Origin of the sequence: Exiguobacterium sp. s21, assembly GCF_018617975.1 — a bacterium.
GTDB lineage: Bacteria > Bacillota > Bacilli > Exiguobacteriales > Exiguobacteriaceae > Exiguobacterium > Exiguobacterium mexicanum_A.
This window is the reverse complement of the sequence record NZ_JACSLF010000011.1, coordinates 1-57,671: the sequence shown is the minus strand read 5'-3', so window position 1 is coordinate 57,671 and position 57,671 is coordinate 1. Positions and strand designations below refer to the sequence as shown.

The following is a 57,671-nucleotide window of genomic DNA, read 5'->3' as shown; positions in this document are numbered from 1 at the left end:
AGACGGAGTACGTGTACATTTTCAATTTCCCCAATCGAAATTGTTACAGAATAAGAAATTAGATCACTGAAATTAAAAAACCAGCCGATAATCGGTTGGTTTTTTTAGTGGGAAATATATGAGCGAGATTTGTTTAAGTCTTCATTTCTTGGTATGAATGACATGTAAGTCACTATATCCATGATGGAGGCAAATCAGATGACTCAGTTGACGAATGAAACAAGAGCTTTGATTCCAGTTTTCAATGAGTATGGGGAGGCGGAGACGCTCGTCTATCAATCCCACGGTGTATCGCGAATGAAGGGATCGCCCCTGTATTTACTCGAATCGGCCTGTCTGTATTACGGTTCAAGCATTCAAGGACGGATCGAGGCGGCTCGTAACGTACTCGGCCCGCACCGGAAGACACCTGTCATCATGGATTGGCATGCAGATGCGATCTTTTTCCCGACGATTGCAAAAGAAAGTCCGGACTGTGCCTGGATCAATTTTTCTCAAGTCCTCGATGCTAAGAAGAGTGGTAAAGGAAGTCGGATTATCTTTCATTCGGGTGAATCGGTCGAGGTCCCGGTCTCGAATCATACCGTCTATAAGCAAAAGCAACGGTCCATCGAGTTATCGTATTCGTTTCAAAAACGCTTTCACTGAAGCACATTCAACTGTGTTTAAAGATTGAAATGAATGGTGAACCCCTCTATGATAAAGAAGAATAGTTCATATGTGTATTTGCACATTATCTGAAAGTGAGGGGTCAACATGTTTTTTCAAAAAATGATTGAGCGAGGAAAACTGGTCATCGTGTTTTTGCTCGTCGCAGTCGTCGTCGGAGTGCTCACGTTCTTCCAACTTCCGAAACGTGAAATTCCAGAGACGAGTGTCAATATCATCTTGATTCAAACGCCATATCCGGGCGCGACCGCAGAGACGGTCGAACGGAACGTTACGAATATTTTGGAGACTGAATTGAGAGGACTCGATGGTATCGAGAATGTGTCATCATTATCCGCATCCGAGTTCTCGAATATCACCGTCGAGTATGAAGACGGCTTCGATCGAAGTGAGCTGCAGTCGAATGTACGCCAAGCGATCTCAGACGCTGCGCCTCGCTTGCCAGAAAATGCGCTGGCCCCGACCGTCAATGACTCGATCGGGCAGTTGCCGGTCGCTTCTTACTTGTTGACGGCAGATGATCGCCAAACACTCCAGACAGTGCGTGAAGATATCGAGCGGTTGGAGGAACGTCTGTTGCGGACAGATGGGGTTACCGGTGTGACGATCAAAGGACTACCGGAAACGGAATTCGTCGTCTCGCTCGACTCGGCGGAACTCGGGGAGCGTCAACTTGCTTTTCCGGACGTCTTGACGGCGATCAATGAAGAATATAAGACGACCCCGCTCGGTCGCCAGTCGACTGAAGATGGGATTTACCAATTGGCGATCGATAGTTTGACGAACGTCAATGACATGGGCCGAGTCGTCGTCGGCTCAGTGGATGGGACGCCTGTCCTCCTTGAAGACGTCGGCACGGTCGAAGAGACGGAGAAAGCGGTCACGGACCTCGTTTCACTCGACGGACAACCTGCCGTTTCCTTGACGGTCACGATTGAATCGGGTCAAGATATCCCGACTCTTCAAGAACGCGTCGACGAAGTCGTTGCGGATGAAGTCGGGGACGTGAATGGTGTCGAACTTGTTCCATATTACGAGCAGGCCAAAGCGGTCGATGATATTTTCTCATCCCTCACTCGTGAATTCATCATTGCCATGATTGCGGTCATCGTCGTCACGACGATCGGGCTCACGTTCTCAGGCTCGCTGATTGTCAGCTTAGCGATTCCATTGTCGTTCTTGCTCGCGTTGATTCCACTTCGTTTCACCGGAGTCGACTTGAACCAAATCTCAATCATCGGGGCTATCATTGCGCTCGGGATCCTCGTCGATGACGCCATCGTCGTCAATGACAATATCCTCCGCCGTTACCGAAAAGGTGACACGGCGATGGGCGGTGCCGTACGCGGGACGAAAGAAGTGTGGGGCTCGATCGTCACATCGACGCTCGCCGTCGTCTTCGCCTTCTTGCCATTGACACTCCTCTCGGGAGCGAACGGGAACTTTATCCGTGCCTTGCCGACCGTTTTGGCCTTGTCGGTGCTCGCTTCGATGCTCATCAGTTTGACGCTCGTGCCGATCGCCCAGTACTGGTTGAATCGGAAGCAAGTGAAAGTATCGAAACGCGAGCCGGGTTGGTTAGGTGGGCCACTGAACCGGCTCAGTAATTTCTATGCAGATACGTTATTACCCAAAGTCGCGAAGCGTCCATGGACGTTCGGTCTCGTCGGTTTCGTCATCACGACCGCATTGTACGGTTTGATCTTGTTGACGCCGTTCGAATTCTTCCCGGCTGCGAACCGGCCAGAAGTCGTGACGAGTGTCACCTTGCCGGTCCAAACCGACCTTGAGGAGACAGAACAGAGACTTCGAGCGATCGAGGAAGAGTTCCAAAGTATTGATGGTGTCGTCGAGACATCTGTCTTTGCGGGTGGCGGCCTACCGAGCCTCTTCACGGGAGGGCTCGATCAGACCGGTGAAAACACGGGTCAAATCGTCGTTCGTGTCGACAATGAGACGATTGACGCGATTCAATTGATCGACGAATATACGACACAAATCCGGGAAAACAACCCGGATGCTGAAATCTTCTTGGATACGCAGCAACAAGGGCCGCCGACTTCGGCACCAGTCGAGTTCACGATGCGCGGTGAAACGATTGAGCAACTCGTCACGGCCCGGGATACCGTGAAAGCGGACCTTGAAGCCATCGACGGTGCACTCGTGCTCGACAACATTAAAGAGCCGTTCCAGACGCTCACGTATGAACTTGATCGTGACGCGATGGCGGCCGCTGGTGTGACCGCGAAATCAATCAGTGACCAGATTCGCCTCGTCACGGACGGCATCCCGATCGGCACGTTTGATGATGGAGTCGAACAACGCGATGTGAAAATCGTCGTCGATGCGGAAGCGAACCGTGAGGCGCTCGCCTTAGACGACATCCTCGTCCCGGTTCAGACGGAGACGGGTCCTCCGGTCGCACCGCTCAGTACGTTCGTCACTGAGACGACGACAGAACAGATTCAACAGATTCCGCGTGAGAACGGGGAACGGATTGTGACGCTCCAAATTTATGCGAGCGAAGGCATGGACGAAGAGGCGTTCAAACAAGACGTCGACCGCGTGCTTGCTGACGCCGAGGCGTCATTGACCGATGAAGGAATCGCGTTCGACCAATCCGGCGCGAGCGACACACAAAACGAGTTCTTCCTTGAACTTGCTACGTTGTTCGTCGTCGTCTTGTTCTTGATCTTCTTGATCATCGCGTTCCAGTTCAATTCACTGTCACTTCCGCTCCTCGTCTTGTTCACGATTTACTTGGCGATTGCGGGTGCTGTGGTCGGACTGTTCGTCACCCAGACACCATTTAGTTTCATGGCCTCGATGGGGATCGTCTCACTAGCCGGGATCGTCGTTCGGAACGCAGTCGTCTTGTTCGAGTTCATCGAGCAAGGAATTCGCGACGGCATGGCCGTCACGACCGCCGTCTATGAGGCGGGACGCGCCCGGATTCGTCCGATTCTGTTGACGGCGTTGACCGCTGTCGTGGCACTCTTGCCGGTCGCGCTTGGAGAAGACCCACTGTTCCGACCGCTTGCTATCGGAATCGTGTCAGGAATTCTCTTCTCGACCGTATTGACGCTCGTGCTCGTTCCAGCTTACTACTTGATTTTGGCGAAACGTCGCCATCGAGATAAGCCGTTCACGGAGTAATGTGGCAAACAGAGGGTGGTCCGAACCGGGCCATCCTCTGTTTTTGTGAACGAACGTTCACAACAACTCATGTTTTCCCCAGATGTTGTATGGGTATAATAAGAAAAGGTACTTCAGTATATTGGAGGGAATAGACATGAATGATTCGTACACATGGATCAATCGGCGCAAGATGCGCCCTGCTTATAGCGCGACAGGGGGTCGCTCGTGGACGAGTGAACGGATAGTCCGACCCGATGCGGCTCGTGGGCGCACCGTGCGTGGCGTCAAACGTGTCCGTCGCCCGTACACCGATGAACACGGTGTTCGTCGTTATACGACGGGACGTGTCGTCATTACCGATGCGGCTCGTCAGGCGCGTGCGCACGGTCACGGCGAGTCGGCGGTTCAACTCGAGCTGTCGGTGCCGACACCGTATGAACGGGTGAAAGAGATGATTCCGACGAAAAAAGTGCTCGTGCCGGTCATGGCCGGGATTGCTGTCGCCGGAGGACTTGCGGGTGCGATTTACGCGCTTCGTAAGAAAAAACAAAATAAAAACAAGCACAAATAAAAAAATCGCCCGCGGGCGATTTTTTTATTTGAGGCGATCTGCGAGAATCCGTTCGAGCTGTTGCTCGCCGAGTTCACGCATCTCTGCTTCGTTCTCTTGGTCATACGACTCGTCTGTGAAACGGCCGACGAATTCGACTTTCCCGTTCCCGAGTTCACGGAACACGAGGTTTTTGCGATCGTTATAGAAGACGACGCGGTACTCTCGTCCATTCTCATGTGGATAGTTGAACACGCCTTTAATATGGTCCATGTTCTTTTCTTCGGGTTGGTCTTCTTCCTCTTCATCCTCTGCGAGGGCGTCGGCGAGGACTGCCGTCGGTTCTACTTCTTCCGTTTCTTCTTCAGAGGAAACGGCCTCTTTTTTTTCTTCTTCTGTCATGAAAAACGACCTCCTTTACTTACTTTCTTATCATACCCGCTTTTCGAAAGGCTGACTACTCAAAATGGTGGGAGCAGACGCGGACGACGTTCGAGGATGACATGATCAAACGATGGAACAGTTGTTGCTTGACCGATTCGGGGGCATCGACTGTTTTGAGCGCTTGCTCCATGCAGCCGAGCCAGTGGCCGGCGTGCGTTTCCGAGATCGGGTGGTCGCGATGGATCATCGCCAAGTTGCCGCCACCGCGACGTTCCGTATACAGTTTCGGTCCCCCGAGCAGTTGTGTTAAAAACTCAAACTGATGCGCTTTGACCCGGTCTTTGTCGTCCGGGAACAACGGCAATAAGATCGGATCGGCGTAGACGAGGTCGTAAAAAGCGTCCACGAGTTGCTGAACGCCACGTTCGCCTCCAAATTGTTCATATGCACTCATCTTCTTTCCCCCTCATACGTTCAGTCTAATCGATTTTTGCGGAAAAGGGGACTGAAGCGGGCTGGCCAATTTTCTTCCTGGGCTGTTGAAGGATTTCCCTCTACAAACGAGGTCGAATGGGTCATAATAAAGAAAAAAGGGAAGGGGTGTTCGCCTTAATGACGGTCACTTTTCATGTCGGGCGTTCCGGGAGCGGAAAAAGCGAATGGATGATTAAACGAGTCATTGAAGAGCTGAAGCGTGACCCGAGCGGACCGACCATCTATATGCTCGTCCCAGACCAAATGTCGTTTGAGATGGAACGGAAGATGGCGATGATGGACGGCTTGAACGGGTCGACCCGGATTCAAGTCTTATCGATGCGTCGACTCGCCTTTTTGATGATGCGCGACCGTGGCGTCGCGACCGAACAGTTTTTAGATCAGACAGGGACGCACTTGCTGTTGCGCCGTGTCGTTGAGATGAACGAGGAACGATTGACGTTGTTCCGCCGGACGATGAACCAGTTCGGATTTTACGAGGAACTGAACCAGTTGATCACGCTCCTCAAGCGCGGCCTCGTCGATCCCGAGCAGTTGCTCCGCTTAAGCGAGCAAGACCAACATCGGTCCCTCAAACTTCAAGATTTGTCGATTCTTTATAAGGGCTTCTTGACGATGACGGAAGGGAAGTCACTCCACGCCGAAGACTATTTCAACGTGTTGCTACAACTGTTGCCGGACATCGATTTGACCGGGACGCAGTTTTACGTCGATGGGTTCAATGAATTTTCGGAACAAGAGCTGGCCGTGCTCGTCGCTTTAGCGGAGAAGGCGCCGCTCGACGTGTTGTTGACGATTGACCCGGATTCGCTCTATCGGCCTCATCCGTCGTTCGGACCGACGCAACGGACACTCATGCGTTTCAAAGAGCTGTTGGCCGAGCGCGGTCTCTCGTCAAACGACCACCCTCATACAGGATCTCCGCGCTTCCAACATCCGAGCCTGGCCTATCTCGAGGCGACGTTCGGGCAAGTGACGGCAGCCCCATACACGCGTCCTGATTCGAACGTGGTGTTGAACGCGGCCGTCGACCGGTCGGTAGAAGTCGAGGCGGCCGTCCGTGAGGTCGTTCGGCTCGTCCGCGAGGAAGGATTCCGCTATCGCGATATCGCTTTCGTGTCACGCTCGCTTGAGGAGTACGGCGACTTGGCGACACAAGCGCTCCAAAAAATGCAGTTGCCGTTCTTCCTCGATGAGCGCCAACCGATGCTCGATCATCCCGTCGTCGAATTATTGAAGGCGACGATTGAGGTCGCGATCCGCGGCTACCGGGAAGAACCGGTGTTTCGGGCGCTCAAAACCGAACTGATTTTGCTTGATGCGGAGCATCGACGCACGTCGGTCGACCGACTCGAGGCGTTCGTCATCGAGCGAGGGATCAAACACTATCACTGGCACGAGGATTGGTATTTGCGACGCCGAGCCGAAGAAGAGGCGCGGCTGACCGGGGAAGAACTTGACTTGGAGACGGCACTCAATCGTTACCGCCAAACCGTCGTTGACACGTTCGACCCGCTGTTGGCCGATTTAAAAGCGGCGAAGACGATGCAAGCTTACACGCACGCCATCTATGCCTTTTTAGAACGGGTTGATGTGGCGTCTTGTCTCGCCTATTGGCGCGAGGATGCGCTCGAGGAATCAAGATTGCTCGAAGCGAGAGAACATACCCAAGTGTGGGATGCCGTGTTGCACTTGCTCGAGCAGTTGGAAGCGGCGGCGCCAGATGAGACGCTCTCGACCGAACTGTTCCTGCAGATGATGGATACCGGGCTTGACAGTTTGCGTTACGCGCTCGTCCCGCCATCTCTGGACCAATTGACGGTCACTGATTACGTCCGGGGCCGCTTGATTGATAAAAAGGTCGTCTTCTTACTCGGGGCAAACGAAGATCAAATCCCGCTCGTAGCGACCCAGTCGAAACTGTTGACCGACCAGGACCTTGATTTCATGCATGACAACGGCGTTCGGGCCGGGAAAGCGACCGAGCATTTATTTGATGACGAGACGTACTATTTATACAAGGCGCTCACGGCACCGAGCCATCGTGTGTTCGTCAGCTATGCCCTCGTCGACCGGGCCGGCAAGGCGATTCAACCGGCGAGTTTTATCGCTGACCTGAAAGCCCGCCTCAGTGGCGGAAAAGTCGTGACGACCCATTTCGCGGAAGCCGGGGAACATCGCCCGAGCGACCAGCTGTCTTTTATCACGAACGTGAATCAGACGGCAGCGGTGACAGCGCTCGAACTGCAACGACTCAGCCGGCATTATCCGATTCAAGATACGTGGTTCACGGTGTACAACGAACTGTTGAAACATCCGGAAGGCCGCGAACGGATTCGCTTATTGACGAGTGCACTCTTCTATCAAAACGTGCCACAACCGTTGCCGGAAGATGTCGCCAAGTCACTTTATACAAACTCGATTCGAGCGAGCGTCTCGCGGCTCGAGACGTTCCAAGCTTGTCCGTTCCGTCACTTTGCGAGCTATGGGCTCCGTTTGAAAGAACGTCGCCTGTATCGGTTAGAAGCGCCGGATATCGGAAACTTGTACCATCGCACGATCGAGCATATGTCCCAGACCGTGAAAATGGACGGGAAAGAATGGCGGGATGTGAGCCGCGACGAGTGTTCGTCACTCGCCGAGGCGGCCGTCGAACTCGTCACGCCAGAAATTCAAAATGCGATTTTGATGAGTTCGAACCGATATGGCTATTTGAAGAAGAAATTGACCGATGTCGTCAGCAAGACGGCGGAAGTGTTGATCGAGCAATCGAAACGGGACGGATTCGACCCCGTCGCTTTCGAACTCGCCTTCGGCAGCGGCAATTTCCCGCCCGTGTCGTTCACGCTCAGTAACGGGGCGACGTGTGAACTTGTCGGTCGCATCGACCGCGTCGATACGGCCTCGGTCCATGATCAGCTCTACGTCCGGATCGTCGACTATAAGTCGAGCAAACGAGAAATCGACTTCGCCGAAATCTATTACGGGCTCGCCATGCAGATGCTCATCTATTTGAAAGTACTGATCGAGCAGGCGAACGCGTGGACACAAGAGAATGTCGCGCCGGCAGCGGCGCTTTATTTCCACGTCCACCGGCCGCTCGTCGCACCGGCCGAGACGGACACGGACACCGAGCGGAAGGTGCTCGAATCGTATCAGATGCAAGGATTGCTCGTCGACGATCCTGCCATTTTAGAGGCGATGGACCGGACAGCGAAACTCGATCAGAAAAAATCAATCGTCATCCCGGTCAAGTACAAGAAAGATGGGACGATCGATGCGAATACGACGAAAAAAGTCGTCTCCCCGCCACAGCTCGAGCAATTGATGGACCATGCCCTTAATTTGGCGGAGGCGAGCGCCGAGGCGATGTACGATGGCGAAATCGGAGTCGAGCCATATGAATATAAAGAACGACGGCCCTGCCAGACGTGCCCGTTCCAAAGTGTCTGTCACTTTGATGAGGCGCTGTCCAACGAGCCACGGCAATTGAAGAAATTAGAAAAAGATGACGTCTTGTCAAGATTAGGAGGTGACGTCGATGAAGTGGACGAATGATCAACAAGCGGCCATTGATGCCAGAGGGTCGCACGTGCTCGTCTCGGCGGCAGCCGGTTCCGGGAAGACGGCCGTCCTCGTGGAACGGCTCGCGAGCCGTCTCTTGGATGAGACGGACGAATTGACGGCGGACCGCATGCTCGTGGTCACATTCACGAATGCGGCGGCGGCCGAGATGAAACGTCGAATCGCCAAAGCACTCGACGGGGCACTCCGTGATGATCCCGAGAACGCATATATTCGAAAACAACGCCAAATGCTCAACCGGGCACTCATCACGACGATTCACTCGTTCTGTCTCGAAGTGATTCGGGAGAATTATTATTTGCTCGACCTCGACCCGGCGTTCAAAATCGCCGAGGAACGGGACTTGGTGCTTTTGCAGGACGATGTGCTCGAAGATGTGCTCGAGGAGGCGTACGGTCAACAAGACCAAGCTTTCTTCGCTTTGATTGACGCTTATACGTCGGACCGGGGCGACAGTGAGATCGAGGAATTGATTCTCGGTCTCTATCACTATGCACGGACGCTACCAGACCCGGAAGCGTACTTGGACGAACTTGTATCGTTGTATCAGTTCGATGGGGATCCTGACGAGGAACAACTGTTGATTGAATTCGGGCGCCTGCTTTGGGTAGACATCGAAAAAGCATTGCGTCAGCTCCGTCGCGTCGCCATCGAACTTCGCCTCGCCGGTTATGAGGCGCAATCCGAGAACGTGCAACAGGCGATTTTACCATTTGCGAATCTCGATCCGGACTCGTTCAAGTGGAGCGAGCTCGAGACGGCTTCCCGCGCCGTCAAGTTCGGGACGATGAAATCCGTTCAAAAGAAAGAAGAACATCACGTCTATCACACGGTATTGAAGCCGGCGTACGATCAGGCGAAAAAGAAGTTAAGTGAAGCCATCGCCCAAGCGAGCACGAGTGGGGCCGATTATTTGGACGTGTTGATGACACAACGTCCGCTCGTCGAGACGCTCGTCAAGACCGTGCGGACGTTCGGTGCCGCTTACGAGCAGGCGAAGCGGGATCGTGCTTTTGTCGACTTCAGCGACCTCGAGCATTATGCGCTCGCCATTTTACGAGACGAGGGAGGACCATCTTCGGTCGCTTCGCTTTACAAACAACGCTTCGCCGAAGTATTGATCGATGAGTATCAGGACACGAACGAGATTCAAGAGACAATCATCGGGCTTGTCAGCAATGAAGTCGAGCATGTCGGAAATCTGTTCATGGTCGGTGATATCAAGCAGTCGATTTATCGGTTCCGCCATGCCGAACCACGCTTGTTCATCGAGAAGGCGACGCGCTTCAAACAGCATGGGTCGGGACAACGGATCGACTTGTCCCAAAACTTCAGAAGCCGAGCCGAGGTACTTCACGGCATTAATGACTTGTTCGTCCGGTTGATGGACGAGGAAGTGAGCGAAATCGAATACGATGAGGCGGCACGTCTCGTCCCGGGGCGTGACTATGAGGCGCTCGAGGCGAGTCCTGAACTCATTCTCGTCAACGGGGAGAGCCGCGACTTGTCGAAACAAGAACTCGAAGGCCGGGCCATCGCGACCCGGATTTTAGAACTCGTCTCGGGCGAGGAACCGTTCAAAGTGACCGATGAAGCGACAGGTTTGCTCCGGTCGTGTGAATATCGTGACATTGTCATCTTGGTCCGTTCAAAGAAAGAGCGGGTCGAACAGTTGATGGATATTTTGACACAGTACAACATTCCGGCCTACACCGATTCGGACGGGGGATACTTCCAAGCGACGGAAATTCGGATGATGCTCGCAGTGTTGAAACTGATCGACAACCCGCTCCAAGACATCCCGCTCGCCGGGGCGCTTCGCTCGCCGATGTTCGGGTTCAGCGACCAAGAGTTGGCGAAAATCCGCCTTGAGTCGGAAGAGTCGTTTTTTGAGGCGCTCAAAGCGAAAGCGGATGATGAGGACGATCTCGGTCTGAAGTGTGGCGATGTCCTCGACGCGTTATCAGCGTGGCGCACGTTCGCTCGCAACCACAGCTTGTCAGAATTGATTCAACAAGTGTTCAACGACACAGGATTTTATGATTTTGCCGGCGGACTGCCGGGCGGGAAAGGGCGCCAAGAAAACTTGAAGGCGCTCTATGACCGGGCGTTGTCGTATGAGCGGAGTGGTTACCGCGGCTTGTATCGTTTCCTCCGCGTGATGGATCGGCTTCAGGATAACGGCGAGGACTTGTCCGAGGCGCGTTCACTCGGTGAAGAAGAAAACGTCGTCCGGATCATGACTGTCCATAAGTCGAAAGGACTGGAATTCCCGGTCACAATCGTCGCTCAGCTAGGGAAGCTGTTCAACAAGCGCGATCAAATGCAGCGCGTCATCTTCCATAAACGTTACGGAATCTCCCTCGACGCGATTGACGTCGTCACGCGCACGAAAACGGAGACGTTCGTCAAAGAGATGATTCGCCGCGAGCTCGATGCGACGATGAAAGCCGAAGAGATGCGCGTCTTGTATGTCGCGCTCACGCGCGCGAAAGAAAAACTGATTTTGGTCGGGACGGTCAAAGAGCCTGGGAAACAGATCGGGCAATGGTTGCACGTCGAGCAAACCGGGACGACTTTATCGGCCGATGCACGCCGTGAGGCGAAGACGTATCTCGATTGGGTCGCTCCGGCGCTCCTAAAACTTGAAGGAGCGGCCCCGTTTTTAGAAGAGCAAGGGTTGCCGATGATCGCACCCCAATCGGAATCGACCCCGTGGACGTACCGTATCATCGGCGAAGAGGACTTGGCGAAAGTCGCCACGCTCCAAGAGATGATGGCGCAGCTCCATCACGTCAAACAGTTCGAAGCGATCGACTTTCCGGTCAAAGACGAGGCGAACGTCACAGATTTTGTCCGCCGGGCGTTCACCTATAAATATCCGGCTCAAGCCGCGACCGAGACGGCTGCCAAGCAAACGGTCACGGAGCTGAAACGCGCGCTCCAACTTGAGCAGGCGGCGTTTGAAGAGACGTACCGGGCGAGTGACACCCCGTACCGAGAGCCGAAGTGGAAACAATCGAAACAGACGGGAGCCGAGCGGGGTACGACGTTACACCTTGTCTTTCAATTGATCAACCCGTCTGAACCGCTCGCCTTACAAATCGATCGCTGGGAAGCCGACGGCATGCTCAGCCCGGTCGAGGCCGAGACGGCACGGCTCGCGCGTCCTGAAATCGAGGCGTTCTTCGCTTCGGAAACCGGGTGTGCGTTAACGGCAGCGCTTCAAGTCGGACGAGGTTGGCGCGAGCTGCCGTTCACGTACACGGTTCCGGCCGAGCGGGTCAACCCGAGCGGGGCGTTCACTGACGAACACGTGCTGATCCAAGGGATTATCGATTGTCTGTTCTATGATGGGGAGACATATGTGCTCCTCGACTATAAATCGGATTCCGTGCTCTTCTCGAGCGACTCTCGTGAAGCGGCCAAACAACTGTTGCGCGACCGCTATCACGTCCAATTATCGCTCTATCGGGAGGCCATCGAGGCGATTTGGGGAATCACAGTCGGTCGGATGCTCATTTATTCCCTCGATTTACAGGAAATTGTTGCCTTGTAGTCTAGACGTTCCGACGAAAAAGGGGTACAGATTAATACACCGTACATCTTTTTTTTTGTGATTATGAACTGAATCCGTTAAAATAGTGAAATGGGATAAAAAATGGAGGAATCGTCATGGTAAAAATATTATTAGCTGAAGATGAAGAAGTTTTACGTATGCTCGTATTAGATACGTTAGAAGATGAAGGATATGACATTGATGAAGCGCCAGACGGCCTTGAAGCCTATCGGCTAATCGAACAGAACGAATATGACCTCGTGATTGTCGACCATATGATGCCAGGCATGACCGGTCTTGAGGTCATTGAGAAAGTTCGGAAACTACCGGGACGTCAACATACAAAAGTGATGATGCTGACTGCGAAGAGTCAACAATCTGATCGTGATTGCGCGAATGAGATTGGGGTCGACTACTTTATTTCGAAGCCGTTCAGTCCGCTTGAATTGGTGAAGATTATAGGAGGCATCGTGAATTGAACAGATGGTTTAAACAAAAACTCGGCCGCGACCTCATGGTCGTCCTTTACTCGTTTCTCGCGGTCGCGCTCGTTGGCTCGATTTTTATGTATTTGCACATGCAAGAACGTGTTGCGGCGAACGAACAACGGTTGCAAGATGTCGATCAACGCATCGACCGGTTGAATACGTTGTGGGACGAATGGCAAGGAGCTCAATACGATGCTCGAGGCTATCTTCTGTTTGGGGATACTGAGTCGCTCGAACGGGCCCGTGCCAAAGAGAACGAGTTCCAACAAGAAATCAACTGGTTCAAAAGTGTTGTCCAAACGAAGCAAGGTGAGATTTTCTCAGAAGACTTGCAAAAGTTCCATGACTTTTACTTCGGTGTCATCCTTCCAGTGACAACGGAATACGGACAATTGCGAGCTGAAGGTGAAATTACTGAGACGACGATTGACCCTGAGACAATTTTGACACTTCCGACTGCCGAGCGCTTGATTGAGCAAGGCGTTGTCCCGTATAGTTCAGAACGCGGCATCGACACGCTCGGACCAATCCGGCAAATCGAGACGGCACTGTCAGATTATAAAAACTTAATGAACAGCGAGAAACAAAAAGTATATGATACTTGGAAATTAAACAACAACATTCTTCAATTCTTATGGATTGCGAGCATCTTATCGTTTGCAGCCTTGATTTTGTTGTTCATCCAGCCGTTCCTGCGTCGCCAAACAAATTTGATTTCCCGGCTTTCAATCGCATCTGACCGCTTGTTGAAAGGCGAGATCGTCGATTTGAGCGATCAGATGGGACGCGAAGATGAGATTGGGACGATGTCACGGTCGTTCCATAAGATGGCCGAGACGCTTCGTGACAATGAACGTCACTTGATTGAGAAAAACCATGAGTTACAGGCGCAACAAGAAGAGTTGATTGCGCAACAAGAAGAACTTCAAGCGCAACAGCAAGAACTTGAAGAAATCTTGGAGCAGACGCAACAGAACGAGCAACACTTGGCTTACCGCAACGAGTTGACCGAGACGCTCGCGGCCCGCGATTCGTTGACGGCTTACCCAGAGATTATCGAGAAACTGGTCGCCATCACCGACTCCGAAGTCGGCGCCCTCGTATTTGTCGATGCGACAGGCTCGTTCTCAATCACAAGCCACGGATTGAACGAGACGCTCACGCGTCAGTTGCTCGACAGCGAGAACTCAGTCTTGACGCGGGCGATGACGCTTCGGACGACAGTCCATTCGTCGAAACAAGTCGCAAGCGACCACCCGCTCCCGTACCCATACTATATGTATGAGACGGCTGTACCGGTCCATGACCCGACAGATGACTCGATCATCGCGTTCATCTATCTCGTCCGCTATAAAGATCGCTTTACGCAGACACAGATGGGTGACATCATGTCGTTCGCTCGTCAGTTGTCGCTCTCGCTTCTCCGGATGCGTCTGTTTGAAGAGATGACCCGTGAGAAAGGGAAGACGGAACGGATCCTCGATTCAATTCGCGAGGCGGTCATCTATGTCGAGCATTCGACCGATGATGTCTTCGTCAACCGACCGCTTTATGAAATGTTCCCTGAACTCGATGAGATCACGTCGAGAGAACTCGCGGAACTGTCGTGGAACGAATGGCGAGAGACGATTTCGACGACAGTCGACCAAGAAGATGATTTCTTGAAGTATACCGATCGCCTCTTCACCGACGACTTCCCGCATGACAGCGTCAGCTTCTCGATCCGTAAAGGCGAGATGAACTTGCAGATGTATGCGGAACGCATCGTCGTCGGCGGGTTGTCGAAAGGGACGTTGCTCGTCTTCCGTGACATCACGAGCGAGACCGAGGCGGAACGCTTGAAGAGCGAATTCATCTCGACGATCTCCCACGAGTTGCGGACACCGCTCTCGTCGATCTACGGGTTCACCGAACTCATGGTCAAGAAGCAGTTGCCGAACGAGAAGCAGGCGAAGTACTTGCAGACGATTCACGCCGAGACGGAGCGCCTGACGCATCTCGTCAACGATTTCCTCGACGTGCAACGGATGGAAGCCGGCAGTCAGATGTACGACCGCGAACAGCTCGATATCGAGCCGGTCATCCGCGACATGATGACGTTCTATGAGGCTTCTTCGCTGAAGCATACGTTTGAACTCATCACGGCCGATGACCGACCGTATGAACTGTTCGCCGACTGTCAAAAGTTCAAGCAGTTGATGAGCAACTTGCTCTCGAACGCCGTGAAGTATTCACCGCGCGGCGGAAAGATCACCGTCGAATTGGCCCACCACGATCAATCGGTGTCGATTAAAGTGAAGGACCAAGGTATCGGTATTCCGAGTGACGCGCTCGACCGTCTCTTCGACAAGTTCTATCGGGTCGACAATTCCGATAGCCGAGAAATCGGCGGAACCGGACTCGGTCTTCCGATCTGCCAAGAGATCGTGCGCGGTCACGCCGGACAGATTCATGTCGAGTCGGTCCAACATCAAGGGTCGACGTTCACGGTCGTGATTCCGAGCTTCGAATACGCCGTTCGCGAACAAGAGTCAACGACAGCTTAATAAATGAAATACGACAAGGCGCCTGATCATTCCTCGATCAGGCGTCTTTTTGATAGGCGATCAGATTTTTCAGTGTCCTGCTTGACCGTAATCAGAGCGACTCGTGTACAATAGAGGTTGTACATAATGGAAAGGGGGATTTAGAATGTCATTGATTGCATTCCTACACACGCACGTCACGAGCTGGGTCTTGTTACTCGTCTTGTTCGCTGTCGCCTATATCGGCTACAAAAATGCCAACAAGAGCGGGAAGATCGCCCACATGGCGTTTCGACTCATGTTGCTCGTCGCGTTCGGCACGGGACTTTATTTGTATCTTCAATTACTCGAAGGCGGCATGTTCTACCACGTGAAGATCACGGTCGGACTCTTGACACTCATCTTTGGTGAGATGACGCTCATCCGTGTGAAGAAGAACAAACCTGTGGGCACGATGTTCAGCGGTTTTGCGATTCTCGCGCTTGTGACAATCTTCATCGGCTATGCGTTGCCGTATGGACAGTCGTTCTTCAGCAACTTCATTTAAGTTTGATTCCCACTTCGCACATCGGAGTGGGATTTTTTTGTTTGTCCGTAAATTATTAGGGGAAAATAAAAAAATCAGTGATAACGATGATGAGGTGAAACGATGGAACAACAGATGAATGAATGGTCACGCGTCTTGCACGCACGCAGATGGATGAAACAAACCGAATCGTTCTTGCCGCTCTGGCACGGATATATCGGCTATAAATATGGGTTGTTCGATGCGCTCCAAGGCGGGGCGAGCTTTGCGGAGATGACGCTTCGCTTGAAGCAACCGTTGACGAAACTCGCGCTCGAGCGTTGGCTCGACGTCGGGGTCGCCGTGCGCCATTTGAAGAAGAAAGGTTGGCGCTATTTCCCGACCCGTAGTTTGAAATATCAGTTGTCGCACGAAGATGAGCGCAGCATCGGCTTCATGCTCCAAGAGATGATGGAACTTCATATTCCGGCACTCATCGCATATCCTGACTTTTTAGAGTCGGGCAAACAGAAAACGTTCAATGGGGCGACACATGGCCAGGTCGTCGCACAGACGTCGACGCTCGTCGAGACGGTCGCGTTCCCGGTCGTGCAGCAGCTGTTGCGGCAAGCCGACGTCAAGACGATGCTCGATATCGGGTGCGGCCACGGGGGTTACTTACGCAAACTGCACGGACTCGAACCCGATTGGCAGTTGACCGGCATCGATCTCGAGGAAGACGTGATCGCAGAGGCGCGGGAACAAGATGAGTCCGGTGAGATTCGCTACGAAGTAGCCGATTTTATGGAGTGGGATCACGACGAACGATTTGATGCCGTCATGATGAATAATATGTTGTATTATTTTTCTCCGGAACAACGAATCGAACTGCTCGGACGGATGCTCGAAAACTTAGACGAAGCTGGTGTCGCGGTACTCGTCACTCCGCTCGCCGAGACGCCGCTCGGTGCTCGATTTGCCTCAGCGTTCAATGCGTTCATGACGTTGCATGATAACCTCTATCCGCTCCCAACGATTCGTGAGTTACGTCGTCAAATGCACAAGGTCGGCTTTGACAACGTCCGTTTCATCCCGTTCATCCCAGAAGGGTCATGGTACATTGTCATCGCGAAACGCGACAATTGACACATCGCGGACACATGACGAGCCGATTCAGATTTGAACTTTTCTCCAGTCATTTCTATAATGGGATAGAAGCATAAGAGACTTTTCACATAGGGAGTTGTTCAACGTGTCGGAAAAAAGAGTCGCCGTAATCGGTGCCGGACCAGGAGGACTTGCGGCCGCTATGCTGCTCGCAAGCCGTGGTGTGAAAGTAACAGTGTTTGAGAAGCAGGCGTTCGTCGGTGGACGGACGTCGCGTCTGCAAGTCGGAGAATTCGCGTTCGATCGTGGCCCGACTTTTTTAAATATGCCATACATTTTAGAAGAGATTTTCGAAGAGACAGGTCGAGATTTACATGACTATGTCGAGATGAAACGACTCGAGCCGATGTATGATCTTTATTTTGATAAAGGAAATCGGGTCCTATCGATGACGACCGATCGCGATCAAATGCATCAGGCGATTGAAGAGCAGTTCCCAGGCAACGGGGAAGGGTACGAACGCTTCATGGCCGAACAAGCCATCAAGCTGTCGAAACTGATGCCGGTGCTCCAGACGGCACATGACAAATTGACCGATTATGTGGCGACACGCGTCTTGAAGGCGCTCCCGTTCTTATCGATCGGCAAGTCGTTATACGACGTCTTGTCGGAGTATTTCACGAGCGAAGAGCTGAAGTACGCGTTCACGTTCCAAGCGAAATACCTCGGCATGTCGGCGTGGGATTGTCCGGGTGGCTTCTCAATCTTGTCGTATATGGAACATGCTTACGGCGTCCATCACCCGATTGGCGGCGTGAATCAACTCTGCACAGCGATGGCCCGTGTCATCGAAGAAGAAGGTGGGGAAATTCGTCTCGAGGAAGGCGTCGACCGGCTCTTGCTCGACGGGAAACGCGTCAACGGGCTTGTGGCGAACAACGTCCATTATGCTTTTGACGAAGTGATTGTCGGTGCCGACTTCGCGCACGCAATGATGACGCTCGTTCCGAGCGATGCACTCACACGGTGGAGTCCAAAACAACTGAAGAAGAAGCGTTACTCGTGTTCGACGTTCATGCTTTATCTCGGACTCAATCGTATCTACGATGATGTCGCGCATCATTCGATTCATTTCGCCGACGATTACGAACGGAATGTGAAAGAGATGACGCAAGACTTGAAGCTGAGCGAAGACTTCTCGTTCTATGTCCAAAATGCTTCACGGATTGATCCAACACTCGCACCGTCAGGGAAATCCTCGCTTTATGTGCTCGTCCCGGTGCCGAACAACCTGTCGAATTTACCGTGGGAGACGCTCGAGACGACGATGACCGAGCGCGTCCTCGATGCACTTGAGACTCGTTCGCCGTATCGTGAGATCCGGAACCATATCGAGGTGATGCAGCCGCTCACGCCAAACGATTGGGAAGCGTTCGGTGTCTATGAAGGGGCGACGTTCAACTTAGGACATAACTTGTCACAGATGATGTATTTCCGTCCTCATAACCAGTTCGAGGAGCTCGACCACGTCTGGCTCGTCGGCGGTGGGACACATCCAGGCAGCGGACTGCCAACGATTTTTGAATCGGCGCGCATCACCGCCAACCTGTTGCGTGACCGGGCAGGTGTCGGCCAATGAACATCAGTTTCGTCGGTGCCGGCATTGGGTCGCTTTACGCGGCCTTGCTCCTGACCCACAAATATCCGTCGCTGGACGTGACCATCTATGAAAAAGAAGCTCGTGTCGGCGGCCGGCTCAATTATGTCGAGTTCAAGAACGGCGCCCGCGTCGATGAAGGGCCGACCATCGTCTTATTGCCCGGAAAATTGAAAAGTCAGCTCCTCGAGGCCGGTTTTCCGGAGCGAGAGCTCGAGTTGATCGAGGTCGACCCGCTTTATCGCCTCCGTTACGAGGATGGCACGACGTTCTACAAATACCGTGACATCGAACGTCAGGCGGCCGAAATCGACCGTCTGTTCAACGAGGGCGACGGCTTTAGAAAGTATATGACTCAAAAACGAGAAGAGTATCGCCTCGGGTTCGATGCATTCTTAGACCGGGGCTATAAAGGCAAGACCGATTTGTTCGAACCGAAACTATTGATGCTCCTCATGCGCTTGAAGGCGTATGAGACGGCCCACGAGAACATGAAACGCTTCTTCAAAGACGAGCGTCTGCGCGTCGCCTATAGCCTCCAAACGCTCTATATTGGTGGGAACCCATATGATACCCCATCCCTCTATGGTTTGATCCCGTACCGCGAACAAGAAGAAGGAATCTGGTACGTCAAGGGAGGATATTTCTCACTTGCGACGAAAGTAGAACAAGAGTTGAGACGACGCGGCGTCAAGTTCGAGTTGAACGCGAACGTCGAACGGGTGCAGGTGGAACAAAGCCGGGCGAACGCGGTCATCGTGGATGGTGTCGTTCATCCGTATGATGTGGTCGTCGTCAACGGTGATTTTCCCCTCATGGAACGGTTGATTGATGGCGTTAAGCCGAAATCATACGAACCGTCGAGCGGGACGCTCTTGCTTTACTTCACCGTGACCGGGGACATCGATTTACCGATCCACCAATTCGACTTGCCGAATGATTTTGCCGGGTCGATGCGGACCATCTTCGAAGATGGTAAACTAAGCAAGTATCCGGCGATGTATACGTTCAATCCGTCTTTGATGGACGACACGCTGGCACCGGACGGGACGAGCGTTCTCTATGTCCTCGTGCCGGTCCCACGTAAATTGGAGCGTGAGGACTTTGAAACGAGCGGTGCGATCGAGCATTTGATTGGTCGGATCGAACAGATAGTCCCCGACTTCAGGGATCGTGTCATTGAGATGAAAGTTCGGACGCCGATGGATGCGGAACGATTTGGGTTATTCGAAGGCGGGAGCTTCGGCATCGCCCCGAGATTGGCCCAATCGGCCGCGTTCAAACCACAGGCTCGCCCGTACGCGCACATCGACCGACTTTACGCCGTCGGAGCATCGGTGCATCCGTGCGGAGGCGTCCCGATCGTCATGATCGGCTCGCAGCTGTTAGTGAAGAGAATGGAAGAAGAAATGGGGGCATTGTACCATGACGACACAAGAAGCGTATCGTCACTGTGAAGACGTAATGAAAAAAGGCTCGCTCACGTTTTATCGGGCCTTTTCTTTGCTCTCCAAACCAGACCGTCAGGCCGTGGCCGCGGTCTATGCGTTTTGTCGGACGCTCGATGACGCGGTCGATGAATCCGACCGTCCTGAAGAGAGCTTGACGGACTTTTTGACCGAGTTCGATCGCTTCTTGGCCGGTGAACATCTGACCGATGCGCTCTGGGTGGCGTTGCATGACGTTTGGGGACGGTACGACATGGACGTCGAACCGTTCTTTGAATTGGCTGAAGGCATGAAGTGGGACTTACATAAAACGCGCTACGCGACGCTCGAGGAGACGGAGCAATATAGTTACTATGCGGCCAGCACCGTCGGTTTGATGCTGTTGCCGATCCTCGCGCCGGACGTGGATGCGACGGGACGGCAACAGTTGAAACAAGGTGCGATCGACTTAGGCATCGCCATGCAGTTGACGAACATCTTGCGTGACGTCGGGGATGACCTCGATCGGGACCGGATTTATGTGCCCCAATCGTTGCTCGCCGAGTTCGGTGTCGAGGAAGCCGATTTGTTTGCGCGGCAAGTGACTCCGGCGTTCATCGACGTCTGGGAGACGATGGCGCGCCGGGCCGAACACCTATACGTCCGGGCCCGGGAGACCCATCACTTATATCCTGCGACGAGCCGGAAGCCGGTCAGCGCGGCGGGATTGCTTTATGAAGGCATCTTGGACGCGGCTCGGCAGAATGGGCACGACGTCTTCACGAAACGGGCGTTTGTCTCGACGATTCAAAAAGGGAAACTGTTGGCCAAGTTATAAAATCAGGCAGCCGTCGCAAAACGGCTGCCTTTTTTGCGCACAAAAAAACCACTTTTGGCGGGGGACCAAAAGTGGTGTAAGCGTTATGTGATTCGTTCATCGGGGAAACGAACGAATCGGACGTGATGAACCCTAAAGATGTGCCTCGTTTCATAGGGAATGAAACGATGGGGCATCTTCGCTGAAGCAGGATGCTTGATGGACTAAGGGGGAACATCAGATGCATGCTGTTCCAGCTGCGAGATACGAGTGGGGAAACTCGCTCATCACTTTTTTCTCGGGTGTGACAAGTTCAAAACGCGATAGGCTCGGGGAAGCCATTCGATCGCTACAGGTGTAACTAACGTTACAAAACTGCTTGAACTCGAATATGATATTATCACGTCTGTCCCGTGTCGACAAGTGTCGAATCTTCTGTTCACAAAATGTTCAAATTGTCAGAGGTATGTCCTCTAACATCGACCGAGCCGCAAATTGTCCTGAAAGCGTCACCATCGGGCTACCGCCGCCAGGGTGGGTCGAGCCTCCGGCAAACCAAATGTTGGACACATCTTCCGAGCGAGCGGAAGGTCGGAAAAACGCTCCTTTTTTCGAGTTGGCCGATGTCCCATAGAGTGCCCCGTAATATGCGTAAAAATCACGCGTCAAGTCGAGCGGGGTGACACGGCGATGGAAGACGACATCGCGATCTTCCCATTCAACGCCGAATTTCCGGAGGCGTCGGCGAATCAAATGTTCATACGTCTCGGCATCGATGTCGGTCATATGGGCCGGCGCATTGACGAGGATGAACAAGTTGTCGCCAGCTTCTCCCATCGAAGGGTCGGTATGGGCCGAGTTCGAGATGTAAATCGTCGGTTCGTCCGCATACCGTTCCTCGTCGAACAGCGCCCGGAATTCCGCTTCGTAGTCGTCTGAGAAGTAGACGTTATGATGCGCCAAGTTCAACCGCTTGTTCAAGCCGACCATGATGACGAAAGCGGACACCGATGGTTCAATCGTGTCACGCGTCGGTACCGGGAACGACGGACGGTCAGAAGCATCGACGAGTCGCGGATACTGCGTGAGCAGTTCTCCGTTCAATAAGACGGCGTCACAAGACATGACTTCTTCATGGTCGATGACGACCGCATGCGCTTTTCCGTTCGTCACTTCGATTTTTGTGACTTCATGACCGAGCCGGAACTCGACGCCAAGCTCGCTCGCCCGTTTGGCGAAGCCTTTCGCGATCGTCCAGTTCCCACCTTTGGCGAAATAGACGCCATCATTCAGCTCCAGGTGCGAGATAAGCGCGAACGTGCCGGGTGTAACGTACGGACTGCTGCCGATATACGTCGCATAGCGGTCGAGCGCCTGGATGATGCGCGGGTCTTTAAAATACTTCTTATGGAGCGCATGAAGGCTCTTGAGCGGATGTACTTTCATCATGTCAGCCCAAAGGCCGGTATCGATTTTTGAATCCATCCGTGTGAAGAACCGGTTATTGGCGATTTCAAACAACTTCTCCGCCTCGTCTAAGTAGTCGGTCAATTGATTCTTGTCGGCCTTATCGCCGGTCAGACGGCGTACCTCGGCTTCCATTTTCTCGCGGTCTGAATGAAACGTGAACGTCGAACCGTCAGAGAAATGATTGACCGTGTGCGACTCAAGTTTGACGAGCTCAAAATAGTCATCCGGGTTAGCTCCGCTGTTGCGAATGACGGAGCGGAACACGTCCGGCATCGTAATCGTATTCGGCCCGAAGTCGAACCGGTGTCCATCGGTGATGATGGGCATGAGCTTTCCACCGACATGTTCATTCTTTTCAATGACGGTCACGTCGTAACCGCGGGCGGCCAAGGTGACGGCGGCGCTCAAGCCGCCGAGCCCGGCCCCGATAATAGCGATATGTTTCATGTTGTGCCTCCTAGCGAGATTATTGATACGTCCGGCCTTTCCATGAAATCGGCTTTCGTCGCCATTTGCGCACGACCGCGCTCGCGAGGAGCAACAAGTAGGCGATGAGGCTGAACGGATGGAGCCAAAAGTGGCGTCCTCCCGATTTGACGTCGATCGCGAGTCGAGCGAGCAAGACGAACACGCACGCCAAGAACGAGATCCAGTCCATGTGGACGAGGAGTGCGATGAAAGCAGACAGCTGGGTGCCGTAGTATAAGAAGAAATAAAGGGCGATGCCCACTGCTTCATTCATTCCCTTGAATACGTTCTTTGAAAACCCGTTCCACACTTCTTCATTCGTCGCATACATGTCACATGTGATGTAAGGCGAGACGTTGACGAGCGATGTGACTTTTTTGCGTCGCTTGAACTCACGGCACAGATCGATATCATCGATCAATGAATTGTGGATCGAGGCGTGTCCACCGACGTCGTCATAACTTTTCCGTTCGACGAGCACGTTCATTCCGTTGGCGGCGGCGAAGGCGGGATGACGCACTTTTCGCCAAAACAACGGCAAATGTTGGGCGATCAAGACGTGTTGCATCGGAATCAACAGTTTCCCGAGCCACGTTGGTGTCGGGAAACGAGGAAAACCTGACAAGAAGACCGCCTCTTCACGGGCGAGTGTGCCGTGCAGTCGCCCAATGAACGTCGGGTCAATCGTCACGTCGGCATCGAGGAACAATACGTACGGCTCGGTCGTGCGGGTCGCCAGCTGGTGACACGCGTGGACTTTGCCGGCCCAACCTTCAGGCAACGGCACCCCACGGAAAATGGTGAAGCGGGCATCGTCCGCGATTTCCCGGACGAGTGCCTCGTATGTAGCATCCTCGGACCAGTCCTCGTATAAATAGACGTGGCTTTCATCCGTCAAGGCGGCCTTCAAACTCGTGATCAGTTTTGGCACGTTCCGTTCTTCGTTCCGTAGTGGGATGCACACCGCGGTCGGAGGAGCTGGGATGGGTGCGGTGAGCGGACGGAGGAATAGCAAGTTGACCAACGTGAACAGCAGCATCAAAAACGTGAGCGACAAAATCACCATCAGCGGCCTCTTCCGATTTGGAGCAAGTGCTCCGTCCAATCTGCCAAACTGCGCTTCGGTGGGAACAAGGCGATATAGCGGTCGGACTGCTTGATTACATCGTCGCGCGTATCGTCATAAAGGCGTTCGAGTGCTTCGGCGAGCTCTTGTTTTTGAAGCCGCCGCGTCTCGGAGACGACCGTATGGTTGCGGAAGCGCACGTAGACGAGCGGAGCGGCGTGCGACGCGAACGTATAATAGATGGCGCATAGCCGGACTTCCGGCTGGTGGAGCAGCATCGTCACACCTGAGCCAATCTCGAGCGGACGATGCTCTTGTGGATACTCGCGTCCTTGTGGGAACACCCAGACGGACTTGCCTGCAAGTAAGAGCCGATTGGCGTAGTCGAGCGAGGCGCGCACATCCGACAGTTTGCCTTTTTTGATGGAGAACGCGCCCAAGTGACGGAAGAACGGGAAGCGGCGCAACCCGTCCTCATCCATCAAGACGTGAACGTCATGACGCAAATAGTATTCGTTCAACATGAGCAAAATCATCCCGTCCCACCACGAGCTATGTGTGCTCAAAAACAATCCTGGTGTCGGCACGTCATCGGCCCGGACGTGGATCGTATGGAAAAACGGACGGATTTGACGTTCTTTGACGAACGTCGAGAACAGATTATTGAACCATTTCTTTTTGCTCGCTTCGATCATGTCGGCTCCTCCGTTCTATCAAGATGAGGCCTGCGGCTGTGACAACGCTGAGTACGCCGATGCCGTAAAGACCGGCGTTGACGGCCGTGACACCGAACAGGGCGTGCAGCATGACGAACAAATAACGTCCGTGTCCGAGTAACATCGGCTCGGCTTCGACTTCAAACCGGTCGAGCAACCAAGAGAAAATGAGCGACAGTCCGAACCAACCGACGAAATTCTGCGTCGGGATATCATAATACAGACCGTCATTGGCCCATTCCCAGTAGCCTTTCACGTTTGCTGCGACCGGGTCAATCGCCATATCGAGCCAAACGGCGAGGAACGGGACGAGCCAGAGCGTTCGGTTCTTGAACGAGAACAAGCGGGCGACGGCAAAACTCGAGCCGATGACGGCGAGCCAAGCTGCCCCGATCGTGACCGGTACACCGAACACGGTCGGACCGAACGCCTCCGCGTAGATGTACTCACTGAACGGGAACCCGGTTTTGACACCGAGCGTCTCGACAGCGATTGAACCGAAGAAGATGAACGGGACGATCAGGCGGGCGTGGCGGACGCCGTCCGCAATCACCCAACCGCCGATGAGACCGGCGAGCCATAAGAAGACCGGGTTTGCCCATTCGAGCCAACTCGGCAACAAATCAAAGCCGACGAGGACGACCCCGACGACATACCAAACCAAAAACCATTTCCAAATCCATGGATACACTTTCATTTCATCACCTCTATTCTCATTCTAGAGAGGTTTGCGGCTTGCGTCTAATAAATGCATGCAAAAAAAGAGTCCCTCGAGAGGGACCCATCAATTCGCCATCCGTTTTCGTTTTTTGACGAACGAGAAAGCGATGAATAAGACATAGAACGTGACGGCGATGAACCAGAACGATGGCCATTCTTTCCACCGGGCAAAAATCATGTACGTCAAGTAGATGAGGCTGACCGTGATGATGAACGAGTGGCGCGGGAGCGGCACGTCTTTAAAGCTCGGGATGCGGACACGGCTGACCATGAGCAGAGCGAGACCCGTGAAGAAGATTGGGGTGAGCAACTCGTTAATTTGGTCCCCGAACGTCGTCACGACGGCGAGCAAGCCACCGGCGGCGGTGATCGGGACACCCGAGAAGTAACTGGCCGTGACGTTCGTCGCCGACAAGTTGAAGCGGGCCAAGCGGTAAGCACCGAACAACGGGAACAAGGCGGCGAAGAAGAGACCGTAGTTGCCGTAATCGATGAAAAACGTATAGTAGGCGAGAAGCGCCGGGGCGACCCCGAACGTGACGACATCGGCGAGCGAGTCGAGTTCTTTTCCAAAGTCACCGGCCACGCCGAGCATACGGGCCAGCCGTCCATCCAAACTGTCGAGCATCATGGCGATGATGATGAGTAGCGTCGCGTTCGAGAAGTCGCCGCGCGCCGCATAAACGATCGCCAAGACGCCGCAGAACAAGTTGCCGAACGTAAACGAGTTAGGAATCCATGAGCGGATTCGTTCTTTCCACATAGGTATTGCCTCCATCTTTCTTTGTCATTGAGTGAACCAGTGACCGTCCGTGAACCGGAGCAAATCGGTCGGTGTGAGTTCGAGTTGGTAGCCGCGCTTGCCGGCCGAGATGATGATCGTATCTTTTTGTCTGGCACTATCATGCAAGAAGACAGGAAACCGTTTTTTCGCCCCGATTGGCGAGACACCGCCGCGGATGTAGCCGGTCAGCGTTTCGAGCTCCTTCATCGGGACAGGGGAGGCTTTTTTGGCGCCCCAGGCTTTCGCGGCCGCTTTCAAATCGATATCTAAATCTCCTGAGATGAGGAAGAAGGCGTAGCGCCGTTGCTCATTCTCGAGACAAATCGTTTTATAGAGCTGGTCGAGCGGTTTACCGAGTGACGCGGCGACATGTTTGGCGGAGACGTCGGACGCGTCCACTTCGTAGGAGTGGTACGTGAACGGGATGTTCCGTTGTTTCAATTGTCTTGCGGCATTCGTCAGTTGCATCAGCCCCACCCTTTCGTTGAACGACTCTTTTAAGAATAGCAAATAGTGGTAGCGTCGGGCAATCGAACTCGGAAAGTTTCTATGACAAGAAGGAAACAGAATGAACGATATAGAAATGAATAGTGATTCATTTTAGTAAAGGGGGAAATGGGATGGAAACGATTCAACTGGAACAGCGGAACGGGGTCGGCTGGCTGAAATGGGACCGGCCGGAAAAATTGAACGCATTAAATGAGATGTTGCTTCGTGAGGCGAGGGAAGCGATGGAGCAGCTCGTGGCGGATGAGGCCGTCCACGTCATCGTGCTCGTCGGGCAAGGGCGTGCCTTCTCATCGGGACAGGACTTGACGATTGAGAGTGACGCCGACTATGGGGTGTATTTGGAAGAGGTGTACCATCCGCTCGTGCGGGCGCTTGCCGACTGTCCGAAACCAATCATCGCCGGCATTCACGGGGTCGTGGCGGGGGCGGGACTCAGTCTGGCGCTCGCGGCGGACGTCCGTCTCGTCGCCCGGTCGACGAAGTTCAGTTCCGCCTTCATCAAAATCGGCCTTGTCGCCGATGCCGGGGGTCCGTACTATTTACGGCGCTTGATGCGGCCCGATCTCGCGCTCGCTTGGATGTGGAGCGGCAGCACGATTGATGCCGAACAGGCCGAAACGTTCGGTCTCGTCACCGAGCTCGTCGAGGATGAGGCGTACTTGGAGCGATTGACGGCCTATGCCGAGACGCTCGCAGCCAAGTCACCGACGGCGGTGCAAGGCATGAAGGCGTTATTCCGGGCCGACTCGTTCGAGGACGGTCTCGAGCAAGAAATCATCTGGCAACGGAAATGTGGTCAGACGGACGTTCATCGCCAGGCGATGCAGGCGTTCCTAAATCGATGAAAAAAGAAGCGGTCACAGCGACCGCTTTTTTTTGGTTGATTATGAAGTTGGCTTCGGTTCGAACTGGAAGCCTTTTTGTTGCCACGTGCCGTATTTCCAACGACGGAAGGCGAAGAAACCGCGGAACCACTCGTCGAGCGAGAAGGCGAGCCAAATGCCGAGGACGCCGAGTCCCATTTGGAGTCCGAACAAATAACTGAAGACGACGGCAACGCCCCACATCGAGGCAATCCCGATCATGACCGGGAAGCGAACGTCGCCGACCGACTTGAGCGATCCCATCAACACGATGTTCATGGCGCGACCTGGCTCAAGGATGAGCGTCGCCCATAAAATCGGCACCCCGACGGCGATGATATCCGGGTTCGATGTGAACAAGCCGAGCAGCGACTTGCCGAAGACGGCGAGTCCGAGCGACGCCACGAGTGAAGCGAACATGGCAATCTTCAACGTCTTAACGGCGCGGGTATACGCTTCTTTAAACCGTTTCCCGCCGATGTCACGGGCAATCAATAATTGCGTCCCTTGCGCGACGGCGACCGTGAACAAGAAGGCGAGCATCGACAAGTTCATGACGTATACCCGTGCGGCGAGGGAAGCCTCGCCCATCGTGGCGATGAAACCGGTGATGATGATTTGCGAGAACTGATATGACAAGTTCTCTCCGGCTGATGGTACGCCGATTTGGAGCAAGGCGCGAATGTCGTCGCGTTTCGGACGAATCAATTCCTTGAGCGGGAAGCGGAGCATGAGCCGCTTCTTGACGATCCAGAACAATAGCACCATGGCTGAGAAGCGGGCAATGACGATGGCCCATGCGACGCCGGCGACACCCGTGACCGGGAGACCGAACCAACCCATGACGGCGATCATGGCTCCGATGGCCGTGATGATATCGATGAGAAGCGTCGCGAGCATCGCGTGCTTCGTCATCCCGTGGCTCCGGAGGACGGAACTGAGCGCCATGATGAGCGCTTCGGTGAACAGCGACAACCCGACAATCTGCAAGAATAACAGGCCATGGTCGAACAGCTCATCCGATAAGCCGAACAAACGGAGGAACGTCTCACCGAACAAGAAGACGACCGCGACCATGAGCACGCCGAGCCACATGTTCAAGCTGACGGCGGAACGGGCGAAGTCACGGCTCTTCTTCATCCGATTGGCGCCGATCGCTTGACCGATCAAGATGGTCGCACCGACCGAGGTCACGCTGAAGACGATTAAGAAGACGTTCAAGATTTGGTTGGCGACGCCGACCGCGGAAGCGGCAGCATCGGAGTAATGGGCGAGCATGAGCGTGGCGATGATCCCGGTCCCCATATGAAGTGCGAGTTCGATGAAAATCGGCCACGAGATTTTAAATAAACTGAGCTGTTCGGTGTCTTTTGTCGGCATGTTGTATTCTCCCTTGTTTCTACAATTCTCTATATGAAATATTTACGTTGTCAAAATCACAAGGGTCATGTTACTCCTTTTGAAATGAAAAAGAAAGGGATTTGGCAAATTATTTTCAACAAAAAAAACACCCGCCGAAACGGGTGCAAAACGGAATTTATTTCATTTTTAAAATCGTGGCGCTGTACGGTGCGAGCTCGACTTCGAGCGAGTCTACATCATGGTCGCGCAGCAAATCGTAAGCGCTTCCGGTATGGCCGAGCGGATTAAGTTTTGATACGGAATCAGAGTTATTGAAGTATATCAAATACGTCTCATCTTTCGTACAACGCTCGATGATGAGGGCGTTGTCCTCATCGTCGACGAGATTGAAACGATACGAGCCGCCGTTCGCGAGCACCGGATGCTCTTTGCGGAGTCGAATCAATTTCTGCACGTAGCGGAACAGTTCGCGATCTTCTTCGGCTTCGTCCCACGGCATACAACGGCGGCAACCCGGATCTTGTTCGCCTTCGAGGCCGATCTCGTCCCCGTAATAGATGCATGGGCTTCCTGTGTACGTGAGCATCGACGTCATGAGTAACTTGAACTTCCCTTTATGTCCTTTCGCTCGTGTCAGGGCACGTGGTGTATCGTGCGAGTCTATCAAGTTGAACGTCACTTCGTTCACATTCATCGTGTTCATCATCTCGACACGCGTCAATTCGTCACGGAACTCGGACGCCGTCGTCCGGTCAAGGGCGAAATAGTTAAGGCTCGCGTTTGTAAACGGATAGTTCATGACTGCATCGAACTGGTCGCCTTGGAGCCACGGTTGGGCATCATGCCAAATTTCGCCGAGGATGTATGCTTCAGGATTTGCCTCTTTCACCGTTTTACGGAAATCACGCCAGAACGCATGGTCGACTTCGTTTGCCACGTCGAGTCGCCAGCCGTCGATTCCGAACTCTTCGACCCAGTAGCGGGCGACTTCTAATAGATAAGCTTTTAGCGCCGGGTGCTCCGTATTGATTTTCGGCATGTTTTTCTCAAAGGCAAACGTGTCGTAGTTCGGCTTCGGCGTCGTCTCGATCGGGAAGTCACGAAGATAGAACCAGTCACGGTACTCTGACTGTGGTCCTTTTTCGACGACGTCTAAGAACCAAGGGTGGTTGTAGCCGACATGGTTGAAGACGGCGTCGAGCATGACTTTGATACCGTTCTCGTGGAGAAGATCGACGAGTTGTTTGAACTGCTCTTTCGTTCCGAACTGCGGATCGATTTCCATATAATCGAGCGTGTCGTATTTATGGTTCGTCGTTGCTTTGAAGATCGGGCAGAAGTAAATCCCGGTGATCCCTAGATCGACGATATGGTCAATATGGTCGATGATCCCTTGGAAGTCGCCACCGAAGAAGTTCGTGGTCGTCGGTTCGGTACTATTCCATGGGAGCGTGCCTTCGGGATTGAGCGAGTCATCGCCGTTGGCAAAACGATCCGGGAAAATTTGATACCAGACCGTGTCCTTCACCCATGACGGGGCGTGGAAGATGTCGACCGGATTGATGAACGGGATGCAGAAATAGTAGCCTGTGTCATCGAGCGGTTTGTCTTCAAACCAACCTTTTTCCGTATAGACGGCCGTCTCGTTCCCGTCATGGAGGCGGAAACCGTAACGGAGTCGGCGGAACGGCGGCTTGATGGCGATGAACCAGTAGTCGTATTGGTCGTCGTGTCCAATCTTTTCCATCGGTGTCTCGAACGTACGCCAGAAACTCGGCTTGTTCGGATCAAAGTTCCACATGGCCGGATCTTCCGAGTGCCAGTCATATGGATCGTTCCAAATTAAGTCAACGGATTGGATATCATTTCTTTTTGTGTGGAACCGGATATGTATCGTTTCTCGGTCGTACTTGTACACGAAAGGTGACATGGCGCGGTGGTAGATGGCTTCTTTGATCATGGGTTTGAATTCCTTTCTCTATTAAGAGTTATAACCATTTTACACTGTCTGTTCAGAAAAGAAACAACAGTTGTGAAAACGTTTGCTCAAGCAAAGGGTAATAAAGCGTTTACATTTTGTCAATCGTTCGATTCCTTATTTCATAAGAAAAACACCTACAAAAACTTCAAAAAGAGATAAATGGGACAACAGCAGGAAAAATTCCTAAAAAAAAGTCTTGTAAAACGCTTACACAACTGTATAATAAAAATTGAGGTGAGGATGCAAACGTTTTCACTAACCTACTGATTCTGTAGCGGAGTTGTTTAAAATCAGTAGGTCGGTGCGATTGCGCAAATCTGACCATACTATTCCTTGGGGAGGTTTTTCATCATGAAGATGAAAAAAATGGTAGCAGGACTTTCAACGGCAGTATTCGCTTTCGGTGCACTTGCTGCATGTGGTGGCGGTACGGACAATGGTTCTACTAACGAAGGCGGTTCTTCTAGCGAGAACAAGCCAGAAAAAATCGTAATTTGGGAGGATATTGAAAAGTCGGAAACGACGAAAGAAGTTGCGAAGGCGTTTGAAGAAGAACACGGCGTCGCAGTTGAAGTCGTTGAAGTTCAAATGACGGATCAAAAAGACAAGTTGGCGCTTGACGGCCCGGCTGGTAAAGGTCCTGATATCGTTCTCGTACCACACGACCAAATCGGAACGATCGCTGATCAAGGTCACTTGGCTCCACTTACGGATGAAGGCGCACTCGAGTCGTTCACAGACGCTTCGAAATCGGCTGTCATGTTCGACGGACAAGCTTACGGCTATCCGAAATCAGTTGAAACACCAGTCCTCATGTACAACAAGGATTTGGTATCAGAAGCTCCTGCTTCAATGGACGACTTGTACAAGTTGTCTACAGATCTTAAAGACAAAGGCGAGTACGGCTTCCTTGGTCTTTGGGATAACTTCTACTTCGCTCACGGTGTAGTGGCTGGCTTCGGCGGTTACGTCTTCAAAGAAGACGGCGGCGCGCTCGACCCAACCGACGTCGGTTTGAACAACGAAGGCGCAGTCGAAGGCTTCGACTACATCGGCAAATGGTACCAAGAAGGCCTCTTCCCTAAAGGGTTGATCGGCGAGTCTGGTGGCCAAGCGCTGGACCAACTCTTCACTGAGAAAAAAGCACACACAGTCATGAACGGACCATGGGCCGTAGCTGGTTACCAAGATGCTGGCGTCAACCTTGGAGCGTCTGCATTGCCGACACTTCCAAACGGTGAGCCAATCAAGACGTTCATGGGCGTGAAGGCATACGCACTTTCTGCTTACACAGAAAACCAAGAGTGGGCTGAAATGTTCCTCGCAGAACTCACGAACGAAGAGAACGCATTGAAAATGTTCGAAGCGTACAACGAGATCCCACCAGTAGCAGCACTCGAGTCGAATGAGACAATCACGTCGAACGAAGTTGCGAAAGCGGTATTCGATCAAGCGACGAACGCAATCCCAATGCCTAACATTCCTGAAATGGGACAAGTTTGGGAGCCAATGGCACAAGCACTTCAGCTCGTAGCAACTGGCAAGCAAGATGCACAAAAATCAGCTGACGATGCTGTTAAAGTCATCGAGCAACAAATCCAAGCAAACAACCAATAAGGATATGAAATGATGGGGTACGCCGACTGGCGTTCCCCCTCATTTTCTAGAATTGAGCAAACGCTTGCTCGATTGATTTGCTCAAATTGAAAGGAGAAATTGAGGATGGCTTCAATCGCGAACCCTAAAACGCCGGAACAACGTCCGGAAAAACCGACCAATCATGCTCGGAACGCCGCATTACTTTCGATCATTCCGGGAGCCGGTCAATTCTATAACAATCAAAAAGCGAAAGCGATCGCTTTCTTTATCGTTATCATGTCTTATTTTGCAGTAAACTACGATCTCTTTTTCAAAGGAGCGGGCGCAGGACCTGGCGACCGTGGTGGCCTTTGGGGATTGATCACGCTTGGCGAAGTGGCAGGACCTCGTAACGACCACTCCATCTTCTTGATGGTAGAAGGGATTGTCGCATTAATCTTACTTTTCTTCGGAATCGCGTTCTACATCTGGAACATTCGTGACGCCTACCGAGTCGGTCGCATTCGTGATCAGCACCTAAACGTCCCAACGTTCCAAGTGCAACTCCGCAACTTGCGCGACCATGGATTCCCATACTTGATGTTGATCCCGTCGCTCATCTTGCTCGTCTTCACAGTCGTATTACCACTCATTTTCACATTCTTGATCGCGTTCACGAACTATCGTTACAACAACGCACCACCGGCAAAACTTGTCGAGTGGATCGGGTTTGAGAACTTCACACGAATTTTTGAAATCGAAATTTGGCGCGACACATTCGTCGGCGTTCTCGGCTGGACACTCGTCTGGACGGTCGCTTCGACGGTCGGTGTCATCGCGATCGGGATTTTCCTTGCGGTCCTCTTGAACCAAGAAGGCCTTCGCTTCCGCCGCTTGTTCCGCTCGATTTTGATTTTGTCATGGGCCGTTCCAGCGTTCATCACAATCTTGATTTTCCGTTCGATGTTCAACGAATCGTTCGGTGTGTTCAACACGACGATCCTTCCAGCGTTCGGACTTGATCCGATCAACTGGATGACCGATCCGACGGCGACGCGCAGCGCGCTCATCTTGATTCAATGGTGGCTCGGCTTCCCGTTCATCATGACGCTCATGACTGGGGTATTGCAATCGATCCCTGGCGACTTATATGAAGCGGCGACGATTGACGGTGCGACCATCTTTGACAAGTTCCGCTTGATTACGTTACCGATGCTTCTGTTCGCAACAGCACCGATTCTCATCACGCAGTTCACATTCAACTTCAACAACTTCAACATCATCTATCTCTTTAACGGCGGTGGACCGGCTGTACCGGGACAAACTGCCGGTGGTACCGATATCTTGATTTCATGGATTTACAAATTGTCTCTCGGAGCCAACCCGCAATACGGACTTGCGGCTGCGATCACGCTCATTTTGTCATTCTTCATCATGACACTTGCCGTCATCCAGTTCCGTCGGACAAAATCTTTCAAAGACGAGGATATGATTTGATATGAAAAAACAAAAACGAATCAATTTGGCGTTCTCTTATGTCATCTTGACGCTTGCGTCGATCATCATTCTCTATCCAATGCTTTGGGTGGTAGGGACGTCATTCAACCCGGGTCGTACCATCACGTCAAAAATCATTCCAGAAAATCCGACGTTCATTCACTATAAAAACTTGTTCGATTTAACGATTTCGGATTATAGTTTATGGTATGTGAACACGTTGAAAATCGCTTTCATTACGATGGCGCTCGCTGTCATCTTGGTGACGATCACTGGTTATGTGTTCTCGCGCTATCGTTTCGTCGGACGGAAGAACTCGCTCATCTTGTTCCTCGTCTTGCAAATGGTGCCGCAATTCGTCGCCATCATCGCCATCTACGTATTGCTCAACATGCTCGGTCTTCTCGACACGCACACAGCACTCATTCTGCTGTATGCCGGTGGCGCGATTCCGATGAATACGTACTTGGCAAAAGGTTATTTCGATACGATTCCGAAAGAGCTCGATGAAGCCGCTCGGATGGATGGTGCCGGTCACCTTCGTATCTTCTGGCAAATCATTTTGCCGCTCGCGAAGCCAATCGTCGCAACGATCGCCCTCTTCAACTTCTTGGGCCCGTTCAACGACTTCATCTTGGCATCGCTCGTCCTTCGGACACCAGAGAAACAGACGCTCGCGGTTGGTCTTTACAACATGATTTCTCGACAGTTCGACAACAACTTCACGTTGTTCGCGGCAGGCGCCGTCCTTTCGGCCCTCCCAATCGTTCTCTTGTTCTTCATGTTCCAACGCTACTTCGTCTCGGGTCTCACTGCCGGTGGTACGAAAGGATAATACTCACTTAAGGGGGAAGCGATATGAGGCGAGGCGTCGTGCTCGTTCTTCTGTCGCTTCTTTTGTTTCCAACAGTCGTCGGAGCGAAAGAAGCAGCATCGTGGGAACAGGAACGCATGTACTTTATCATGGTCGATCGGTTCGTTGACGGGAATCCGGACAACAATGATCAGGTCGATCAGAATGACCCGAAAGCCTTTCATGGGGGCGACATCCGAGGCGTGATTGAAAAACTTGATTACATCGAGTCGCTCGGATTCACGTCCATCTGGTTGACGCCGGTGTTTGAAAACATGCCGGGCGGTTACCATGGCTATTGGATTAAAGATTTTTATGACATCGATCCCCAATTCGGGACGAAAGAAGATTTGCAGGAGCTCGTCGATGAGGCGCATAAGCGGGATATGAAAGTCATCCTCGACTTTGTCGTCAACCACGTCGGGCCGAACCATCCGTGGGTCGAAGAAAAACCAGACTGGTTCCATGACGAGCTACCGATTGTGCTGTGGAACGATCAAGAACAAGTCGAGACGCACTGGCTGTTCGATTTGCCCGACTTTAAGACCGAAGACCCGGAAGTGAAAGACTACTTGCTCGAGGCGGCCACGTATTGGATCGAAGAGACCGGGATCGACGGCTATCGTCTCGATACGGTGCGCCACGTCGATAAGCCGTTCTGGGAAGATTTCGCCAAAGCGGTCCGTGAAGTCGATCCAGATTTTTATCTCTTGGCCGAAGTGTTCGATCCGGACCCGCAGTATGTCGCCGAGTATGATGGCTTAGGCTTCAACAGCATCACCAATTTCACGTTTTATGACCGCGTCTCGAAGACGATGACGCAAAAGACGGCGAACGTCGACGAAATCGACGTGGCCGCAAGTTACGCCGAGACGTTCTTTAATGATCCGAACCAAATGGCGACATTCCTCGATAACCATGACGTCGAACGTTTCATGCACGTCGCGGAACTAGGTGGTGCCGAGTCGGCCGAACGCAGGCTCCGCCTCGGATTGTTCGCCCTTTACGCGTCACCGGGGATGCCAATCGTCTTCCAAGGAACGGAGAATGCCCAGTCAGGCGGGGCTGATCCCGCGAACCGGGTCATGACCGATTTCCCTGGAAATGAAGAGCTCCATGAATACGTTGCGACGATGAACCGGATGCGCGCCGAATACCCGGTGTTTGCGACCGGTGAACAACGGATGATCGCTTCGAAAGACGGCATGGCCGTGTTTGAACGTCGTGACGGCGAAGATGTCGCGCTGTACGCCATCAATATGAACGCCGAGGACAGAGAGATTGAATTCGAGGTAAGCGAGGTCGGAGAAGATACACGGCTTCGTGGTCTCTTGTTCTCACAACTTGTCACGGACAGCCGTGGCACGTTCACCATCAAACTCGCAGGAGAAAGTGCGAACGCCTACATCGTCGAAGAATCGGAAGTGAACATGTGGACGATTGGTCTACTCGTGGTCGCCATCCCGATTTTCTTGACTGGATTGGTCATGTGGAAGCGTCGCAAGAGCGCGAGCTGAGGATACCCTGTGGTAGGGAACTTTGAACTAACGGAAGCAAAGGGGAGCATCATGCAAATCACGATTAAAGATGTCGCCAAACACGCCAATGTCGCACCGTCGACCGTGTCTCGCGTCATCGCCAACAGTCCGCGTATCAGTCAAAAAACAAAAGAGCGTGTACGCAGTTCTATGGAAGAACTCGGGTACCATCCGAACATTCACGCCCGAAGCCTTGCCAACCGCTCGACGCAGTCGATTGGTCTCGTCATGCCGAGCGCGGCGACGAAGACGCTGCAAAATCCATTTTTCCCGGAAGTGTTACGCGGGATCAGTACGAAAGCGCATCAAAATGGCTACTCGCTCTATATGACAACGGGTGTGACCGAAGAAGAAGTATTGTCCGGGGTCATCGAGATGGTGCAAGGACGTCGCGTTGACGGAGTCATCGTCTTGTACTCACGTGAAGATGACAAAGTCGTTCAATACTTGCGTCAGACGAAATTCCCGTTCGTCGTCGTAGGGAAGCCGTTTGGGGACGCCTCGTCAATCACATATGTCGATACGGACAATTACTTGGCTGGGCGGGAAGTGACGAAGCACTTGTATAATCTTGGTCATCGTTGTATCGCCTTCATCGGGGGATCGGATAAACTCGCCGTTACGCAAGATCGTCGCAACGGGTACGCGACCGCTTTGATGGAAGCGGGCATCCCGGTCCGGGAAGACTATATCGCCCGTGCCGAGTTCATGACAAAGGGTGGGGCTAAAGCTGTACGAGAGTTACTTCGACTAGAAGAGCCGCCAACAGCCGTTGTCGTAAGTGATGACATGATGGCGCTCGGGGTAATCAGTACGCTGAGCGAAATGGGTCTCAAGATTCCTGAAGATGTGGCCGTCGTTAGTTTTAACAACGTCTATATCGCCGAACATTCGAACCCGCCGCTCACTTCCGTTGAGATTAATATCTTCGGTCTCGGTTTCGAGGCGACAAACTGTTTGATTGAACAAATCGGTGATAGCGCACCTCCTTATGGGAAACGCGTGATCGTCCCGCACTATTTAGTCGTTCGACAGTCGTGTGGTCAGAAAAAGAAAACAGAAGTTGTCGATTAAGCGAAAATCTTCCGCATCTTGCGGAAGATTTTTTTGTATGAAAAATGAGAATATATGATAGTAGAATAATCAATCGGTCGAAAGTCATAATATTACAGAAAGATTACAAATGTGAAAATAGTGCTTGAAAAGAAAGCATGGGGGAACATTTACATTACCGGCCGAATGGCAGATCAATGCGAATCCGCCCAGCCAACAACCAAAAAATAAAGAATTTGAAAGGGAGATACAATCATGGATAACAAACGTTATGTAGGCACTTACTATCAGGAATCAGAACTTGTTTCAAAAATTGATGAGCTTCGTGCTCAAGGGCATCGCGAAGACGATTTATACGTAGTAGTGAAAGATAAATCGAACCTTTCAATGGTTCGAGGTTCAACGGATGCAGAAGTAAAAGAGACGAAAGCGTCATGGCTTGATCGCTTCTTCGGAGTAGCAGACGGAGGAGATGAAGTTCGTCATACGTTCGATAAACTCGGTTTCTCAGAAGAAGAGACAGCACGCTATCACCAAGACATCGAGAACGGTGGCATGATTCTCTTGTTAGATACGAATGACGGCGTGTTCGATAATGGTCGTAACGATACGTTCGAAGGCGGACGCACATCAGCAGGTTATGGTTCAGAAGGAAATGAGGCAGGTAATATGACTGCGCATAACCTTGGCGCAACTGGGGCAGGGATTGGTGCTAACCGTTTCGACGATATGGATGAAGACATCCGCAACCGTACAGATTTGACGGATGAACAAAAACTCGAGTTACATGAAGAACGTCTTCTTGTGAACAAAGAACGTGTTCAGACTGGAGAAGTACGTGTTGAGAAAGATGTCGTCGAACGTGAAGAACGCGTGGACGTTGAAGTTGAGCGCGACGAAGTATATGTAGAACGCCGACGCGTCGACGGAGAACGTGAAGTGACAGGACATTCTTACGATGCGACGACAGACCGCGATGAGATTCGCGTTCCAGTCACAGAAGAACGTGTCAATGTGACGAAAAAAGATGTCGTGGCTGAAGAAATCGTCGTCGGCAAAGAAAAAGTCAAAGATACGGAAACGGTACGTGAGACGTTACGTAAAGAAGAGGCGCACGTCGAAGGGGAAGACGACCTTCGCCATCGTGATCATGACCGCGACCATACACGTCGTGATGAGCGCGACCGCTTCTAATCTGATTGACTAAGTACCTCGACAAGGATGGCTCTCTCTGAGGGACCATCCTTTTTTTCGCCAATTGTCACCATAGGAGGACGAAAGCTATGAAACATGCGATTATCTCAGAAGTGTTTGACCAACCTGAAGCGTTGCTGAATCGAACAGTCGATTTGAAACGAGAGGGGTATGATGAAGAGGATATGTACGTCCTCGTCAAACGAGCGGACGTTGCTGACGCGGTTCGACGTCATTCAAAGCTATATGTGCTCGTCACCGATGAACCGGGCACCGTCGCCTCGTTAGTCACCTCCAGTGAACGTCCAATTGAGCGTTGGCTAAAAAGTATGCGGTTGACGGCAGAACAACAGGATCGTTTTGCGAAGGAAGTCGAACAAGGGAGGCTTTTTCTCTACGTTGATGCTGATCGAAACGAGCAGCGCATTGATTCTGCGCAGCCGAAGACGGAGACAGCGCCAGAAACTGAGGAACAGACGCTCTCTCTACATGAAGAACGAATGATCGTGGAGAAACAAGCGGTGCAAACGGGAGAAGTCGTCATCAATCGCCACGTCACAGAAACAGATCAAGAGATTGAAGTCCCCGTCCTAAGAGAACAAGTTCATGTAGAGCGGAAAGTCGGTTCGGAGGATGTGCTCGAGGACTACGACTTTAACCAGTCGGGCATTCGTACGATTGACGAAGGAGACCATCTCCGAATTCAAGTGATCGAAGAACGGGCGTTTGTCGTGAAGCGTCCAGTCGTCGTCGAAGAAATTATCGTTCGGAAACGAGTGACGGAAGAAATGGAAACTCTGACCGAAACGCTCCGTAAAGAAGAAATCGAAGTGACGGAAGTCGGGCAAACCGATGTGATCATCGATGATCAGACAATCCGAAAGGATGAGGAACGATGAGCAAACGTCGATTTGTAGACACGTATCAGGACGAGGCGGCAAATCAATCAATTGACCGAACGAGGCTATGAGGAACGCGATTTATATGTCGTCGCGAGAGACAAACAAGACGTCTCTCTCGTCAAACGAGACACCAATGCGAGAGTGGAAGAGGCAAGCGCCAATTGGATGCAAAAGTTTGCAGGTGTGGCTGAAGGCGAGCGGGAAGTGAAGCGGGCGTTGCTCGATCTCGGTCTTGCTGACGACGACGTCAATCAGGCATATGTTGATATTTTAAATGGTGGGTATGCTTTAATTCTCGATGAACCGGACACCGGATTCAACGATGGACACAGTCCGATGTTTGAAGGACATGCGGCGAACGCTACGTTTGGACGCGATTACGAATGACGAACATCATGACCTATCAGGCCGTTAAGCGGTCTGATAGGTTTTTTGATAAATCATGAAGAAAAAAGGAAGAAAAAGTTTTATGCAAACGATTGCATTCTTGCGCGAGTTGTGTAAAATGAGAAGTGAGATTGAAATATAGCGCTTTCATAGACAAGCGGTTGCATAAATCGTTTGTCTGATGACGAGTAGCCTTGTAGAGAAAAAGGAGTGGCAGACAGATGAAACGATTGTTTGCAGTCGATGAATGGAAAGTAACGGAAAAAGGCCTACATCCGGAAGAAAACCGCCTCGCGGAATCAATTACCTCACTCGGTAACGGACATATGGGGATGCGCGGCAATTTTGAAGAAGAGTATTCGAATGATACACACCAAGGCTTTTATGTGGCTGGGGTTTATTACCCTGATAAGACACGGGTCGGTTGGTGGAAGAACGGCTATCCGGAATACTTCGCAAAAGTATTGAACGCGACAAACGTTATCGGTCTTCGTGTCGCCATCAATGGTACGCCGGTAGACTTGGCAAAATGGAAAGTGAAGGACTTTACGCGTGAACTCGATATGCAGCGCGGTGTCTTGACACGAACGTTCACGCTCGTGAATGGGACGGAAGAAACGAACGTCGAAGTCGTGCGTTTCTTCTCCATCGTCGACAAAGAGGTTTTGGCGATCCGTTATAACGTCACTCCGGTCAACTACGAAGCGAAAGTCGAGTTCACACCTTTCTTGGACGGCGACGTCGTTAACGAAGATTCGAACTATGACGAGAAGTTCTGGTTGCCGGTCGAACACGGCGTCGAAGAGCGTTTCGGGTTCGTGACAACGAAAACGAAGAAGCTCGACTGGCACGTCACGGCATCGATGATCGCTGACGTCGAAGGGGCACGTTGCGAAGTGCTCGACGCGACGGACCTTTACGTCGCTAATAAGTTCACGGTCACGGCACCAGCTGGCGAGACGGCGACGGCGTACAAGTACGTCTCGGTCGTCACGAACCGTGATTATGAAATCGAGGAATTGCAGCCGATCGGGATGCAACGTGTCGAGATGGCGTTCGAAAAAGGCTTTGAAACGCTTCTCGCCGAGCAGACAGAAGCATGGCTCGCTCGTTGGGAAGATGCCGACGTCCGCATCGATGGGGACGCTGAAGCGCAACAAGGCATCCGCTTCAACATCTTCAACATGTATCAGACGTACACGGGCGAAGACTCGCGCCTCAACATCGGACCGAAAGGGTTCACCGGTGAGAAATACGGCGGTGCCACATACTGGGATACGGAAGCATATTGCCTCCACTTCTACTTGGCAACGACGAAACCGGAAGTCTCATGGAACTTGCTCAAATATCGTCACAACCAATTGCCACAAGCAAAAGAGAACGCGGTCAAGAACGTCGGCATGGAAGGCGCCCTCTATCCGATGGTGACGATGAACGGGGAAGAGTGCCACAACGAGTGGGAAATCACGCATGAAGAGATTCACCGGAACGGTGCGATCGCCCATGCCATCTTCAACTATACGAACTTCACGGGCGACAAGTCATACCTAGGTCAATACGGACTTGAAGTATTGGTCGAGATCTCGCGTTACTGGGCGAGCCGCGTCAACTTTGTCCCGCACAAAGACGTGTATATGATCCTAGGCGTCACAGGTCCGAACGAATACGACAACAACGTCAACAACAACTGGTACACGAACTTGATTGCCGCTTGGACGCTCGAGTACACGCAAGAAGTGTACAACTATTTGAAAGAAGCAGAGCCGGCGCGCCTTGAAGAACTTGTCGCGACGCTCGGTCTTTCAGACGAAGAACTCGTGAAGTGGAACGATATCCAAACGAAGATGTACTATCCGAAAGATGACCTCGTCCCAGACGTGTTCATGCAACAGGACGGCTTCATGGATAAAGAACAGATTTTGGTGAAAGACCTTGATCCGAAACACTTGCCGCTCAACCAAAACTGGTCGTGGGACCGCATCCTCCGCTCGAACTTCATCAAACAAGCGGATGTGCTCCAAGGGCTCTATACGTTCAGCGACCGCTTCACGGTCGAACAGAAGCGTGCTAACTTCGATTTTTATGAGCCGCGTACGGTTCACGAGTCGAGCTTGTCGCCTTGCGTCTACTCAATCATTGCGGCCGAAGTCGGTTACGAAGACAAGGCGGTCGAGTTGTACCAACGTTCGGCACGACTCGATCTCGATAACTATAACAACGATACAGAAGACGGGCTTCACATCACATCAATGGTCGGTTCATGGATGTCGATCGTTCACGGTTTCGCAGGCATGCGCGCCCTCGAGTCGGAGCTCACGTTCAGCCCGATGATTCCTAAGGGCTGGAACGGGTACTCGTTCAACATGCTCTGGCGCGGTCATCACTTGACGGTCACGTCGACGCGTGAACAAGTGACGATTAAACAGACGGGCGGTACGGACGTATCGATTCGTGTCTACGGAAACGTCGTCACGGTCCCGGCAAACGATACGGTGACCATCGAGACAGTGAAAGCGTGACCAAACGCATCAGCTCAACAAGTCGGCCCCGGCCGGCTTGTTTTTTTATTAGAAGCGCGAACACATCCCATTATTTTTATGGTAGGCAGCACTAGAAAACTATGTTATCTTGATTCTTAGCCATTTTTGAAAGGGGAGACAGAACTTGACGGAAGCCGTTAAAGAACACGCACGCATCGGGATCGTTTCGATTATCGGGGGAGTGTTCGTTGCATTATCTATGACATTATTCTTAATCCCGGCGGGGGTATACTCGACCGGATTTACAGGGCTCGCCCAAATCTTTACGAAACTGTTTGCGGGGACACCGTTTGAGCTCGGAGAAGGGATTTGGTTCTTCGTCTTGAACGTGCCGCTCTTGATCGTCAGCTACTTCATGCTCGGCAAGAACATGATGATTCATACATTGATCAGCGTCGCGGCAGTCACCGTGTTCATTCGCGTGCTTCCGCAGTCGTCAATCATTTCGGACGACCCGCTTTTGAATGCTGTGTTCGGTGGGGTTTTGCTCGCCATCGGTTCGGGAATCACGATTCGTTTCGGTGCCTCGACCGGCGGATTCGATATCGTCGCCCTGATCTTAGCGAAGTTCACGAACAACTCGGTCGGCGTCTATCTGTTCCTCATGAACATGATGATCGCGCTTTGGGCTGGTGCTTTGTTCGGGTGGCCGACCGCGCTTTATACGATCGTCTTCTTATACGTCACGTCGAAAGTCATCGACGAAATTTATACGAACACGCAGCGGCAGACGCTCTTCATCGTCACGAGTCATCCGGACGAAGTGACGAAAGAACTGCATCAGCATGTTTTCCGCGGCATCACGCTCATGCCGGCAATCGGTACGTATTCGAAAGTCGAGAAAGCGACGCTCATGATGGTCGCCCAGCGCCACGAAGTGCGTGAAATCACGCGAATCTGTAAAGACGCCGATCCAAGCGTCTTCATCAACATGGTTCCGACTGAAAATGTCGAAGGTGCGTTCCGACGCTGAAATGAACCCCCGCTGAACGCTCAGCGGGGGTTATTCTATAGATAGGAATAAAAAGAGATGGGGTGGACGTGTGATGATTGGAGTCAGTATTGCGACGAAGTGGGAATACGAAGCGACATTGGAGCATTATGACGTCAAAGCGGATGAGCGGTTCAGCTACCCGTATGGCGAGTACTTCATGAGGACGGTTGATGACGTCGAACTCGTATTCTACAGCACCGGTGTGCGGAAAGCGAACGGGGTGGGAGCCAATCAATATATGATGTCTCGGTTCAACTTAGCAAAAGTAATTGTGGCTGGAACGTGTGCCGGAATCGACGATACGTTCAACCCGTTGGATATCCTCGTCCCTCATCGCGCCGTTCAATATGATTGCACGGTGAAAGAAGTGGAACCGCTGATCAAGCAATCGTTCATCGTCGACATTGAACTAGCGAACTACGGGAACGATTTTTTGACCGGTACCATCGCGACGGCCGATCGAGCGGTCGTGATGTGGAACGATTATTTAGAACTCAAAGAGCATAACGTCACCATCGCGGATACGGAAGCAGGCGCCATCGCCTATATCTGCAAGAAAAATGACGTCGAGTGTATCATCATCAAAGGCATCTCTGACTTCCCGACGGATGAACGCGATGCGAATCCAGTCGAATCGAACGCGGAACAAATCAATGTGTACCTAGCCAATACCCCAAAAGTCATGACCAAGATTTTTGACGACTATTTGATGCGCTTTCTGTAGGCAAATCGCAAAACACACCGACTGCAGGAACAGTCGGTGTGTGGATTATGCTTTGATGCCAAGCTGTTCTTCGAGGTAGATGGCGATGCCGTCTTCCATGTTCGACGCGGTCACTTCATCCGCGACGGCTTTCAACTGGCTGATGGCGTTGCCCATCGCGACGCCGGTGCCGACGTAGTCGAGCATCTCGAGGTCGTTTTCCTCGTCGCCGAACGCGATGATGTTTTTGCGGTTGATGCCGAGATGTTTCGAAACTTCGCGCAACCCGAGCGCTTTCGACGTGTTCTGGCTCATGACTTCGATCATGTGCTCCGGCATGCGCCATTGGCGGTTCAAGACGGCCTCGGCGTGGACTTTATTCAAACGAGCACGGACGTTGTCGACGTGCTCTTTCGTCGCGTGGATGAGGAGCGATGTCGGCTCATCCTGCAAATGCTTGAGCAAGTTGCCTGACGTGACGCTGAGCGCGCGCTCGGCATACGGGCTATAAAACTCTTGCGGGTCTTTATGGAAGTAGACGTGGTCGGTCACTTCGACGACGATGTTGTGCGCTTTCGTGTCCGAGACTTCTTCGATGATCTCGTGCGCCGTCTTGAGCGGGATCGGCCGGTGCGTCACTTTGTATGACGGATCTTTCGGGTGATGGACGAGCGCTCCGTTAAAGTTGATGAGCGGTGTCGTCAAGCCGAGCTCTTCGTAATACATGATCGAATGGCGTTGTGGGCGTCCGGTCGCGATCATGACTTCATGACCGGCCTCACGGGCCGCTTGAAGCGCGCGTACGTTGCGCTCACTGATCGTCTTGTCGTCGCGCAACAACGTTCCATCTAAATCGACTGCGATTAAATAACGTGACATAAAGGGTTCCTCTTTTCTACGAGATGCTTATTTCTCAAACCGTACCATATTTCCCGTTTCGACGGAAAGAATATACAATCGAGGTCGCACATTTTACGGTAACAATGCTATACTAAGGTCGTATGAATTTTTCATGAATCATCTGTGAGATGGAGGGGACTATCGATGCGTTACTTAGTCACATTGTTCTGGGCGATCTTGCTTTCGAATACAGCAATCTTTATCATTTCTGCTGTCGATGGCGTGTCGTTCAACGCGATGCTCGCGACATTCTTTGGCGTCGTCATCACGATCTTTATTGTACTCTTGGACACGCTTAACCAAGATATGGGGATTAGTGACGTCGCACAAGAGAAGTAAGACGTCTACAACCAAGCTGGCTCATATCCGAGTCAGTTCTTTTTATATTATTTAGGAGGAATCGAATATGAAAAACAGTGCCAAACGGGCGAACTTCATCACGTTCGCCATCATCGGTGTCATCATCATCGTCGGGATCGCTCTCTTGTTCTTCTTGAACAATGCGAACGAGGAGACAGGCGTCAACGCTGTCACACCGGACGAGCTTGAGACGAAGATTTCAGAAGAAGAGGAAGTCGTCGTCTACTTCTGGCAGACTGGTTGCGAATACTGTGAGCAAGTCAAACCGTACGTCGAGCCACTCATCGAAGAATATGACGCCGTGTCGATCAACTTGGCCGACCACAACGTCTGGACGACTTACGGCATCAACGGAACACCGACAATGATTCGTTTCCAAGATGGAAAGGAAGTCGATCGTGTGGAAGGTGCCGTCTCTGAACAACAATACGAGACGTTCTTTAAAAACGAGGAGGGCGCACAGTGATAAAAAGCCGCTTGTATCAGACTTTGTTTGAGTTGAACGCGACCCCGGTCATTGCCAAACGACTCCGTGCCTTCGCTGAATCGTCAGCGAGCCGGTCCTTCATCCCTTCGTTTGCGAAAACGTATCAAGTCAATCTTGATGAAGCGGCGGAGCCGATCGAGGCTTATCCGAGTCTGCACGCCTTTTTTACACGTCATTTGAAAGAAGGGGTCCGGCCGATCGATGCAAGTCCGGACTCGGTCGTCTCGCCATGTGACGGGAAACTATCCATCGTGGCCGATATTACGGACGACAGCCGCTTCGAGGTCAAGGGTCAGTCGTACACCCTCGCCGAACTGCTCGGATCGCAACAAGAAGCAAGACGTTACGCCGGCGGTACGGTCTGTGTCCTTTATTTGAGCCCGCGTGACTATCATCGCGTCCACGTCCCGCTCGCCGGACGGGTGCTCAGTCATTATGAACTCGGTGACCGTTCGGCACCGGTGAATGACATCGGGTTGACGGAGACGGTTCGTCCGCTCTCACGCAACTATCGTCGCGTCACACGCTTCGAGACGGCCGTTGGAGTATACGAGCACATCATGGTCGGGGCGTTGAACGTCAATACGATCGAATGGACGCTTGAAGGCGAACACGCGGGCAAAGGCGACGAGGTCGGTTATTTCTCATTCGGTTCGACCGTCATCCTTTGTTTTGAGAAAGGCCGCGTCACGATCGACCCAGCCAAAATCGGCCCGGTTCGACTCGGAGAAGTCATCGGGACGATGCAAAACGATTGATTTTAAAAACTTTTTCAGGCCGACCGAACGATACACTAGTCGTTTGGTCGGTTTTCGTTTACCATAGAAGGGATATCACTACATGTATAGTAGTTGAATCGCTTTAGCTAATTGGAGGAATTTAAACGTGTTTAATCGACTTTATCCGAAACAGTTCGTCGCGTCAGTTTTTGACATCGACCTTGAAGAATTGAAAGACCGTGGGGTTCGCGTCATTTTGACGGACCTTGATAATACACTCGTGGCCTGGGACGTCCCGCACGCACCGGAGCTTCTTTTGCTATGGCTTGAAAAAGTGAAATCACACGGACTCGATGTCATCGTCGTCTCGAATAACAACGAGAACCGCGTACGTACGTTCACGGAACCGCTCGGCCTTCACTATGTGGCGCGTGCGAAAAAGCCGTTGCCGTCTGGATTCAAACAGGCGCTCGCAAAATATGGATACTCTACGAAAGAAGCCATCTTCTTAGGCGATCAATTGTTCACGGACGTGCTCGGCGCCAATATGGCCGGGATTCACGTCATCCACGTGCAACCGGTCGTCAAGACGGACGGACTCGTCACCAAGTTCAATCGCATGCTTGAAAAAGTCGTGTTCGCCCATATGAAACGTCGCGGGAAGTACGTGTTGATCACGAAAAAAGTTGAGGAAATCGCTGTCGATGCGAAGCGCGCAAAAGTGGCGGTCGCTGAGAAAATCGGTGAAGCGATGCACTCTCGTTCCGAAGATTCACATAAAAAAGATGAATAAGGACCTCGAACGCACAGGAAGAAGGAGGCTGTCCATGTACGGCGCGTAAGGCGTCGGAATTAACGCTTCAGGAGTAGCGGCGAGGCGCTACGGTGAATGAAGAAGAGGCAACTCAAATGACAGCAGACAACATTATGGAAGAAACAAAACGTTATTGCGCCGGTTGCGGCGTCGCCATTCAAACGGAAGACCCGACCGGTGTCGGTTATGCACCAAAATCGGCACTCGATCGCGAGATCGTCATTTGCCAACGCTGCTTCAAATTGAAGCACTACAATCAAATTCAAGACGTCGAACTGACAGATGACGACTTCTTGCGTATCTTAAACGGCATCAGCGCGAAAGAAGCGCTCGTCATCAAAATCGTCGACATCTTCGACTTCAACGGTAGCTGGTTGCCGGGGCTCCAACGCTCGGTCGGCACAAACCCCGTCCTCTTGGTCGGGAACAAGGTCGACTTGTTGCCGAAATCGGTTAACCCGAACCGGATGTCTAACTGGATGAAGGCCGAAGCGAAAGAGCTCGGTTTGGAACCGATTGACGTCCATTTGATCAGTGCGAAAAAAGGTCACGGGATCGACGAGCTTGCCGAAAAGATCGAATATTATCGGAAAGGCAAGGACGTCTATGTCGTCGGTTGTACGAACGTCGGGAAGTCGACGCTCATCAACCAAGTCATCAAACGTTTCGGGGCAGAGGACGAAGCCATCATCACGGTCAGTCATTTCCCGGGAACGACGCTCGACTTGATCGATATCCCGCTCGATGATGATGCGAACCTTTATGACACGCCAGGGATTATCAATCGTCACCAAATGGCGCATTACGTCGATGCGAAAGATTTGAAAACGATCACCCCGAAAAAAGAGATCAAGCCGCACGTGTTCCAGTTGAACCCGCAACAGACGCTCTTCTTCGGTGGACTCGCCCGTCTCGACTACATGGAAGGCAACAAGCGCTCATTCGTTGTCTACATGTCAAACGAGTTGAAGACACACCGGACGAAGCTCGATAAAGCAGATGAACTATACGAAAACCATATCGGTAAGATGCTCAACCCGCCGAACGAGAAGACATTACAAATGTTGCCTCCGCTCGTGCGTCACGAGTTCAGTCTCCGTGACGGCGTCAAGACCGACATCGTCTTCAGCGGACTCGGTTGGGTTGCGATTCACGGAAAAGGTGGACGCATCGCCGCATGGGCACCAAAAGGAGTGGCCGTCACATTGCGTGAGGCGCTCGTATGAGACTGGCCGTCCTCGGTCACCCGATTGCTCATTCGCTCTCTCCCGTCCTGCACGAGCAGTGGCTGAGCGCGTCTGGGCTTTTCGGGCACTATGAAGCACTCGACGTCGCCCCGGGCGAGCTCGGGGACTTGTTTCAAGCGATGCGGGACGGCGTCTGGGACGGCTTTAACGTCACGATTCCGTACAAAGAGGCGGTCATCCCGTATCTCGACGAACTTGACCAGGCGGCTGAAGCCGCCGGTGCCGTCAACACGGTCTATAAACGGGACGGAAAGCTGATTGGGACGAATACGGACGGTGTGGGTCTAGTCACCGCACTCGACCGTCATACCGATTGGACGGGACGTGTGCTCGTTATCGGGGCAGGTGGGGCAGCGCGCGGGATAATCAGCGCCTTGCCGACCCGAGCCGTCACGGTCACAAACCGAACGATGGAACGAGCGGAGCGTCTCGCGGAGGCGTTCGGCATTGAAGCGCAGGCGCTCACCGACATTGATCCCTCATGCTATGACGTGATCATCCAGACGACTTCGGTGGGGATGGATGGTATCCATTCGCCTCGATCATTAAAAGGTTTACGACAAAACACCGTCGTTTGTGATATCATATATCGTCCACTCGTCACACCGTTTTTAAAGGAAGCCGCCAAAAATGACGCGAAAATCGTCAACGGAACTGCCATGTTCGTCGGACAAGGCGCTTTGGCGTTTGAATATTGGACAGGTGTGAGACCGGATCAACTTGTCGGAATGAAGTTAATTGAAAGCTTATTGGAGGAATAAATAGTATGTTATCAGGTAAACAAAAACGCTTTTTACGTGCTGAAGCACACCACCTTTCACCGATTTACCAGGTCGGAAAAAATGGAGTCAGCGAAGCGATGTGCAAAGACATCAGCGACGCGCTCGAAAAACGTGAGCTCTTGAAAGTTCAAGTGCTCCAAAACTGTGCCGATACGCCGAAAGATGTAGCCGGTGAATTGGCTGAGGGCACGAAAGCCGAAGTCGTTCAAGTGATCGGAAAAGTCATCGTCTTGTACAAACAGGCGACCGAGAAAGAAAATCGCCAAATTAAACTTCCATGAGCCGCATCGGCCTGATGGGAGGCACGTTCGACCCGCCGCATCTCGGTCATTTGTTGATTGCCGAGCAGGCACGTGAACAGCTCGCCCTCGACGAGGTCTGGTTTCTACCGGCGGCGATCCCGCCTCACAAGGCGGGGTTCAGTCCGGCCGAGGATCGGATCGAGATGACACGACGGGCGATCGCGGACCAAGCCGATTTCAAGCTGAGCTTGATCGAGTTTGAACGCGACGAACCGTCTTACACGGTCGAGACGATGAGACGGTTGCGGGACATGTACCCAGATGACACGTTTTTCTTCTTGATCGGGGCGGACTCGCTCGAGTCGCTCGAGAAGTGGTACGATTACGACACGCTCGTGACCCTCGTCACGTTCGGGGCCGTTGCGCGTCCGGGTAGCCGGTATCGCATCCCGAGACAGGCAGATGTGCGCACAATCGATATGCCGCAACTCGAGATCTCATCGACCGATATCCGGGAACGGGCGAAACGGGACAAGTCAATCAAATATCTCGTCCCACGCGATGTCGAAACTTATATCAAGGAGCGCAACTTGTATGACGTATGAGGAAGCACAATCATTGATTGAGGCGACATTACCGGAGAAACGCTATATCCACACGCTCGGTGTCGTTGAGACGGCAGATCGGTTGGCCCGTTTATACGGTGCCGATGTGGAGCAAGCACGTCTCGCGGCGATGTTGCATGACTATGCGAAATATTTGGATAGCGATATGATGCGCCAAGTCGTGGTCGAGGAAAACCTTGACCCGAGCTTGCTTGCGTTCGATGACGAACTGCTGCATGCACCGGTCGGCGCGATTCTGTTAGACCGGGCGTATGACCTTGACCCGGCCGTTGTATCGGCCATTAAGAACCATACGACCGGAGAGCCTGGCATGTCACGCCTCGACCAGATTTTATTCGTCGCGGACGCGATTGAACCGAACCGGTCGTATCCGGGCGTCGACACGTTGCGTGACCTCGCGGACCGTTCGCTCGAAGCGGCAGTCGTCGCGACGTTGCGTCAGACAATCGATTATTTATTGAAGAAGTCGGTGCGAATCTTTCCACTGACGATTGAGACGTATAACCATTTTGTGAAAACACCCTAGGAGGTACAGTATGACTGTAAAAGAAGAATTAGAATTGATCGTGAAGGCCGCTGACGATAAGCGTGCCGAAGATATCGTCGTCCTCGACATGGAAGGCATCTCACCGGTCGCAGATTATTTCGTCATCTGCCACGGTAACTCAGAGAAGCAAGTCCAAGCGATTGCACGCGAAATCAAAGACGTGGCCGGCGAGCACGAGCTTCCGCTCCACAAATTCGAAGGCATGGACTCGGCACGTTGGGTGCTCGCTGACCTCGAAAACGTCGTCGTCCACATCTTCCATCGCGATGACCGCGACTACTACAACCTTGAAAAATTGTGGGCAGATGCGCCACACGTTGAAGTGGAAGTCGGCTAATGGCGTACGAAGGGTTCGCCTACGTCTACGATGAGTTAATGAAAGATGCCCCGTACGAGGATTGGGTCGCCTTCGTGCGTCGCCACGTCCAAGACGGTGCATCGCTTGCTGACGTCGGATGCGGGACGGGCTCGGCGACGATTCGCTTGGCGGAACATTACGAGACGATCGGACTCGATTTATCCGAGTCGATGCTCGAAGTCGCCCAAGAGAAGGCGCTCGAGGCAGGCATCACGCTCCCGCTCTGGCAACAGGACATGCGGGAGCTTGAATTGCCACACCCGGTCGACGCCGTGACGATCCTTTGTGACTCGCTCTGCTACCTCGAGGATGAGGCCGACGTCATCGACACGTTCGAGGCGGTGTACGAACAATTGAAACCGGGTGGCATGTTCATCTTCGATGTACATTCGCCGAACAAGATGCAGACGCTCTTCAACCAGAAGACGTATGCCTCGAACGGGGAAGACTGCTCGTACATCTGGTTCGCCGACCCAGGCGAAGCACCGCTCTCGGTCGTACACGATTTGACGTTCTTCGTCGCCCTCGAAGATGGCACGTATGAGCGTGTTGAAGAGACACACGAGCAACGGACGTACGAACCGGGGCAATATATGCAATGGCTCATCGGGGCCGGCTTCCATGTGAAATCGGTCACCGCTGACTTTACGGACCAAGCTCCGGGCCCGAACGCGGAACGAATCTTTTTTGTCGCCCAGAAATAAACGAGACCCCATCGCGGATTTGCGATGGGGTCTCGAGCTGTTACCGAATCAAATCGCAACATGCGGTCTGATTCTTTTTTTATTGATGGTTCTGCCCGAAGTGAAGCATTGTTGCAGTCATGTTTGCCCAATTCGTGTTTCCGTGCCTCCAAGTCAGGTGTTTAATACTTGACTTATAAAGGCAGCTTTAGCTTGAGTATACTTTTCTCGGTCATTACGAAATTCTTTTGCTAAATGCCTTTTAAGAAGCCCGTACTCTTTTACAAGCGAAGGATTGTCTCGTAGTTTATCTCGAAACTCAATCTGTTTTCCCCAACGATCTTCTGCCACTTTCATGATGTGTAAATGAGCAACTCGCTTATCATTTTTTACTTTCACAAAAAATCTCCGCCAGGCTTGTCCATCTAGTTCAGGTGGTACATAGTGCCAATCATGCAACGTTAATGTATCAACAATATCGTGGATTTTTTCAAACGATTCGATACTAATCATCACATCTATAATAGGTTTTGCGGGTAGACCAGGAACGGCCGTACTACCTATGTGTTCTGCTTCCTTGATGTCAAACTTTGAAAGTAAGTCGAACAACTCTCTTGTTTCTTGTAGACCTAACCGTGCCCAATGCACGTTAGAATCTTCTATTTCAATAGTCTCATAAGCCCAAATTGGAATATTTGAGTGTTCGTGTTTGTCTTCTTTCATGAGTTTATCCCATCTCCCTGAAAGTTTTTTTCACTTTATACCCAGAATCTCATTTTTAAACGCGATATAGAGAAACAGATAATTTTTATCTCATTTTGCTTACAGCCTTGTTTCTCCGTTCACAAGTAATTTAATGTTGATTCATGGCCCCGTCATAATGCTAATCATAAAAAGAGTCGAAAGACCCCATCGCAAGTAGCATGGGGTCTTTGTCATGGTCAAGCCTCGTGACTGAATTGCCATTGGACACCGAAACGGTCTTCGACCATGCCATACGCCTTGCTCCAGAACGTCTCTTGGAGCGGCATAAGGACACGGCCACCGGCAGATAAAGCCTCGAATTCTCGACGGATGGCGTGGAGGTCATCTGTCACGACGGCGAGTGTGATGTTCTGCCCGAACGTGACCGGACCGTCCGGCATAGCGTCCGAAAACATGAGCGATGTACCATGGACGCTCAGACGGGCATGGAGGACGAGGTCGGCCAGCTCGTCCGGTACAGGTTCACCGTCCGGTCCAGGCTGGGCACCGAACGTCATGATATCCGGGGCGGGCTCGGCGAAGACGTCGGCATAAAACAGGACGGCGTCGCGACAGTCGCCATTGAAATTGAGATAAGGGTTGATCGTCATGAGTGTTCCTCCTCGAATCGTTTCTTTCAGTATGAGACAAACGGGTGACGGAAGAATCCGACAAAAGCACGAATTTTCGGACAAGGTTGTTGAAACGGTCGCTGAAACGGGAATGGAGTAGGTGAGACATTCTTACGAAAGAAGGCGTAAGGAGATGAAACTGACACGAGGACGTCTATTGGAATTCGGGTTCGTGTTGTTCATGGCAATCATTCTCGTCACGTCGATTATCGAAGGGGAATGGTTTGACGCGAGCGTCGCTGGGGCGGGGATCGTGTCGGGATTGATTCCGTTCATTCTCGAGAAAACGTTCAAAACCGAGTTCGACGCCAAGATGAAAGTCGCCTATATCCTTTTCTTGTTCGCATCGCAATATTTGGGCTCGATCGTCGGTTTATATTCGAACGGTTGGTGGGACACGTTTCTGCACGTGTTGAGCGGCGTGTTCTTGGCGTTTCTCGGCTTCGATTTCTTAAGTCGACTTGATGAGGACATCCGGCTCGAGATGCCGAAGCGGTTCGTCTTCGTCTATATCGTTGTTTTCGCAATGGCCGGGGCAGCGCTTTGGGAAATGTATGAATTCACATCGGACTTGGTGTTGAACACGACGATGCAAGGGAACGGGAATGATGACACGATGGTCGACATCGTCGCGGGATCACTCGGAGGTATCATTGCGGCTCTCCTTGTGACCGAAATCCATCGGAAAGAACAACGGCACAAACATAAAAATTGAAAGCGATTTCAAAAACGCTCGAGTCCATCGAGCGTTTTATTTGTAATAATTATTATCTTTTAATATTATTAATCTTGTAATAATGATTATTAAGAGGAGGCAATATTAATGGATCAACACCGTCATCTAACTACTAACCAAGGCGTCCCAATCGGGGATAACGCCAACTCCATCACAGCGGGTCGTCGCGGCCCGACACTTCTCGAAGATTATCAGCTAATTGAGAAACTCGCCCACTTTGACCGTGAGCGCGTACCGGAACGGGTCGTTCATGCCCGTGGCGCCGGAGCCCACGGTGTCTTCAAAGTTAAAAATAGCATGAAACGATATACAAAAGCCAAATTTTTGCAGGAAGAGGGACAAGAGACACCAGTCTTTGCTCGCTTCTCGACCGTCATTCATGGTCTCGGCTCACCAGAGACGCTTCGTGACCCACGTGGATTCTCGGTCAAGTTTTACACGGAAGAAGGGAACTACGACTTCGTCGGAAACAACTTGCCAGTCTTCTTTATCCGTGACGCCATCAAATTCCCGGATGTAATCCACTCACTCAAACCAGACCCGCGGACGAACCTGCAAGACCCGGACCGTTTCTTCGACTTCATGTCGCTCACGCCGGAATCGACGAGCATGCTCATCCACTTGTTCAGCGATGAAGGAATTCCAGCGTCATACCGTCATATGCGCGGCTCATCGGTCCACTCATTCAAATGGGTCAACGAATACGGAAACACGGTGTACATAAAACTCCGTTGGGTCCCGAAACAAGGTATTAAAAACTTGTCGATGGAAGAAGCGGCGAAAGTGCAGGCCGAAGACTTCAACCATGCGACACGCGACTTGTTCAACGCCATCGAGGAAGGCGACTTCCCGGAGTGGGATCTTTACGTCCAAATCCTCGACCCGGCCGATATGGACAACTTTGACTTCGATCCGCTCGACGCGACGAAAGATTGGTTCGAAGACGTCATCCCGTATCAACTTGTCGGTACGATGATACTCAACAAGAACGTCGACAACTTCTTCGCCGAGACAGAGTCGGTCGGTTTCAACCCGGGTGTGCTCGTTCCTGGAATTCAACCGTCTGAAGACAAGATGCTCCAAGGCCGCTTGTTCTCGTATTCGGACACGCAACGTTACCGCATCGGGGCAAACTATTTGCAGCTCCCAATCAACTGCCCGTTCGCACAAGTGTCGAACAATCAGCGTGATGGGGCGATGCCGTTCAAACAACAGACGAGCCCGGTCAACTATGAACCAAACCGCTATGAGGACGCACCGAAACCGGACGCGGCTTATATCGAGACGGAACAACCGCTCACAGGCGTAGCCGGTCGTCAAAAAATCGAGAAGACGAACGACTTCGGTCAAGCGGGTGAAGTGTACCGTCGCTACTCGGAAGAAGAGAAAACGGCGCTCGTGAACAACTTGGTGGCACACATTAAAGAAGTTCGCCATGAGAATACGGTGCTGCTCTTGATTTGCAACTTCTACCGGGCCGACCGCGACCTCGGCGCGCGTCTCTCGGAAGCACTCAACGTCGATATCACACCATTCTTGAATCAAGTGACGGAATAACTTGTCCGCAACAGAGATGCGTAGCTGCATCTCTGTTTTTGTTTTTTTTTACCTTAGGAGGATAAGTGGTTCGAATCTCAAAAATTGTCCCAAGCCCGTCCATATGCCAAGATAAGAAAAAAGGGGGATGTTACACATGAACCAAGTCATCGACACACTATTGAATCATCGCTCCGTCCGCTCATTCACGAATGAGACGTTGACCGACGAACAAATCCGACTCATCGTCGAGAGTGCCCAGCGCGCTTCGACGTCGAGCTTCATCCAAGCCTATTCTATCATCGGGGTGACCGACCCGGAGAAGAAAGCAAGGCTAGCCGAAATCGCCGGTAACCAGCAATACGTCATCGACAACGGTCACTTCTTCGTCTTCTGCGCCGATTTGTATCGACACGAGTTGATTGGAGAACTGCGGGAGGCAGACGTGAATGCGACGCTCGAGACCGACGAGAAGTTGCTCGTCGCGGTCATCGATGCCGCGCTCGCGTCCCAAAACGCGGTCGTGGCCGCTGAATCGATGGGCCTCGGCATTTGCTATATCGGCGGAATCCGCAATGACATGTTCGCTGTGAAGGAACTGCTCAGTTTACCGGAGCGGGTATTGCCGCTCTTCGGACTTGCTGTCGGTGTCCCGGAGCACGTCGAAGACCAGAAACCGCGCCTCCCGCTCGAACATATTTATCATGAGAACACATACGTCGCCGACACCGAGCAACTGAAACAAGAACTCGATGCGTATGATGCGACGATTCATGACTACTACGCGGCCCGTGGGTCGAACCAACGAAGCGACACGTGGACCGGACAAATGGGACGGATGTTGTCGAAACCAACCCGGCTCGACGTGAAAGACTTCTTGAAGACGCAAGGCTATTTGAAGCAATGAAAAAACCGCCGGGAGGCGGTTTTAGTTTGTCTCGGCATCGAGCCAGGCGTGGTCGATCGCGCCGAATTGCTTGGCAATGATGACCCCATTTTCATCAAGGACGTATGTTGTCGGCATCGCTTGAATTCGGTAGGCGTTACCGACGATTCCTTCCTCGTCATAGACGACCTTGAACGCATCTTCATATGGGGCGACGAACGTCCGCGCATCCTCGATGTCCCGTTCACTCGTCGTCGTATTGACGGCGACGATGGTCACATCGTCTTGTTCTCGGGCAAACTTGGCCATATCCGGCATCTCGGCCCGGCACGGAGGGCACCACGATGCCCAGAAGTTGACGACGACCCGCTCACCGCGTAAATCTTCCAAGTTGAACGGCGTCCCATCGGTTCGCTTCAACTCAAAATTCGGTGGGACTTGGCCGATGTTCAATCCGGTCTGGGACGAGTCGGCCTCGAGCCGTGGCGTCTCGTCCGGTAAGCTCGCATTGATGACGGCGAGCACGACGATGAGCCCGAGTCCGTATTGGACCGCCTTTTGAGATGGCCGTGCTACATATGTGGCGACGGCGATGAGAAGAAAGAGCGGAATGAGCGACCACAACTCGAATGTATCGGTCACAAGCGACCCGACCGACCAAATCGCGAACGCACCGACCACGGTCCAGAGTAACAATCCGAGCGTAGGACTCTGCATCCAGCGCCATGTCGTGACGAGCAGCAAGGCGATTAGGCCGGCCATATAGATATGGAGCGGTTGCGGAGATGAGAGCAGTGGGAGCATCCCATATTTGGGGACGACGAGCGTCACCGCAAACCAAAAGACCAAGGCCGAGAACAACCAATAGCCACGAAGGCTAGGCGTGAGCCGGAATACAAAAATAGCAATCACGGCAGCGGCAATGAGAAGTGACCACGTGCCGCCGATCGCATAAAGGGATAAGGCCAAACTTCCCGTCGACGCGAGACCGAGGACGATCGCACTTCCTTTCCATGCGAGAAAGCCGGCGAACCAGGTGCCGAGGACGGCGTCGCGTTCTTTTTCTGACAAGCCGATTTTTTTAAAGCCGATGTAGAGAATAAGTAGGCTGGCCATCATAGCCAGCAAATCGAGTCGAACGTTCAATGGACCGATGGCAATCACAGAATCCCTCCTAGAGAAAAAGCGCCCAAACGAGTGTAATCTGTACCCCTTGTAAAGGACATTAATAAAAAAACTTATGCTGATTCAAGGAGATGATTCCTGTACTGTACGGGAGTCATCTTT

Annotated in this window: 53 protein-coding genes (1 of these 53 running past the window's edge); 39 read left to right on the top strand and 14 right to left on the bottom strand. The window is 52.2% G+C overall.

Going from position 1 to position 57,671, the window contains the following annotated elements; genetic code table 11:
• The 4 genes from KNP06_RS12100 to KNP06_RS12085 all read left to right on the top strand — a co-directional run.
• A protein-coding gene (locus KNP06_RS12100) for a sensor histidine kinase (protein ID WP_214712533.1) crosses the window boundary here: on the top strand, window positions 1-70 show its 3' end. It extends 1,304 nt beyond the left edge of the window; 70 of the gene's 1,374 nt are visible here — the last part of the coding sequence; its start codon lies beyond the left edge, outside the window; the stop codon is at window positions 68-70.
• A 128-nt stretch (window positions 71-198) separates the two neighbouring features.
• A complete protein-coding gene (locus KNP06_RS12095; RefSeq protein ID WP_251129746.1) occupies window positions 199-648 on the top strand; it encodes a competence protein ComK in 450 nt (149 codons plus the stop codon).
• A gap of 108 nt (window positions 649-756) precedes the next feature.
• The gene (locus tag KNP06_RS12090; RefSeq protein ID WP_214789226.1) at window positions 757-3,825 is read left to right on the top strand and encodes an efflux RND transporter permease subunit; all 3,069 of its coding nucleotides are present in this window, start codon (window positions 757-759) and stop codon (window positions 3,823-3,825) included.
• A gap of 136 nt (window positions 3,826-3,961) precedes the next feature.
• Complete coding sequence (locus KNP06_RS12085) at window positions 3,962-4,378, top strand: hypothetical protein (RefSeq protein ID WP_034776560.1); 417 nt, start codon at window positions 3,962-3,964, stop codon at window positions 4,376-4,378.
• Between the two features lie 24 nt (window positions 4,379-4,402).
• Here KNP06_RS12085 and KNP06_RS12080 read toward each other — a convergent pair whose 3' ends face one another.
• Window positions 4,403-4,759: a hypothetical protein gene (locus KNP06_RS12080; protein ID WP_034776562.1), complete on the bottom strand. Its 357-nt coding sequence runs from the start codon at window positions 4,757-4,759 to the stop codon at window positions 4,403-4,405.
• Window positions 4,760-4,814: 55 nt separating this feature from the next.
• The gene (locus KNP06_RS12075; protein WP_138859867.1) at window positions 4,815-5,195 is read right to left on the bottom strand and encodes a truncated hemoglobin; all 381 of its coding nucleotides are present in this window, start codon (window positions 5,193-5,195) and stop codon (window positions 4,815-4,817) included.
• A 158-nt stretch (window positions 5,196-5,353) separates the two neighbouring features.
• On the opposite strand from KNP06_RS12075, the gene addB reads away from it, so the two are divergent.
• The 9 genes from addB to KNP06_RS12030 all read left to right on the top strand — a co-directional run bounded on the left by addB (window position 5,354) and on the right by KNP06_RS12030 (window position 20,927).
• A complete protein-coding gene (addB, locus tag KNP06_RS12070; protein WP_214712528.1) occupies window positions 5,354-8,794 on the top strand; it encodes a helicase-exonuclease AddAB subunit AddB in 3,441 nt (1,146 codons plus the stop codon).
• The gene (gene addA / locus KNP06_RS12065; protein WP_214712526.1) at window positions 8,778-12,380 is read left to right on the top strand and encodes a helicase-exonuclease AddAB subunit AddA; all 3,603 of its coding nucleotides are present in this window, start codon (window positions 8,778-8,780) and stop codon (window positions 12,378-12,380) included. The genes addB and addA overlap by 17 nt, the downstream gene beginning before the upstream one ends.
• 116 nt (window positions 12,381-12,496) lie before the next feature.
• Window positions 12,497-12,859 (top strand): response regulator, encoded by a 363-nt coding sequence (locus tag KNP06_RS12060; protein ID WP_021066686.1) that lies wholly within the window; start codon window positions 12,497-12,499, stop codon window positions 12,857-12,859.
• Entirely contained in the window at window positions 12,856-15,414 is a 2,559-nt protein-coding gene (locus KNP06_RS12055; RefSeq protein WP_214707902.1) for a HAMP domain-containing sensor histidine kinase, read from the top strand. The genes KNP06_RS12060 and KNP06_RS12055 overlap by 4 nt, the downstream gene beginning before the upstream one ends.
• Before the next feature lie 145 nt (window positions 15,415-15,559).
• Complete coding sequence (locus KNP06_RS12050; protein WP_214707904.1) at window positions 15,560-15,940, top strand: YisL family protein; 381 nt, start codon at window positions 15,560-15,562, stop codon at window positions 15,938-15,940.
• A 102-nt stretch (window positions 15,941-16,042) separates the two neighbouring features.
• Window positions 16,043-17,044, top strand: coding sequence for a class I SAM-dependent methyltransferase (locus KNP06_RS12045; RefSeq protein WP_214707906.1), 1,002 nt, complete (start codon window positions 16,043-16,045; stop codon window positions 17,042-17,044).
• A gap of 73 nt (window positions 17,045-17,117) precedes the next feature.
• On the top strand, window positions 17,118-18,644 hold the full coding sequence (locus KNP06_RS12040) for a phytoene desaturase family protein (protein WP_214708161.1): 1,527 nt from the start codon (window positions 17,118-17,120) through the stop codon (window positions 18,642-18,644).
• Window positions 18,641-20,119 (top strand): phytoene desaturase family protein, encoded by a 1,479-nt coding sequence (locus KNP06_RS12035; RefSeq protein ID WP_214707908.1) that lies wholly within the window; start codon window positions 18,641-18,643, stop codon window positions 20,117-20,119. Before KNP06_RS12040 ends, KNP06_RS12035 begins: the two co-directional genes overlap by 4 nt.
• A complete protein-coding gene (locus tag KNP06_RS12030; RefSeq protein WP_214707910.1) occupies window positions 20,088-20,927 on the top strand; it encodes a phytoene/squalene synthase family protein in 840 nt (279 codons plus the stop codon). The genes KNP06_RS12035 and KNP06_RS12030 overlap by 32 nt, the downstream gene beginning before the upstream one ends.
• 429 nt (window positions 20,928-21,356) lie before the next feature.
• On the opposite strand, the gene KNP06_RS12025 is transcribed toward KNP06_RS12030, so the two are convergent.
• The 6 genes from KNP06_RS12025 to ybaK form a co-directional block, all read right to left on the bottom strand.
• The gene (locus KNP06_RS12025) at window positions 21,357-22,823 is read right to left on the bottom strand and encodes a phytoene desaturase family protein (protein WP_034776586.1); all 1,467 of its coding nucleotides are present in this window, start codon (window positions 22,821-22,823) and stop codon (window positions 21,357-21,359) included.
• Window positions 22,824-22,842: 19 nt separating this feature from the next.
• A complete protein-coding gene (locus KNP06_RS12020; RefSeq protein ID WP_214707911.1) occupies window positions 22,843-23,910 on the bottom strand; it encodes a glycosyltransferase family 2 protein in 1,068 nt (355 codons plus the stop codon).
• Entirely contained in the window at window positions 23,910-24,605 is a 696-nt protein-coding gene (locus KNP06_RS12015; protein ID WP_034776590.1) for a lysophospholipid acyltransferase family protein, read from the bottom strand. The genes KNP06_RS12020 and KNP06_RS12015 overlap by 1 nt, the downstream gene beginning before the upstream one ends.
• Window positions 24,571-25,323, bottom strand: a complete 753-nt coding sequence (locus KNP06_RS12010; protein WP_034776593.1) for a carotenoid biosynthesis protein — start codon at window positions 25,321-25,323, stop codon at window positions 24,571-24,573. Before KNP06_RS12010 ends, KNP06_RS12015 begins: the two co-directional genes overlap by 35 nt.
• Window positions 25,324-25,410: 87 nt before the next feature.
• Window positions 25,411-26,109: a CDP-diacylglycerol--serine O-phosphatidyltransferase gene (pssA, locus tag KNP06_RS12005; RefSeq protein ID WP_021066674.1), complete on the bottom strand. Its 699-nt coding sequence runs from the start codon at window positions 26,107-26,109 to the stop codon at window positions 25,411-25,413.
• A 24-nt stretch (window positions 26,110-26,133) separates the two neighbouring features.
• Window positions 26,134-26,598, bottom strand: coding sequence for a Cys-tRNA(Pro) deacylase (ybaK, locus tag KNP06_RS12000; protein WP_034776595.1), 465 nt, complete (start codon window positions 26,596-26,598; stop codon window positions 26,134-26,136).
• Window positions 26,599-26,750: 152 nt separating this feature from the next.
• Between ybaK and KNP06_RS11995 the strand changes: the two genes are divergently transcribed.
• Entirely contained in the window at window positions 26,751-27,485 is a 735-nt protein-coding gene (locus KNP06_RS11995; RefSeq protein ID WP_214707913.1) for an enoyl-CoA hydratase/isomerase family protein, read from the top strand.
• Window positions 27,486-27,524: 39 nt separating this feature from the next.
• Here the strand turns inward: KNP06_RS11995 and KNP06_RS11990 are convergent, their stop codons facing one another.
• Together KNP06_RS11990 and KNP06_RS11985 are read right to left on the bottom strand one after the other, a co-directional pair.
• Window positions 27,525-28,883 (bottom strand): MATE family efflux transporter, encoded by a 1,359-nt coding sequence (locus KNP06_RS11990; RefSeq protein WP_214707915.1) that lies wholly within the window; start codon window positions 28,881-28,883, stop codon window positions 27,525-27,527.
• A gap of 157 nt (window positions 28,884-29,040) precedes the next feature.
• Window positions 29,041-30,825, bottom strand: coding sequence for a glycoside hydrolase family 13 protein (locus KNP06_RS11985; RefSeq protein WP_214707917.1), 1,785 nt, complete (start codon window positions 30,823-30,825; stop codon window positions 29,041-29,043).
• Window positions 30,826-31,197: 372 nt separating this feature from the next.
• Between KNP06_RS11985 and KNP06_RS11980 the strand changes: the two genes are divergently transcribed.
• From KNP06_RS11980 to KNP06_RS11930, 11 genes are all read left to right on the top strand, one after another.
• Window positions 31,198-32,463, top strand: coding sequence for an extracellular solute-binding protein (locus tag KNP06_RS11980; RefSeq protein ID WP_214707919.1), 1,266 nt, complete (start codon window positions 31,198-31,200; stop codon window positions 32,461-32,463).
• Between the two features lie 105 nt (window positions 32,464-32,568).
• Entirely contained in the window at window positions 32,569-33,921 is a 1,353-nt protein-coding gene (locus tag KNP06_RS11975) for a carbohydrate ABC transporter permease (RefSeq protein ID WP_214707921.1), read from the top strand.
• A 1-nt stretch (window position 33,922) separates the two neighbouring features.
• Complete coding sequence (locus KNP06_RS11970) at window positions 33,923-34,756, top strand: sugar ABC transporter permease (RefSeq protein ID WP_214707923.1); 834 nt, start codon at window positions 33,923-33,925, stop codon at window positions 34,754-34,756.
• Between the two features lie 23 nt (window positions 34,757-34,779).
• Entirely contained in the window at window positions 34,780-36,291 is a 1,512-nt protein-coding gene (locus tag KNP06_RS11965; protein WP_214707925.1) for an alpha-amylase family glycosyl hydrolase, read from the top strand.
• A 51-nt stretch (window positions 36,292-36,342) separates the two neighbouring features.
• The gene (locus tag KNP06_RS11960; RefSeq protein WP_128124333.1) at window positions 36,343-37,386 is read left to right on the top strand and encodes a LacI family DNA-binding transcriptional regulator; all 1,044 of its coding nucleotides are present in this window, start codon (window positions 36,343-36,345) and stop codon (window positions 37,384-37,386) included.
• 234 nt (window positions 37,387-37,620) lie between these two features.
• Window positions 37,621-38,559 carry a YsnF/AvaK domain-containing protein gene (locus tag KNP06_RS11955; protein WP_214707927.1) on the top strand — a complete coding sequence of 313 codons (939 nt, stop codon included), beginning with the start codon at window positions 37,621-37,623 and terminating at the stop codon, window positions 38,557-38,559.
• Window positions 38,560-38,648: 89 nt separating this feature from the next.
• Window positions 38,649-39,458 (top strand): YsnF/AvaK domain-containing protein, encoded by an 810-nt coding sequence (locus tag KNP06_RS11950; RefSeq protein ID WP_214707929.1) that lies wholly within the window; start codon window positions 38,649-38,651, stop codon window positions 39,456-39,458.
• A 51-nt stretch (window positions 39,459-39,509) separates the two neighbouring features.
• Window positions 39,510-39,848, top strand: coding sequence for a general stress protein (locus KNP06_RS11945; RefSeq protein ID WP_251129169.1), 339 nt, complete (start codon window positions 39,510-39,512; stop codon window positions 39,846-39,848).
• Window positions 39,849-40,069: 221 nt separating this feature from the next.
• Window positions 40,070-42,367, top strand: coding sequence for a glycoside hydrolase family 65 protein (locus KNP06_RS11940; protein WP_214707931.1), 2,298 nt, complete (start codon window positions 40,070-40,072; stop codon window positions 42,365-42,367).
• A 145-nt stretch (window positions 42,368-42,512) separates the two neighbouring features.
• Complete coding sequence (locus KNP06_RS11935; RefSeq protein ID WP_034776620.1) at window positions 42,513-43,361, top strand: YitT family protein; 849 nt, start codon at window positions 42,513-42,515, stop codon at window positions 43,359-43,361.
• Between the two features lie 73 nt (window positions 43,362-43,434).
• Window positions 43,435-44,106, top strand: coding sequence for a 5'-methylthioadenosine/S-adenosylhomocysteine nucleosidase family protein (locus KNP06_RS11930; protein ID WP_214707933.1), 672 nt, complete (start codon window positions 43,435-43,437; stop codon window positions 44,104-44,106).
• A 45-nt stretch (window positions 44,107-44,151) separates the two neighbouring features.
• Here KNP06_RS11930 and KNP06_RS11925 read toward each other — a convergent pair whose 3' ends face one another.
• Complete coding sequence (locus tag KNP06_RS11925; RefSeq protein ID WP_138859850.1) at window positions 44,152-44,964, bottom strand: Cof-type HAD-IIB family hydrolase; 813 nt, start codon at window positions 44,962-44,964, stop codon at window positions 44,152-44,154.
• Window positions 44,965-45,129: 165 nt separating this feature from the next.
• On the opposite strand from KNP06_RS11925, the gene KNP06_RS11920 reads away from it, so the two are divergent.
• The 11 genes from KNP06_RS11920 (at window position 45,130) to KNP06_RS11870 (ending at window position 51,871) form a co-directional block, all read left to right on the top strand.
• Window positions 45,130-45,324 carry a YjzD family protein gene (locus KNP06_RS11920; RefSeq protein ID WP_034776626.1) on the top strand — a complete coding sequence of 65 codons (195 nt, stop codon included), beginning with the start codon at window positions 45,130-45,132 and terminating at the stop codon, window positions 45,322-45,324.
• A 67-nt stretch (window positions 45,325-45,391) separates the two neighbouring features.
• Window positions 45,392-45,811 (top strand): thioredoxin family protein, encoded by a 420-nt coding sequence (locus tag KNP06_RS11915; protein WP_214707935.1) that lies wholly within the window; start codon window positions 45,392-45,394, stop codon window positions 45,809-45,811.
• Window positions 45,808-46,590: a phosphatidylserine decarboxylase gene (locus KNP06_RS11910; RefSeq protein WP_214707937.1), complete on the top strand. Its 783-nt coding sequence runs from the start codon at window positions 45,808-45,810 to the stop codon at window positions 46,588-46,590. The genes KNP06_RS11915 and KNP06_RS11910 overlap by 4 nt, the downstream gene beginning before the upstream one ends.
• A 127-nt stretch (window positions 46,591-46,717) precedes the next feature.
• Window positions 46,718-47,344 carry a YqeG family HAD IIIA-type phosphatase gene (locus KNP06_RS11905; protein WP_034776630.1) on the top strand — a complete coding sequence of 209 codons (627 nt, stop codon included), beginning with the start codon at window positions 46,718-46,720 and terminating at the stop codon, window positions 47,342-47,344.
• A 134-nt stretch (window positions 47,345-47,478) separates the two neighbouring features.
• Entirely contained in the window at window positions 47,479-48,591 is a 1,113-nt protein-coding gene (gene yqeH, locus KNP06_RS11900) for a ribosome biogenesis GTPase YqeH (RefSeq protein ID WP_034779781.1), read from the top strand.
• Complete coding sequence (gene aroE, locus KNP06_RS11895; RefSeq protein WP_214707939.1) at window positions 48,588-49,373, top strand: shikimate dehydrogenase; 786 nt, start codon at window positions 48,588-48,590, stop codon at window positions 49,371-49,373. Before yqeH ends, aroE begins: the two co-directional genes overlap by 4 nt.
• A 5-nt stretch (window positions 49,374-49,378) precedes the next feature.
• Window positions 49,379-49,675 carry a ribosome assembly RNA-binding protein YhbY gene (gene yhbY, locus KNP06_RS11890; RefSeq protein ID WP_034776635.1) on the top strand — a complete coding sequence of 99 codons (297 nt, stop codon included), beginning with the start codon at window positions 49,379-49,381 and terminating at the stop codon, window positions 49,673-49,675.
• Window positions 49,672-50,241, top strand: a complete 570-nt coding sequence (locus tag KNP06_RS11885) for a nicotinate-nucleotide adenylyltransferase (protein WP_138859847.1) — start codon at window positions 49,672-49,674, stop codon at window positions 50,239-50,241. The genes yhbY and KNP06_RS11885 overlap by 4 nt, the downstream gene beginning before the upstream one ends.
• On the top strand, window positions 50,231-50,788 hold the full coding sequence (yqeK, locus tag KNP06_RS11880) for a bis(5'-nucleosyl)-tetraphosphatase (symmetrical) YqeK (protein WP_214707941.1): 558 nt from the start codon (window positions 50,231-50,233) through the stop codon (window positions 50,786-50,788). The genes KNP06_RS11885 and yqeK overlap by 11 nt, the downstream gene beginning before the upstream one ends.
• 10 nt (window positions 50,789-50,798) lie before the next feature.
• Window positions 50,799-51,146, top strand: a complete 348-nt coding sequence (rsfS, locus tag KNP06_RS11875; RefSeq protein WP_034776639.1) for a ribosome silencing factor — start codon at window positions 50,799-50,801, stop codon at window positions 51,144-51,146.
• A complete protein-coding gene (locus KNP06_RS11870; protein WP_034776641.1) occupies window positions 51,146-51,871 on the top strand; it encodes a class I SAM-dependent DNA methyltransferase in 726 nt (241 codons plus the stop codon). Before rsfS ends, KNP06_RS11870 begins: the two co-directional genes overlap by 1 nt.
• Window positions 51,872-52,024: 153 nt before the next feature.
• On the opposite strand, the gene KNP06_RS11865 is transcribed toward KNP06_RS11870, so the two are convergent.
• Together KNP06_RS11865 and KNP06_RS11860 are read right to left on the bottom strand one after the other, a co-directional pair.
• On the bottom strand, window positions 52,025-52,573 hold the full coding sequence (locus KNP06_RS11865; RefSeq protein WP_214707943.1) for a GrpB family protein: 549 nt from the start codon (window positions 52,571-52,573) through the stop codon (window positions 52,025-52,027).
• 218 nt (window positions 52,574-52,791) lie between these two features.
• Entirely contained in the window at window positions 52,792-53,205 is a 414-nt protein-coding gene (locus KNP06_RS11860; RefSeq protein WP_214707944.1) for a VOC family protein, read from the bottom strand.
• Window positions 53,206-53,359: 154 nt separating this feature from the next.
• Between KNP06_RS11860 and KNP06_RS11855 the strand changes: the two genes are divergently transcribed.
• The 3 genes from KNP06_RS11855 (at window position 53,360) to nfsA (ending at window position 56,405) form a co-directional block, all read left to right on the top strand.
• Entirely contained in the window at window positions 53,360-53,941 is a 582-nt protein-coding gene (locus KNP06_RS11855; RefSeq protein WP_214707946.1) for a DUF2238 domain-containing protein, read from the top strand.
• Window positions 53,942-54,049: 108 nt separating this feature from the next.
• Window positions 54,050-55,519 carry a catalase gene (locus tag KNP06_RS11850; RefSeq protein ID WP_214707948.1) on the top strand — a complete coding sequence of 490 codons (1,470 nt, stop codon included), beginning with the start codon at window positions 54,050-54,052 and terminating at the stop codon, window positions 55,517-55,519.
• A gap of 136 nt (window positions 55,520-55,655) precedes the next feature.
• Window positions 55,656-56,405, top strand: a complete 750-nt coding sequence (nfsA, locus tag KNP06_RS11845; RefSeq protein ID WP_214707950.1) for an oxygen-insensitive NADPH nitroreductase — start codon at window positions 55,656-55,658, stop codon at window positions 56,403-56,405.
• Between the two features lie 21 nt (window positions 56,406-56,426).
• Here the strand turns inward: nfsA and KNP06_RS11840 are convergent, their stop codons facing one another.
• On the bottom strand, window positions 56,427-57,548 hold the full coding sequence (locus tag KNP06_RS11840; protein ID WP_214707952.1) for a redoxin family protein: 1,122 nt from the start codon (window positions 57,546-57,548) through the stop codon (window positions 56,427-56,429).
• Window positions 57,549-57,671 lie beyond the last annotated feature (123 nt).

Excerpts from the sequence above, each read along its gene's own strand:
- KNP06_RS12095 (WP_251129746.1), top strand. The coding sequence starts at position 199 with ATGACTCAGTTGACGAATGAAACAAGAGCTTTGATTCCAGTTTTCAAT.
- KNP06_RS12090 (WP_214789226.1), top strand. The coding sequence starts at position 757 with ATGTTTTTTCAAAAAATGATTGAGCGAGGAAAACTGGTCATCGTGTTT.
- KNP06_RS12085 (WP_034776560.1), top strand. The coding sequence starts at position 3,962 with ATGAATGATTCGTACACATGGATCAATCGGCGCAAGATGCGCCCTGCT.
- KNP06_RS12080 (WP_034776562.1), bottom strand. The coding sequence starts at position 4,759 with ATGACAGAAGAAGAAAAAAAAGAGGCCGTTTCCTCTGAAGAAGAAACG.
- KNP06_RS12075 (WP_138859867.1), bottom strand. The coding sequence starts at position 5,195 with ATGAGTGCATATGAACAATTTGGAGGCGAACGTGGCGTTCAGCAACTC.
- addB (WP_214712528.1), top strand. The coding sequence starts at position 5,354 with ATGACGGTCACTTTTCATGTCGGGCGTTCCGGGAGCGGAAAAAGCGAA.
- addA (WP_214712526.1), top strand. The coding sequence starts at position 8,778 with ATGAAGTGGACGAATGATCAACAAGCGGCCATTGATGCCAGAGGGTCG.
- KNP06_RS12060 (WP_021066686.1), top strand. The coding sequence starts at position 12,497 with ATGGTAAAAATATTATTAGCTGAAGATGAAGAAGTTTTACGTATGCTC.
- KNP06_RS12050 (WP_214707904.1), top strand. The coding sequence starts at position 15,560 with ATGTCATTGATTGCATTCCTACACACGCACGTCACGAGCTGGGTCTTG.
- KNP06_RS12045 (WP_214707906.1), top strand. The coding sequence starts at position 16,043 with ATGGAACAACAGATGAATGAATGGTCACGCGTCTTGCACGCACGCAGA.
- KNP06_RS12035 (WP_214707908.1), top strand. The coding sequence starts at position 18,641 with ATGAACATCAGTTTCGTCGGTGCCGGCATTGGGTCGCTTTACGCGGCC.
- KNP06_RS12030 (WP_214707910.1), top strand. The coding sequence starts at position 20,088 with ATGACGACACAAGAAGCGTATCGTCACTGTGAAGACGTAATGAAAAAA.
- KNP06_RS12025 (WP_034776586.1), bottom strand. The coding sequence starts at position 22,823 with ATGAAACATATCGCTATTATCGGGGCCGGGCTCGGCGGCTTGAGCGCC.
- KNP06_RS12020 (WP_214707911.1), bottom strand. The coding sequence starts at position 23,910 with ATGGTGATTTTGTCGCTCACGTTTTTGATGCTGCTGTTCACGTTGGTC.
- KNP06_RS12015 (WP_034776590.1), bottom strand. The coding sequence starts at position 24,605 with ATGATCGAAGCGAGCAAAAAGAAATGGTTCAATAATCTGTTCTCGACG.
- KNP06_RS12010 (WP_034776593.1), bottom strand. The coding sequence starts at position 25,323 with ATGAAAGTGTATCCATGGATTTGGAAATGGTTTTTGGTTTGGTATGTC.
- pssA (WP_021066674.1), bottom strand. The coding sequence starts at position 26,109 with ATGTGGAAAGAACGAATCCGCTCATGGATTCCTAACTCGTTTACGTTC.
- ybaK (WP_034776595.1), bottom strand. The coding sequence starts at position 26,598 with ATGCAACTGACGAATGCCGCAAGACAATTGAAACAACGGAACATCCCG.
- KNP06_RS11995 (WP_214707913.1), top strand. The coding sequence starts at position 26,751 with ATGGAAACGATTCAACTGGAACAGCGGAACGGGGTCGGCTGGCTGAAA.
- KNP06_RS11990 (WP_214707915.1), bottom strand. The coding sequence starts at position 28,883 with ATGCCGACAAAAGACACCGAACAGCTCAGTTTATTTAAAATCTCGTGG.
- KNP06_RS11985 (WP_214707917.1), bottom strand. The coding sequence starts at position 30,825 with ATGATCAAAGAAGCCATCTACCACCGCGCCATGTCACCTTTCGTGTAC.
- KNP06_RS11980 (WP_214707919.1), top strand. The coding sequence starts at position 31,198 with ATGAAGATGAAAAAAATGGTAGCAGGACTTTCAACGGCAGTATTCGCT.
- KNP06_RS11975 (WP_214707921.1), top strand. The coding sequence starts at position 32,569 with ATGGCTTCAATCGCGAACCCTAAAACGCCGGAACAACGTCCGGAAAAA.
- KNP06_RS11970 (WP_214707923.1), top strand. The coding sequence starts at position 33,923 with ATGAAAAAACAAAAACGAATCAATTTGGCGTTCTCTTATGTCATCTTG.
- KNP06_RS11965 (WP_214707925.1), top strand. The coding sequence starts at position 34,780 with ATGAGGCGAGGCGTCGTGCTCGTTCTTCTGTCGCTTCTTTTGTTTCCA.
- KNP06_RS11960 (WP_128124333.1), top strand. The coding sequence starts at position 36,343 with ATGCAAATCACGATTAAAGATGTCGCCAAACACGCCAATGTCGCACCG.
- KNP06_RS11955 (WP_214707927.1), top strand. The coding sequence starts at position 37,621 with ATGGATAACAAACGTTATGTAGGCACTTACTATCAGGAATCAGAACTT.
- KNP06_RS11950 (WP_214707929.1), top strand. The coding sequence starts at position 38,649 with ATGAAACATGCGATTATCTCAGAAGTGTTTGACCAACCTGAAGCGTTG.
- KNP06_RS11940 (WP_214707931.1), top strand. The coding sequence starts at position 40,070 with ATGAAACGATTGTTTGCAGTCGATGAATGGAAAGTAACGGAAAAAGGC.
- KNP06_RS11930 (WP_214707933.1), top strand. The coding sequence starts at position 43,435 with ATGATTGGAGTCAGTATTGCGACGAAGTGGGAATACGAAGCGACATTG.
- KNP06_RS11925 (WP_138859850.1), bottom strand. The coding sequence starts at position 44,964 with ATGTCACGTTATTTAATCGCAGTCGATTTAGATGGAACGTTGTTGCGC.
- KNP06_RS11920 (WP_034776626.1), top strand. The coding sequence starts at position 45,130 with ATGCGTTACTTAGTCACATTGTTCTGGGCGATCTTGCTTTCGAATACA.
- KNP06_RS11915 (WP_214707935.1), top strand. The coding sequence starts at position 45,392 with ATGAAAAACAGTGCCAAACGGGCGAACTTCATCACGTTCGCCATCATC.
- yqeH (WP_034779781.1), top strand. The coding sequence starts at position 47,479 with ATGGAAGAAACAAAACGTTATTGCGCCGGTTGCGGCGTCGCCATTCAA.
- aroE (WP_214707939.1), top strand. The coding sequence starts at position 48,588 with ATGAGACTGGCCGTCCTCGGTCACCCGATTGCTCATTCGCTCTCTCCC.
- yhbY (WP_034776635.1), top strand. The coding sequence starts at position 49,379 with ATGTTATCAGGTAAACAAAAACGCTTTTTACGTGCTGAAGCACACCAC.
- KNP06_RS11885 (WP_138859847.1), top strand. The coding sequence starts at position 49,672 with ATGAGCCGCATCGGCCTGATGGGAGGCACGTTCGACCCGCCGCATCTC.
- yqeK (WP_214707941.1), top strand. The coding sequence starts at position 50,231 with ATGACGTATGAGGAAGCACAATCATTGATTGAGGCGACATTACCGGAG.
- rsfS (WP_034776639.1), top strand. The coding sequence starts at position 50,799 with ATGACTGTAAAAGAAGAATTAGAATTGATCGTGAAGGCCGCTGACGAT.
- KNP06_RS11870 (WP_034776641.1), top strand. The coding sequence starts at position 51,146 with ATGGCGTACGAAGGGTTCGCCTACGTCTACGATGAGTTAATGAAAGAT.
- KNP06_RS11865 (WP_214707943.1), bottom strand. The coding sequence starts at position 52,573 with ATGAAAGAAGACAAACACGAACACTCAAATATTCCAATTTGGGCTTAT.
- KNP06_RS11860 (WP_214707944.1), bottom strand. The coding sequence starts at position 53,205 with ATGACGATCAACCCTTATCTCAATTTCAATGGCGACTGTCGCGACGCC.
- KNP06_RS11855 (WP_214707946.1), top strand. The coding sequence starts at position 53,360 with ATGAAACTGACACGAGGACGTCTATTGGAATTCGGGTTCGTGTTGTTC.
- KNP06_RS11850 (WP_214707948.1), top strand. The coding sequence starts at position 54,050 with ATGGATCAACACCGTCATCTAACTACTAACCAAGGCGTCCCAATCGGG.
- nfsA (WP_214707950.1), top strand. The coding sequence starts at position 55,656 with ATGAACCAAGTCATCGACACACTATTGAATCATCGCTCCGTCCGCTCA.